The sequence below is a fragment of the Planctomycetaceae bacterium genome, assembly GCA_021371795.1.
GTDB lineage: Bacteria > Planctomycetota > Phycisphaerae > Sedimentisphaerales > UBA12454 > UBA12454.
This window is the reverse complement of record JAJFVK010000007.1, coordinates 1-57,671: the sequence shown is the minus strand read 5'-3', so window position 1 is coordinate 57,671 and position 57,671 is coordinate 1. Positions and strand designations below refer to the sequence as shown.

Genomic DNA, 57,671 nt, shown 5'->3' with positions numbered 1-57,671 from the left:
CATACATTGGAACAAAATTACTTCGTCTGCAATTGCGAATGTTTTCTGTGAGAATGCTGTGGTGAATATTGGTGAACTGAATTATACAAACGAGCATTTCGTCGATGTTGTCTCGAACCAGTGATGACAATTCCGTTTGCCTGTTGCTAACCATCAATTCAGTATTCCTTTACTCTATTTTTTTGTCAGAATTCGCGAAAAAAAATCCCGCTGGTCTTATAATCTTCGTTGGATATTAAAATTAAATTAGAGCAAATCTCTAATTTCGCCTAAAGTTTTTGTCTTTCTCATTTCAGATATTCGCGACAATTTCTCAAAAACACTTTCGTCATACAAGCGATGACCACCCTGTGTCCATGATGATTCTTTTATCAGACCCATGATTGTGTAGTTGTGAATTGTTTGGCGTGAGAATGGAGTGCATCGAACAACGTCGCCGATGCGGTACAATTTTTCCGGAGCAGTAAAGCCTTTACTTTCGCTTCTCATCTCTGACTGCTGGATACCTAACATTTTTTAAACCTTTCTGCTTCCCAAAAAAAACAACTTTTACGTTTTATAAAATATAAAACATATTCCGATAATCGTCAATCTTTTTTTTGGTTTTTTCAGAAATTTTTTAAAGTTTTTCTAATATTTTGTCACCAGATTTGGAGTTGTGGGAATTTGTTCTTATTCTTTAAGTGGCAGAGGGCGCACACAGATACGGTTTTTATGAGTTTCCCTGCCCTTTTGAATTATTTAACAGCACTTTTCGGACGTTGAATTAACATACGAGCCCTAAACGTCAGAACAATGTCCTAATAAATGCAGGATGGGCTTTCTTGTATGTCGTAACTTTAGTGCAAATGGAAGCACACGCAATTTTTAGAGATATGTTTATGTTTAATTTCGCAAAAGCATTTGAAAGAATATTAAACCTCATTGCAGGCTTCTGCGAATACAATCTACTGTAAAGAATAGACTTATGACAAACCAATTAAATACAAGAATCATTGACGCCATTACGCCTCTCGTCCAGCAGTTGAACTGCCTCGACATTCAGCAGATTAGCAAAGTCTGTACAGAGCAGCTCCCGAAACTCATCGGAGCGCGTTTTGTTTCTTTATATCTGCTCGACCCGGCCAGCGACATGCTCTATCTTGAAACGCACAATCACACCTGGCTAATCAACAATATCATATCGTTAAACCAGGAAAATATATCCCCTATGATAAAAGCCGTCCGTGAAAAGGAGTTGGTGATTGTAAAAAACACCTCTGACGTCGCGGACAGATTCAACGACAGGTTTTCTGACAATTATTTAACGCCAACGTGTATCATAGCACCCTTGATTTGCAACAATAGAGTCGTTGGCGTTATCAATCTTGCGGATAAAGTGAACGCCGAGGAATTTACACATCAGGACATTGCCACAATTGAATTGTTCAGGTATTTAATCGGCGCTTCGATTGGCAATATAAATATGTATGAAGCCGTACAGGTTCAGGCTCGCACTGACGGCCTAACCGGCCTTTCAAATCATAAAACATTTTATGAGTTGCTTGAAAAGGAGCTTCGACGCTGCCAGCGTTACGGCGGCCAGGTTTCCACAATAATGGTGGACATTGACAACTTCAAAAATATTAACGACACTTTCGGCCACCGCGCAGGCGATGCTGCGATTAAGAAGGTTACCACAAAGATTTTAGCCTGTATCCGTAAAATAGATATTGCCGCTCGTTACGGAGGCGATGAGTTCGCGGTTATTTTGCCCAGTTCAACAATAGAAGACGCACGAACAGTCGCGGAAAGAATAGTAAAGGAAGTGTCGGCTATGCCGATTATGTGGGAGATGAACAAGATTCAGCTTTCCGTGAGCGTCGGCGTCGGCCAGTTTGACAGCAGTATGACACCCGAGGAGATTACACGTTGTAGCGACAGTGCTCTTTATGCCGCCAAACAGGCCGGAAAAAACACCTTCAAAATTTTCGAGATGACAAAAAATGGTTAGTTTTTGGTTTAGCCGTCGTTGAAGCAGAGCGTAAATCCCTTCGGGACCGGCACGGCGATGCAGAGCCCGGAGCGTCAGCGACGGGTAGTATTCAAAACATTCCTATCGCCAAATTCGTTGCAATTCTGTATAATACCCCACAATGGCACAGCCACGAAAAACTGAATCGCTTTTTTCAGAGGTGGAAAAGGCACAACTTCAATCCAACGCCCCGCTTGCGGCAAGAATGCGGCCGCGCAATCTCGACGAATTTGCCGGCCAGAAAGACTTCATCGGCCAGGGCAAACTGCTTCGCAGAATGCTGGACGCAGGCTCATTGAGCAGTATCATCTTTTTTGGCCCGCCGGGAACCGGCAAAACTTCACTGGCGACAATCATCGCAGGCCTTGTAAACGCGAAATTTAACTATATTAGTGCCCCTGCCGCGACAGTCGCCGACATTCGCGAGGTAATCCAAAAGGCAAAAGACAATTTGCTCGCCGGCGGCATAAGAACGGTACTATTTATAGATGAAATCCACCGTTTCAACCGTGCCCAGCAGGATGTTTTATTGGATGACGTTGAAACCGGAGTTGTGATTCTCATCGGTGCAACGACTGAAAATCCGTATTTCGCTATAAATTCGCCGTTGATTTCCCGCAGTACGGTTTTTGAATTTAAGCCGCTGGAAAAATCAGATATTGTCGAACTGTTAAAAAGAGCGATAAAAGACAGTTCGCATGGACTGGGGAAATTAGATATCCGTTTCCACGAAGACGCTTTGGAATACATTGCGATAATGAGTGACGGCGATGCTAGAAAATCACTTACCGCACTGGAAATTGCGGTAATGTCGCAAAAGAATACCGGCCAAAACGTCATAAAATTGGACATTGAAGTCGCAAGGGAATCAATTCAGCAGAAATCCATCGTTTTCGACCCCACCGGCGATTCGCATTACGATTTGGCAAGTGCGCTTCAGAAAAGTATGCGAGGTTCAGACCCTGACGCGACGGTTTATTGGCTGGCGAGATTAATTGCCGGCGGTCAGGACCCCCGCTTTATCGCACGAAGAATTGCCGTTTGCGCCGCTGAAGATGTCGGCAACGCTGACCCATTGGCGACAGTTTTAGCCGCTTCAGCAATGCAGATTTCCGAGTTTATCGGTTTTCCGGAAGCACAATTACCGCTTGCACAGGCCGCTATTTATATTGCCTGCGCGCCAAAGTCGAACGCTTCCGCAAAGGCAATTTGGTCGGCAACGAGCGATGTCAAGAGCAAACGAACCATGCCGGTACCGAAACATTTGAAAGACTCTCATTATGCCGGAGCAAAAAAACAGGGTTACGGCACGGAGTATAAATATCCGCACGACTTCCCGAACGGCTATGTCAAACAGCAGTATTTGCCAGAAGACGCCCAATATTACACTCCTACGGACAGAGGCAGGGAAAAAATTATGAAGGAATATTTGCAAAAGCTCGAAAATCTGTTAAAACAGGAAAGGTCTTAATGTTGATTCTGACCGAGAAAACTATATGCAGTAAAGAATTGTGGAAATAATTTTATATAAAACATACTCGGCCATTAGGCCGAATCTGCAATTTTGATATTTGATTTTTTATTTTTGATTTAGTAGATGTTATCCAACGGAGGGATATATAAGTATATGGACAAACAGCAGCTTCGGCAGCAAATTAGAACACAGCTTACTGCGTTAACACCGCAGCAGCGGATAGATAGGAGTCACAAGGCGTGTAAAAACCTCGTGGACACTCCTGAATTTTGCGCAGCGAACACGATAATGGCGTTCCTGTCAATGCCGCACGAAATTGAGACGGCGCCGTTTATTCTTTACGCCTGGCAGCACAACAAAACCATTGCAGTGCCGAGAATTTCATGGCAGCAGCGGCACATGATTGCGGTCGTTATTAATTCGCTCGACACAGGCATCGCCACAGAAGCCGGCGGCCTGCGAAATCCTGTTACTGGAATTCCCGTGCCGATTGAGGATATTGATTTGATTATAACCCCCGGCCTTGCTTTCGATAAAAATGGTAATCGGCTTGGCAGAGGCGGTTCGTATTACGATAGATTTTTCGCAAGTGAAAAACTTCGCGCAATGAAATGTGCGTTCGCTTTTTCAGAGCAGATTATTGACAGCGTCCCGACAACCGAAAAGGACAAACCTGTCGATATGATTGTTACGGAAAAAGACGTTATACATTTTAATGAAGATAAAAAAAAATAAATTAGTCGCGCCGAAGGCGAATCGACAATTTTGATTTTTTATTTTTAATTTTTGATTTTTTTATAAGGGATTATAAAAATGGCTGTTTCTGGATATGGTAATAACAAGAGTAAGGTTTTTGTTTACTACGTTGTAATAGGTTTGGTTATTATTGCTGCCGCGATTTTCATTTTCTATCCGCACAAAAAAAATAAACAGCAAGACGAAACGCCTGTTACACTTCCGCCCGAACAGCAAACCCAGCCGGCACAAACGCAGCCCGTTCAGCCCTCACAAAATACTGTTGCCCCCGGCACACCGATTACGCCGCCTGCCAACAGCACTAACCCTCGCGCCGCTGCGATGCTCGCCGATGCACAGAACTGCATTAACGCCGGCAAGGTCATCACTGCAAGAAACACGTTGAACGACGTTTTGAATATGCAGCTTGATTCATCGACAAGGGATATTGTAAAAAGACAGATGACAGAACTTGCCAATCAATGGCTCTTCACTCGCGTCATTCAGCTCGGCGACGATTTGTGTACAAGTTACAGAGTCCAGGCAGGCGACAGACTTACGGATATTGCCGCCGCCCATAAAATCCCGTACCAGTTGATTATGAGAATTAATAACATCACCAGTGACCGCGGCCTGCGTTCCGGCCAGACTATCAAAGTCATCAATGGCCCGTTCCACGCCGTCGCATACAAATCCGGATACATTCTGGATTTGTACTTGCAGAACATTTACGTCAAGAGTTATAAAATTGGCATCGGCAAAGAAGGCCACGAAACACCTGCCGGCCTGTGGCGAGTCAAGTTGGGCGGCAAAATGATTAAGCCCACATGGACAGACCCGGAAAGCGGAAGAATATATCATGCTGAAGACCCGGATTATCCGCTCGGTTCTGGCTGGATTGCGCTTGACGGCATAGACAACAGAACTCGCGGAATCAACGGCATCGCTATTCACGGCACAAAAGACGAGAATACGATTGGAACAAAAAGTTCACTCGGATGTATTCGTCTTTATAATGGAGAGTTGACAGAGGTTTACGACATGATGGAGCCGGGCGCTTCGGAAGTTCGCATCGTCGAATAATCGAAAAAAAGTTTTCGGTTTCGCTTGACTATACGCTGAGTATAATTACACTTCTGGTGTCTATCTATATTTTTTGAAAGTGTAATTAAATGGCACAATGGTGGCGTACAGAAATCTCGCAAATCGTTTCAGAATTATCAACAGACCTCGACAAGGGGTTAACGTCCGAGCAGGTCGAGCAAAAGCGTCAGCAGTTCGGCCCGAATCAACTAACCGAACATAAAGGCCCTTCCGCCCTTGAAATTTTCACTGACCAGTTCAAGGATTTTATTATTTGGGTACTCGTCGGCGCAGCGATTGTCAGCGGCCTTTTAAAGGAATGGGTTGACGCCATTGCGATTATCGCGATTGTCGTTTTGAATTCCATTCTCGGCTTCATACAGGAATACCGCGCGGAAAAGTCTCTTGCCGCGCTGAAAAAATTATCAAGCCCAACATCAAAAACAATCCGAGGCGGAAAACCCATGAACATTCCGTCCTCTGAATTGGTCCCCGGCGACATCATTGAGCTTGAAGCAGGCGACAACGTTCCTGCCGACTGTCGAATTGCGTGGATTACGTCTAATTTTTCCGTCGCGGAAGCCAGTCTGACAGGCGAATCTTCGCCGGTACAGAAAACTTCTTTCTGCCTGCCCGAAGAGGAAATTCCGCTTGCCGAGCGAGCCAATATGGTTTATGCCGGCACGTCTGTCGTTTCAGGCAGAGCAAAAGCGATTGTCGTATTGACCGGCATGAAGACCGAACTTGGCAAAATCGCCGGTATGATTCAGGACATCAAAAAAGAAACAACGCCTCTGCAAAAAAAACTCGAAGAGTTCGGCAAATGGATTGTCTATCTTTGTTTCATTCTCGTTGCCGCGGTGTTTTTGCTCGAATGGCTTCGCAGCGGCAAGCTCACAATAGATATATTCCTGACAGCCGTCAGCCTGGCGGTGGCCGCAATTCCTGAAGGCCTGCCCGCTGTTGTTACGATTGCGCTGGCGATTGGCGTTCAAAGAATGGTCGCACGCCACGCGATTATCCGCAAGCTGCCCGCAGTAGAAGCGCTCGGTTGTGCAACGGTAATTTGTTCGGACAAAACCGGCACACTGACAAAAAATGAAATGACCGTACAGGCAATTTACGCCGACGATAAAATTTTCAAAATTACAGGCATCGGCTACGCTCCGGACGGCGAGTTTCTTGCCGATGATAAAAAAATAAATCCCGCGGATTTCCCCGGCCTGCTCAACGTTTTGAACATTGGCGTTTTGTGTAACGGTGCAAAATTAATTAATGGCAAGGGAACGTATAAAATTTTCGGCGACCCTACCGAAGGCTCACTGCTGACTGCCGCCGCAAAAGCCGGAATCGACAGAACTGCAGCCGAAAAGGAATTTGAATTTGTCGATGAAATTCCTTTCGATTCAAACCGCAAGAAGATGTCCGTCATTCGCAAGGCAGGCGGAAAAATGATTGCGTACATAAAAGGCGCACCGGATATTGTGCTGAATGACTGCGTTGGTTTAACACAAGATGACAAAGCAAAAATATTGAAGGCAAATGACAATTTGACAGATTTGGCAATGCGTGTCCTCGCCGTCGCATATAAGGATATTGACAACATTGACAAATCGCAGTTTTCATCTGACACGATTGAAAAAGACCTCACATTCGCAGGATTAATCGCGATGATTGACCCGCCGCGAATCGAAGCAAAGCAGGCGGTTGCCGAATGTCATTCTGCGGGCATAAAAACAGTAATGATTACCGGCGATCACAAAAACACTGCTGTCGCCATTGCCAAAGAACTGAAAATATTCGGCCCCGATTCGATGGCTCTGACAGGCGACGAGCTTGACAAATTAACCGATGAACAACTGCAATCGCAAATTGAAAGAATCCCAGTGTATGCCCGCGTCGCGCCGGAACATAAATTAAGAATCGTCCGCGCATGGCGGAGCAGAAACGAAATTGCCGTAATGACCGGCGACGGCGTAAATGATGCCCCTGCCGTAAAAGAAGCCGATATCGGCGTTGCGATGGGAATCACAGGCACAGACGTTACAAAAGAAGTTTCGGATATGATTGTTACCGATGACAACTTCGCTTCGATTGTCAACGCGGTCGAAGAAGGTCGTGGAATTTACGACAACATCCGCAAATTCATACATTATTTACTATCCTGCAACGCCGGCGAAATCCTCGTTATGTTTACAGCTTCGCTCGTCGGCATGCCCGTCCCCCTGCTGCCGATACACATTTTATGGATAAATCTCGTAACAGATGGCTTGCCTGCTCTTGCGTTGGGCATCGACCCGATAGATAAGGACATAATGACACGTCCGCCCCGGCCGACAGATGAATCGGTAATAACAAAACCGCTGGCGTTCACAATGCTGATGCAGGGCGCGTTCATCGCCGCGTGCAGTTTGCTGGCGTTTTGTTTTATTTATTACGTTGAAAAGGAAGGCGTCGACAGTGCCCGCAGCGCAGCGTTTATCGTACTTGCGTGCAGCCAGCTTTTCCATTCGTTTAATTGCAGGAATAACAAAGTCTCGCTGTTTAAGATTGGCATTTTCACTAACAAGAACCTGATTGCAGCGGCAGGTTTTTCATTTTTACTGCAAATGATGGTGATTTACACGCCGTTTTTCCAGAAGGTCTTTAAGACCGTTCCGCTTGGCGTTTTCGATTGGGTAATGGTTGTCGTGATTTCCTCATTCCCGCTCTGGGCTATGGAAATAGTCAAATTTCTGCGTAAAAACAAATAATTCAAAATTAAGAATTTATAATTAAAAATTATTTAGTCTGCTTTCGCTTCGCTGTTGGGCAGTTGATACAGGCCGTGTCCGCTATCGACAAGTTTGCCTTGTCGGCGGAGTTCCAGCCAGACTTCTGCCGGAAACTGATTTGGCGGCCGGATTGCGAAAACGCCCGTGTGCCCTTTAGAAAATGCCCCGCGTCCCAGACCTGAATCGTCATCAAGCGATGTCAGTTTGAGACGTTTTTTGAATGCTTTCAGTGCGCTTTTAAGTATTTCAGGCGGAATGCTCTGAACTGGCTGTTGTTGTTCTTCTGTCATAATCTTTCTCCTAATGTCTCTTTATTTTAACCTGTTATTAGTGAATGTAAATTAAAATTATTATAGTTTGACAATATCGATAAAAGAGCGTATACTGGTTTATATTCATATTTTAGCCGCAGAGGCATACACCAACCTTTACAGCTTTTTAATACCAATTGTTTATCGGTACGTAGGTGGTTTAAATCGTAAGGAGTTTACGATGGCAAAAGCGTTAAAAACCTCTGCTGAAAATAGAAAATGTGCATTTCTCGATTGTGGCCGAACATTAAGCATTTACAACCATGAAGATTATTGCCATGTACACCGTGATAATATGCCGCTCAATGGAAAATTCAAACCGTGCAGCAGCAGTCTTGTCGGAGCCAGGCATTAAGCGCCAACGGCCATAAACAACTGCACCCGTGATTCACGGCTTAGCTAAGCCGGCGTAATGACTCGCAAATTATTCGACTCGCAATTAAAAAAATGCCTGTGGTATTAGGCACAAAAAAAGGCCCGCAAAAGCGAGCCTTCAAGTCTAATTCAGGCTTATTGGGGACTAAAGGGTTGTTACGTTAGTAGCACATGGGCCTTTTTTGCCTTGTCCTACTTCGAAATTTACCTTCTGGTTTTCATTAAGATTGGCATAACCGTTCGTTTTGACTTCTGAATGATGGACAAACAAATCATTGCTGCCATCGTCAGGTGTGATAAAACCATAACCTTTTTCTGAATTGAACCATTTTACTGTACCTGTACTCATTTTAATACTCCTTGACCTTATTTAAAGGCCATAAAACATAATATCCCTCGTTTGTTATATTTGAATCGGGGTATAGACTTGAGAGATGAAAGAATACACACCATAACGCAGGCATTATACCACAATTCGTTAATCTGTCAATAATTATTATATTTTTTTATCCAATATTTAACCTAATGTCCGAAAATACCCCTTTTTTCTCGCCACAGAGCGACACAGAGTTGCACAGAGACGTTTTTTCAGACACGGATTCCGCAGCGGCGGAACGCGGATTTTTACTGCTGAATGACTGTTCATAATCCCCCCCCCGTCATAACCAAAAAGTTAGTTATAGTTGACAGTTCAAGCAATCTCAAATACAATGCCGCCAATCTCCGTCCCTTCGCCGCGAACGTTATAGTTGACAGTTCAAGCAATCTCAAATACAATTGGCACCCACAAAACCAGATGTCGCGTTTAGTTATAGTTGACAGTTCAAGCAATCTCAAATACAATCTGCAATCATAGAAAAGTATCATGATTGTAGTTATAGTTGACAGTTCAAGCAATCTCAAATACAATAAGCATCTTTATATGTCTGATCGACGGTTGGTTATAGTTGACAGTTCAAGCAATCTCAAATACAATCAAGTTTACTGTGATTACCCCATTTTTATGGTTATAGTTGACAGTTCAAGCAATCTCAAATACAATAATCAGGCACGCTTTTTATCTTGAACGGTAGTTATAGTTGACAGTTCAAGCAATCTCAAATACAATGTGCAAGGAAATGAATTAGTGTCTTGCGACGTTATAGTTGACAGTTCAAGCAATCTCAAATACAATTATGACCGGCCATGTTGATTGCCCACCGTTGTTATAGTTGACAGTTCAAGCAATCTCAAATACAATCGCTTGCAGACGTTTCACAACCACCAACTAGTTATAGTTGACAGTTCAAGCAATCTCAAATACAATTGATATTGGTGAATGGTATGGATGCACTTAGTTATAGTTGACAGTTCAAGCAATCTCAAATACAATACAGCTTTTGGCGATACAGAAGAACAAATGGTTATAGTTGACAGTTCAAGCAATCTCAAATACAATTTATAGAGGTAACATCTGCGGCGGAAGCTTGTTATAGTTGACAGTTCAAGCAATCTCAAATACAATAGCGATTAAAAGAGTTAGCTAAGCAAGCTAGTTATAGTTGACAGTTCAAGCAATCTCAAATACAATATTAACGTTGATATTGGTGGATGCACTTAGTTATAGTTGACAGTTCAAGCAATCTCAAATACAATCGCCGGAAGCGAAATGCGCCCGTCTGCCGTGTTATAGTTGACAGTTCAAGCAATCTCAAATACAATCTGTTTTAGGCGGAGCAACTGCCCCCATCCGTTATAGTTGACAGTTCAAGCAATCTCAAATACAATATAAATACGCCTTGAGATTTTCCATCCAGAGTTATAGTTGACAGTTCAAGCAATCTCAAATACAATATCACTGCGCAAAGTCTTTGTGGGGAAAGGGTTTGCGCTCTTTTTGCAGTAAAAAAAATGGTTTGGGCTTAATCCAAGCAGTTTCATTTGTGCATTTTTAAAAAGGCAACAAAACATGAACACCTACCATTGCGGCAGAATAATTGAGATTTCAGGTTTAAATCGATTTCTTAAAAAAGACAGAGGTTCACTTGGAGTTTATGAGAAAGATAAAAAAATCGGCTCTGTTGCTTTTGATGATATTCAGGCAGTAATTTTTAACGCATACGACCTTTGTTATACTCATAATGTTATGCTCGAGTTTGCTCAAAGAAATATTCCTGTAATATTCTGCGACAATAAACATCTGCCTAAAAGTATTGTCCTGCCATTTGACGGTTATTTTCACCAGAGCAGGCGTATGATGTTTCAAGCACAAACAAAAAAGCCTCTTAACAAGCAACTTTGGAAATCCATTATAATCGCTAAAATCACACAGCAGGCAATGGCCTTAAAAATATTAAATAAAAAACATGAATATCTTTTGAATCTTGCCGGCGAAGTAAAATCGGATGATAGTACAAATTGTGAAGGTCAGGCGGCGAAGCATTATTTTGCCGAAATTTTCGGCCGGGATTTTATCAGAGACAGAGAGCAGCCGGGCATAAACACATTATTAAATTATGGCTATACCATCCTGCGAAGCACAGCGGCCAGAGCGGTTGTGTCTTATGGTCTGAATCCGAGCATCGGCATAAAACACTGCAATCCCAATAATTCTATGCCTTTGGTGGACGATTTGATGGAGCCATTCAGACCTTTGGTCGATATGGAAGTTTACGAAATATTTTTCAAAGACGGCCTTTTCGAATTGGATACAGAAAACAAAACAAGGCTTGTAAGTTTGCTCGATAAATCAATCAAAACTGACGAAATAACAACCACGCCCAATCAGGTTATGCACAAAATCGCATCCTCTTTGAGCAGGGTTTACGCCGAGACAGAAAAATCCCTTTATCTTCCCACAATGAATTATTTAAACTAAAACAGTGTCAGTTGTTCATTTTGGCGTCTGATAATTTCTTCATTTGTCGTTGGCATATCACCAATGAAATTTTCAACAAGTGCGAATTGCCTGTCAGTAACATACATAAACGATACCAAGCCGCCATCTGGAATCAGCGAGGATAATTTCTTCACGAGTCCTCTGGCGGTTGAAAATGTGCCGGTCGGTTTTATATAGATGGAAAACTGCTTCATTACAAAGCCTTCATCCAAAAGTAAATTCCGAAAGGCCGTAGCACGGCGTATTTGCTTTTCTGTTTTCACAGGCAAATCGAACATACAAAAAACCCACATAAAATGCCAATCACTTAAACTATTTAGTCGTTTTTTTCTTGCCATCCCAAAGTTTCTTATGCTTTCTTGCTATTTTGCCAAAAGGTGTAAGTTCTATTTTACATGCCTCATGTTCTGTATAAAATCCCAATCTACGTATCATAGAATCACGTAATGTTTGTAAATCTTTTTTCCCTATCGTATCTCGTGCATCTAAATGGTAAGTTATTCCTAGCTTAGCATGGCAAGCATCAACAACGGCAAAACACCTTTTTTTATTTGAATATTTTTTCCATTCCGCTGGTGTGTTCAGTTCGATCATGTCCCCTTTGTGCAAAGACCAAATTGGCTTAAACTCTTTTTGTTTCCATTCTGGTATAAAATCTTTTCGATTAACACCAAATAGCGTAATACATTCCCACCCAACATTGCCTTTATCATCCTTATAAAAATCCAGACAATAATTATTTCCGCTGTCATATACCACTTTATGTTTTGGTACATCGACAAACGATTTTTTGTTTTCATATTCAGGGAAAATATCATATTTGTATTCTTTATTTTTGCGTACTATTTTAAACGCACGCTGCAATATCATAGGTTCACTGATTTTCTTTTCTTTTTTCCCATCGTGGACAAGCTGTTGATTTTCCTGTTCCAACTGTGATTGAGCTTCATCAAAATGTGATTCTATTGCTGCCTTTAATTTTATCATTGCCTGAACATCTCTTGCGACATCTTTGTCCCATTCAGGCTTGATGGTATTTGTATTTATTAACAGGTTTTTAAGATTTTCTTTTGTTTTTAAAACATCGGAAACAGGCCTGTTGTATTTCGTAATTTTTTCTTCGGGACATTCCGGATTATCCATAAATGCGGCTCGTGCGGTTTCTTTATGGAGCTGTCCATTTTTACTGCGTTCCGGTTTATGATAAACTTTTGTATCTTTGAGTTTTTCAATGACGGTGTTTCGGAAAATTTTAAGCTGTTTAGCTTTGCTTTCATTGTCCCCATTGCTTAAAGGAATTGGCAACTGCATCAATGGAATTTCATAGCCTCTTTTATCGAACCAGTTGATTTTCTGCATATCGGCTCTGCTGACAAAACCAATGGTAATTGCATCAATGATATGATGTCTGTAGTCTATTCTTGGTTTTTTCTTCCAATGTTTATTTTTTATATCGTTGCATTTTTTCCAATTACCGTCAACATCGAGTTCTTCTTGATATAAAACTTCTCCGGTATCAAGATTTACAAAATGGGTTTTATCCGGCAAATATTCAGGAACCTCTTCATTCAGTCCCATCAAATCATATTCAATTCCGTCAAGATTCCAAATGCTTCTTAATTTTGCTGTATGCCCGCCGTTGATTGTTAAAACTCTTGTATTATTTTCATCGCCTTGTTTGTAATCAACAATGGCTTTTAGATATCGAGCGGCTAATTTGCAAACATATCTCGTATCGGTTAGATATCGTGTAATATTGTCTGTATCTTCGCCTTTTTCAAATATTTCCTTTGCATCGCTTTCAAACCGCCATTTTTTACCGGCAGGCATATTTTTGTTGGTTCGAATCTCTTTTAAGATTCCGTAAACTTTATCGCCGTGTTTATTTTGCAGATATTCATAAGGGTACATATTGCCCTTGTTTAGATTGTCGCTTCTCTTGATTAAAACCCTGTTTATAGGCGCATCCGTCCCGCCGAGGCTGTCCGGTATTAGATGTTCGATTTCAAATCCCTCGAACCTATAGTGAATCGGGTCTAATGAAAAAGCATCTTTCCAGTTTTGTTCTTCCGCCAGTCGCCACTTCAATATATTCGTACTCGTCACTCTAAGCCGAATGTCTTTATGCGTAAGATATTCGACAGCTTTTTCATTTTTCTCTTTATTTTTCTTCTGTTGGGTTTCATATTCTTTCTTTTTCTTGCTGCTCATTCCTACTTCTCTTGCAAGTTCGATATTTATATCATAGGGCTTGCCGTAAATTCTTATTATGTCATTAACTAACTTACGAAGTTGATTGAGTATTCTGTGCACTGCTGGATTGGCAATCTTGCCAAAATCTTTCTCCTGCTGATTGAGAGATTTATTTATTTGCTTTTGCCAGTCTGCAATTGGTTGGGTATCTGTTTTTAATATTTCGCCATAGTAAGGCAGCGTATCATATTTGCCCTGCATCGCGCGTGCTATTTCCTCTTCAGATATAAACCGTTTATCAGTTTGGGCAAGTTTGTCCGTTGCCTCTCGAATGGAAATTACGTCTTTTTCAAGTAGTTTGAGTATTTCAAGAGTTGCTGTATTGCCTAATGAACCTCTGCCTTTCGGAAGCATTGCGATTAATTGAGATATTTGCTGCTCATCATCGGTACTGAATTTATTTTTTAGTATTTCAATAACTTTTTCATCATTGTACAGATAATCCTTTTTATCATCTCTTCTTGGCTCTGACATAAACTCAACAACATCGGCTAATTTATCATCGTCAAGATTATTTAGAAAATCAATCGCTTTGTATTCCGGCATTGAATACAAGTAAGGCTTTATCATATCTTCCAATACAACTTTGAAAGTTTTATCAAGTGGCAATAATTCAGAGATGGATTTTTTGCCTGCCTTTTGACCTTTCATAAGTAATTCATTTATTATATTGTCTCTTTCGTTTTTTCTAAGTTTTCGCTGTTCTTTTTGCTCTTGTATTCTAATGTTATTGACGGCTTCATAAATTCTGCGTTTTTCACTTAATGGGTGTGCTTTGGCGAGCCGTTTTTCATTTTCAATGAAAATACAATTTCCTGTTGCATAAGGGCGAGAATCGTTTTCATAAAATAATATGTCATAAATTTTACCTTTAAGCCCATTATTTTTTAATTGCTTATAATATTTTAATTGTGTTTCCCATAACAGATTAAATTCTTCTTTGACAAGGTATCTTGGTATTGCATAATCCACTTTGACCTTGTCATCCATTTTTCTCTGGCGTACATATCTCCTATTTTCATCAGTGATATTATTATTTTTATAGCCTTTGTGCATTCGCATAAAAAAATATTCGCCGACGGTTTTAGCTCTGCTTTCTTCCAGATGTTTTTTTAGTTTGGCATATTCGGAAAGTTCTTTTTTCTTTTTCTTGTCTGAATCTTCTTCGATTTCTTCGTTATTTTTTTCTATCTCCAATTCCAATTTGTTCATCTCAACAAAACCGGCGCCTCGATGTTTGGCTATATGCAATATTGCCCTGCCAATTTCCATAATGTTATTTAGTTTTCCGTTTACGCCTTGAGCACGTATTGCGTAAGGTGATAATTTGATCAGTTCTAACTGGTCATCCTCATCTAAACTCCAAAGCCCGGCTTGAGCAAGTTCTTTGGAAAGTAAATCGATTCTCTTTTTAGTTCTGTAAGTATTTTTCCGTTGCGAGCGTTTGAGCCTTCGGTCTTCTGCTCCTTCTGATACCTCAAAAATACAAACCCCTTTATCTACTATTTCTGAAACCCTGTTTTCCTCATCTAATTTCAGAACGGCAGCGCCTATGGACCCCACACCCATATCTAACGACAAGCGGTACTTCATAATTCCTCTCTCCAAAAAAAGTTTGACAAATTCCGATTCGTAACTATACTCATTATAGAATATATGTGTATTTGAGATTGCTTGAATTGTCAACACATATAATAAAGGCTTTATGCCCTAAAATGCGGGAAGGCTTCGGCTTTCCCTTTTTTTATGCGCATTTTCATTAAAAAAAACGATAAATCCTTGAAACTCTGTGATTAAAAAAAATGTCTGCAAACTGGACAATATAATATACGCATAAATTAAGAACAAATCAGACCCTGAATACTTATGCCTTATGCCTTACAACTTTTGTCTTTTTCACTTTATTTTACTATGTTTCCAAACGATTTTACTTTATTTCACTGCGATTTACTTTCATTTAGTTGCATTTAGTTGACGAAAACTGTTAAAAAGACCGGCTTTTTAAAGCTTTTTGGGCTTAAATATGTGTAATTTGGGTGTTTTTGCGTTTAAATATGCGCAAGTTGGGTGTTTTTAAGTAAAAATACGCGCAATTTGCGTGTAAATAAGCGCAAGTTAGTTATAAATGCGAGTTGGAGATCGCAGACTGAATTGCATTTGTTTACTTGTTTACTCCTGTTTTTGTCTATATTCCTTTTTATATGTTTGACAAAGGGTTATGTACGGGTATAATGTTTCTTTTGTAAAACTTTGAAGTAACAGTCTAACAAAAGGCAAGTTATGATTTTTATAGGTATATACAGCCGTGTTTAGGGCGGTGGCTGCAAATGTTGAGCCGCACTGGACTTATACGCGGTTTAAGGACGCTTTCGCTTTGAAGGCGATAGGTACTGAATCTAACTCGGAGGCAGTGTAGATGTAGTTTAGTACTTATTGACAATTCGTTATTTTTGAAGTGGAAACGTTCGTTTAGTGGAAGTTTCCACTTTTTTTTGGTCTTAAAAAAAAAGAAAGGTCTCTTGAATGAATCAGGAATTAGTAAGAATAGTTGATAATATCGCTCGCGATAAGAACATCGACCGGGATTCCATTTTCACTGATTTGGAATCCGCAATGGTTTCTGCCGCCCGCAAGTACTTTGGCAAAGCGGAGTTAGAAGCTGATATCCAGGTTACTATCGATCGACAGACGGGTGCAATTACAGCGTATAAAGACGGCGAACAGATAGACATTAAAAAGCTTGGAAGAATTCCCGCACAGACCGCAAAACAGGTTATGATTCAGAAAATAAAGGCCGACGAACGCCAGAGCGTTTTCGATGAGTATGTCGGACGCAAAGGCGATATTATCAGCGGCGCAGCGGTCAGGTTCGAAGGCGGCTCGGTCATTATCAATATCAACAACAGAACAGAAGCCATTCTGCCGAAAAGCGAGCAGATTAGCGGCCAAAGTCATCACGTTGCCGAACGTATCCGCTGTTTGATTCTTGATGTTCGTGAAAGCGGCAGTCAGGTAAAAATTATACTTTCAAGAACGCATCCTGATTTCATTCGCAGACTTTTCGAGCTTGAAGTGCCGGAAGTTGCGGAAAGCATTATTGAGATTAAAGCGCTGGCTCGTGAAGCCGGTTACCGAACAAAAATAGCGGTGCTCTCCAACGACCCGAAAGTCGATGCCGTCGGCGCCTGCGTCGGCGTAAGAGGCAGCAGAATTAAAAATATCGTCGACGAACTCGGCGGTGAAAAAATCGATATCGTAAGATGGAATGAATCTTCGCACGAACTAATCGCAAACTCGCTAATGCCTGCCAAATGTTCGCAGGTAGCGCTTTGCTTCGAGCTTGGCGGAGCCACAGTTGTTGTTCCGGAAGACCAGTTAAGCCTTGCTATCGGCAAACATGGCCAAAACGTAAGACTTGCCGCGCGATTAACCGATTGGGACATCGATATTCTTACGCCTGACGAATACAATCAGGAAGTTGAAAGACTTACAAACGGATTGAAAGATATCGAAGGGATTAGCGACACGTTTATTGACAAGCTCATTGCACTTGGTGTTATTTCCGTTCTGGATTTGGCGGAAATCGGCGTTGACCCGCTGATTAAGGAAATCGGCATAAGTCCTGAACTGGCGCAGAAAGTTATAGCCGCTGCCGAAGAGATGGCCAAAAAACAGACAGCCGAGACAGACAAGAAGACCGTTGCCGAAACCATTTTGGACGAGCAGTTCAAAAGGACCGGCGAATCGCAGGAAGCGAACGGCTGATAAAATATAAATTAAAAATTAAAGATTAAAAATCAAAATTTCGGATTCGGCCTGAAGGCCGAGGTTGTTATATATAAAAAACTTTTTTAACAACTTTATATTCCGTAAAGGGTTGTGTTGAAAAAGTAATTTTTCAATCAGTTTGAATAATATAATTTAACTGGGAGCAAAATTGGCAATTACAAGAGTACATCTTTTAGCCAAGGAATTGGGCGTAAACAGCAAGGCGATTATTGATAAATGCCAGGCTGAAGGGCTTGATATCAAGAATCACATGTCAACTATTTCAGCCGGATTGGCCGCGACTATTCGTGAATGGTTCAGTGAAGGCTTGAATAGCACTACAGTTGAAACTGCTGCGCCGGTTGATTTGGCCAAAGTCAGGGTCAAACGAAAGAAAAAGGTTGAGACTGCCCCTGAAGAACAAGCTCCCACTGAACCCCCCACTGAAGTTTCCGCTGAAGAGCCCGGTGTTACAGCAGATCCGTTGCCACAGGAAACGCCTGTTGAAGCGGTTTCGGTTGTTGAGCCTGCACCAGTTGAAACGCCGCCGGTAACAGTTGAAGAGCCGCCGGCCGCACCGGTTGCGAATACGCAGACTGTCCGGCAGACACCTGAAATATACAAAGCACCAAGGCCGACTAATGTTGCACCGGCAGGCCCGATGCTTGAAAAACCAAAGCCGGCAAAACTTTCCGGCCCAAGAGTCATAAGAGTTGAAAAACCTGAAGTGATGGATTCTCCGCGTCCAAGACCAGCAAGCAGAATGGCACGACCTGCGTACAAACAGGCCGCAGCGGAACCTCTGCTGGCAAGTGCGCCGCAAATTGCCGATGCAAAAAAAGGCGCCAAGGGCAAGAAAAAAACCCACGGTCGAAAACACGATGGCACGCAGATAAGTGCGGAGGAAGCGATTCGCGAGGCAAAGACCGCAAGAAAACTTCGGTCCAGGGACATTGAAGAAAGACGCGCAAGACTGGATGCCGCCGGCGGAGAAGGTATGCGTCTGCGTCCTGTGCGTAAGCTTGAGACGAAAAAAACGCAGGCTGACGAAGCACCAAAGATTAAACCGGCAAAGGCGACTGTTATAGAGCCTGTGATTGTGAAAGAGTTAGCGAATGCTCTTTGTGTAAAGACCTCGGAGATAATTGAAAGATTAATTGCACACAATATTATGGCCGTTGCGAATCAGGTGATTCCTAACGACGTTGCCGAGCTTGTCTCGCTGGATATGGGCACGGAGTTGGTTATTCAGCCCAAGCTGACAATTGAGCAGCAGATAGCCGAAGAGTTCGCAAATCGCGAGAGAACGAATCTGCAAAAGCGTTCGCCGATTGTTACGATGCTTGGGCACGTTGACCACGGCAAGACGAGTCTGCTTGACAAAGTCAGGTCTGCACAGGTTGCAGCCGGTGAAGCGGGCGGTATTACGCAGCATATGGGTGCGTACCAGGCGACGTTTGGCGATAAGAATAATCAAAAGCGTGTAACGTTCCTTGATACACCGGGCCACGAAGCGTTTACAGCGATGCGTGCCAGAGGCGCGAATATGACGGATATTGCAGTGCTTGTTGTCGCCGCGGACGATGGAATAATGCCGCAGACAAAAGAAGCCATCAATCACGCCAAAGCAGCAGGCGTTCATATTATCGTGGCATTGAACAAAATCGATCTGCCGGGCTTAGACATCAACCGTCTTTACGGCCAGCTTTCCGAATACGAACTTGCACCTTCTGAATGGGGCGGAACAACAGACGTTGTCAAAACAAGCGCAACAAAAGGCACGGGCATCGACGAACTTCTCGAACATCTCGATTATGCCGCTGAAGTGCTCGACCTGAAAGCAGACCCGACAGTTCCTGCGACAGGATGGGTCGTTGAAGCGAAATTGAATCCTTCAAAAGGCCCTATGGCTACCCTGCTTATTAAAGAAGGCATACTTAAAAAAGGCGATATCATTCTGGCCGGCGGAAGCTACGGCCGAATCAGAACATTAAGAGACAGCGCAGGCAAATCCATCAACTCGGCAATCAGCGCAGCACCTGTCGAAGTATCCGGCCTGAATACAGTACCGCAGGCAGGCGACAAATTTTACTGCTTGAGCGATATAAATCGCGCAAAGATGGCTGCCGAAGAGAAAAAGGATTTATCCCGCAAAGCCGCTCTTGCGACGCGTTCGCTGGTTACAATGGAAAACCTCTTCAGTCAAATCGAAGCGGGCAAAACAAAAGAAGTCAATATTATCATCCGTGCCGATGTTCAGGGTTCTGTTGACGTTCTTATGAAATATCTCTCCGAATTAAGCACGTCTGAAGTTGGCATCAAGATTCTGCACGCGGCAGTCGGCGCCATCACTGAAGGCGATGTTGTTCTGGCAGAAGCATCAAACGCTATCGTTATCGGTTTCAATGTTGTGCCGGATGACAAGGCATCTAAAATCGCCGAGTCAAAAGGCGTTGATGTACGATTATACAGCATCATTTATAAGATCACAGACGACCTCAAGAAAGCTATGTCCGGTCTGCTTGAACCTGAAGAAAAAATCAACAGTCTCGGCAAGGCTTCCGTTCGCGATACGTTCAAAATTCCGAGCATTGGCACTATCGCCGGCTGTTATGTCGAACAGGGTGAAGTCAACCGAAACGCACATATCAGACTTATTCGCGATGGTGTGATTATGCGAGATAATTGTCAGGTTGAATCGCTGAAACATTTCAAGGACGATGTCAAGAAAGTTGGAACAGGACTTGAATGCGGCATAAAGATTGCCGGTTTCGACGATGTCAAAAAAGGCGACATCTTCGAGGTCTATGAAATAGTTAAAGTACAAAGGACAATTTAAGGTCGAATATGCCAAGTCGCAGACAAGAAAGAATGGCTCGTGTTATTAAGGAAGCGGTTAGCGATATTATCAATAATCACCTGCAGGACCCTCGCATCGAAGGTTTTATAAGTGTAACAGAAGTCAGGCCGCAACCTGACATGAAAAGCGCTGAAGTGTTCATTAGTATCATGGCGGAAAACGATACGAAGCAACGGCTTTCCTTTACCGCTATTCAGCATGCGGCAGGCAGAATTCAGGCGCTGCTGGGCGATTATATCGAGTCAAGATACTGCCCGCACCTTTACTTCCATTTGGATGAAAGGCTCAAGAAAACAATGGAAACGATGAGACTTATCAATGAAGTCTCTAAAGAACTTAATATAGAACAGGAAATAGAAGAAGCAGAAGAATCAGAAGAAACAGAAGAAAAATAAAAATGAAAAAAACGCCGCAATACTCACAGAAAATAAAAAAACTGTTTGGCATCCTTAAAAAAGGCGCTGAAAAACCGAAAAAAGCTGCGCACGAAGACCTGATTGAAGCTATGGTTTTTGCCTCGCTTTGTCAGGACTGCACTGAATCGGCCGCTAAGAGTGCGTTAAAGAAAATTCAATCGCACTTCGTTGACTTCAACGATTTACGCGTAGCCAGGACTGAAGAAATTGTCAGCGTTATCGGCAGCGACATCAGCGACGCAGACAAGGCGGCAGCTAAAGTAATCGCTATGCTCAACGCGTTGTTTCAAAAACACGACAGCCTTGTCGCTGAAAATATCGTTGGCGCAGGCAAAAAGGGCGTCAAAGAAGCCCTCGAAAAAATCGGCGGCCTGACGGATTTCGTAAAAAATTTCATATATCTTACATTTGTAAACAATCACGCTGTTCCGCTTACGGATAAAATGATTGAGTATTTTAAAACTTATGAATTAGTTGACCCGCAGTGGGACGACAAACAAATCATATCGTTTATAGAAAAACAGGTTTCCGCTTCTGAAGCCTACACGTTCTATGAAGTAATCCGGCACGACAGCGAACTGGCAAATCCGAAAGCCTCGCAGATTCTGGCCGAAGAAAAGAAAATATCTAAACCAAAAACAGTTTAAATACCAATTGGTATTATCACTCGCGCGTCGTGAAGTTTGTAACTTCGCTGCCCGCTTCGCTTTAACCCCCTGCGGGGACTGGCGCCGCGGAGGACAGCGCTCCCAAAGGGACGCTTCGCGGAGAAATTTTTGAAATCCGTATAATAGGAGTAAATATGTCAGAGCAGATTCTCAAACTCGGCATCCCGAAGGGAAGCCTTGAAAAGGCCACGTTTGAACTTTTTGAAAAAGCGGGCTTTAGTATAACCGGTTATGAAAGAAGCTATTTCCCCCGCATCAACGACGAGCAGATTAGTCTTATTATGCTCCGTGCACAGGAAATGAGCCGATACGTTGAAGACGGCGTTCTCGATGCAGGCTTCACAGGATACGACTGGATTCTCGAAAACAAATCAAACGTACACGAAATTTGCGAACTGCGATACAGCAAGGCGACTTCCAATCCGGCAAGATGGGTGCTGGCTGTTCCGAACGAATCAAAAGTGAAAAAAGCCGAAGACCTCGAAGGCGGCATTGTCGCAACAGAACTTGTCGGAGCAACAAAAGAATACTTCAAGAAAAAAGGCATTAAAGTCAAAGTTGAATTTAGCTGGGGTGCAACAGAAGTCAAGGCAAGATTAGTCAACGCTATCGTTGAACTGACAGAAACAGGTTCAAGTATCAAGGCTAACAATCTGCGTATCATCGACACCCTGCTTACCTCAAGAACAAAATTTATCGCCAACAAAGAAGCGTGGAAAAACAAATTCAAACGCGAAAAAATTGAAAACATTTCAATTTTATTAAACGCAGCGATTGACGCTAAAACAACCGTCGGTCTGAAAATGAACGCTCCAAAAAGCAAGCTTAAAGAAGTGCTCGGCATTTTGCCTGCTGAAAAAAGCCCTACCGTTTCACCTCTTGCGGATGAAAAATTTGTCGCGATCGAAGTCGTTGTCGATACAATAACCGAAAGAAATATTGTGCCTAAACTCAAACGGGCAGGCGCTTCTGGAATTATTACTTATCCCTTAAATAAAGTTATACATTAATGGTTACCCTTCAGGGTAGTAAATTTCCGCGATGAAACGGCATGTGTTATTCGGAAGCACTTGCCCGCGGATTAACAAAAAAATTAAATTAGGGACGAATATTTATGTCAGGACATTCACACTGGGCAGGAATCAAACATAAAAAAGCCGCTAACGACGCAAAACGCGGGAAAGTATGGAGCAAGATTGCACGTATAATTATCGTTGCCGCCAAAAACGGCGGGCCTGACCCCGGGCAAAATCTTGCACTGCGTTACGCTATCGATAAAGCCAAACAGGCAAATATGCCCAAGGACACAATCGAAAAGGCTGTGAAAAAAGGCGCCGGCGGCGGCGATAATATCGCCTTCGTTCCCATTTTTTATGAAGGCTATGCACACGGCGGCGTGGCTATAATAGCCGAAGCATTGACCGACAATCGCAATCGAACTGGGCCTGAAGTCAGAAAAATTTTCGACCATCACGGCGGCTCTTTAGGCTCAACCGGATGCGTAAGCTATATGTTCAGCAAAAAAGGGATGATTCACGTATTGACCAAAGACGCAGACGAAGACGAATTGATGGAACTGGTCCTTTCTGCGGGCGCAGAGGATATGCAGAACACCGGCGAAGCCTACGAGATAACCTGCGAGCAGGCCGCTTATGAAAATTTGAAAAAAGCAATTGATGACAAAAAGATACCGGTTCAGAGCAGCGAAATATCAATGATTCCGCAAAATTCCATACCAATAAACGATCCAGTGGCGGCAAAAAAGATTCTCGCTTTGATTGATGAACTCGAAGAAAATGATGACGTCCAGAACGTTTACGCGAACTTTGATATTCCAGACGATATTATCGAAAAAGCACAAGGATAACATAACTTCTTATATTTAAGTAACTTATAAACTGTCAAATATTTTTACGAAAAAGTGTTTGACAGTTTTTTTGCAATTGTATATAATCCCCATTAATACCATAGGAATAATAGGATATATGAACCAAACTAATAGAAAAACTGAATATTCGACGAACGAAGCTATTGTAAAAGAAATTGCATCTTCTATCGCAGGGCTTGATTATGGGAATGTATTAATCAAGGTTCACGATGCGAAAATAGTGCAAATCGAAATAACTGAACGGAAAAGATATGATGATTATTGGAATATTGAGAAAGGAGGCGGCATCTGATAACTAATTCATCCAAGCGGTAACCCGCAGGACAAAACAAAATATAAGCAATAATAACGGGTCAACCAGTCATCTGGAAATCCTGCAAACATGAAGAACATTTTTATTTTAAGGAGTATTCCAGATGAAACGATTATTAACATTTTTTACAACAGCAACGTGGTTAATTTTAATAAGTTCAACTTCAACTTACGCGGGCGTCCCGTTAAACAACCTTGAAGGTGTCGGCGGTGTGGCGTTCAACCCCCTTGCGTACACCGCGGGTAATAAAACAAAAGATGCAGAGCCAAATTTCCATGGTAAATTTTCGCTCGATGATGTCATCACAAGTAAACCCCAAATTGGAACCTGGTATGTAAATTTAAGACAAAGCAAAATTGACTGGTCAACAGTCGGTATAGCTCAAACATTTTTTAATCGACTGGAAGTTTCTTATGGGTTTGAAAATATTTCGACAAGTTTTCAGGATATACAAAAGCATAATATAGGCACCAAATTGCTTTTGCTTGAAGAAAATTTTAATGACTGGAGTTTTGCTCCTGCGATTTCAATTGGTGCCGTCGCGAAGCATACGGATTACGACACGCCGGCAGGTGTTGAGAATTCAGGATTAGATTTCTACATAGTCGCGACCAAAATGATTAAATCACTGCCGAAACCTGTTTTGATATCCGGCGGTTTGCTTTCGACTAAAGGCCGTGTGCTGGGCGTTTTGGGATTCGATGACGAACGTGATGAAGTTCTCTTCGGCAATATCGATGTATTGCCGCTGAAGAACGTTGCCGTGGGCGTTGAATACCGGCAGGGAGCACAATTCAGCGATTTCAAAAACGCAGACTACTGGGATGCACATGTTGCGTGGTTTATAACTAAAGATTTGTCGCTTGTCGCGGCTTATGTAGTAACAGGAAACCGTACGGGAAGTCCGGCAGTCGGACTCGGTGACGGAATTGTATTAAGTGCACAATACGCTTTTTAAGGAATAAACAAATGAGTAAAGTAGATCACAAACTGGAAATAGAATCATTAGCGTTACACGGCGGACAGGAAGCCGATCCGACAACAGGCTCACGAGCTGTTCCGATTTACCAGACAACCTCGTATCAATTTAAAAACAGCGATCACGCAGCGAATCTTTTCGGCCTGCGGGAATTCGGCAATATTTATACGCGTCTGATGAATCCCACGACGGATGTGCTTGAAAAACGCATCGCACTTATTGACGGCGGAGTCGGCGCTCTTGCAACAGCAAGCGGACAAGCGGCAATTTCACTTGCTTTGCTCAACATCGCACAGGCAGGTGATGAAATTATTTCCGCAGACAATCTTTATGGCGGCACTTACAATCTGCTCCATTACACATTCGCACGGTTTGGCATAAAGGTAAATTTTGTCAAATCAAACGATTTGGCCGCTTTTCAAAAAGCAATCACACCAAAAACAAAAGCTATCTATGCTGAATCCATCGGCAATCCGAAATTGGATGTCGCTGATTTGGAAGGCCTCGCAAATGTCGCTCACAAAAACGGCATTCCATTTGTTTTGGATAACACTGTTTCGCCTTACCTTTTGCGGCCAATAGATTTTGGAGTTGATATTGTTGTATATTCAGCGACCAAATTTATCGGCGGTCATGGAACATCTGTTGGCGGACTCATCGTAGATTCGGGAAAATTCGACTGGACGAATGGAAAATTCCCGCTTATTGCGGAACCGGAACCGAGTTATCACGGCATCAATTTTGTCGAAGCTCTTAAACCATTAGGTAATATTGCTTATATCATCAAAGCAAGAGTAACGCTTTTACGTGATTTAGGGCCCGCCCTTTCTCCTTTCAACTCTTTCCTGTTTACGCAGGGACTTGAAACATTACATCTAAGACTGCCAAGACACTCTGAAAACGCGATGGCTGTCGCTAATTATCTGAAGAAACATCCCAAAGTTTCGTGGGTTAATTATCCGGGTCTTTCATCGAGTCCTGAAAAAGACAGAGTAAAAAAATATCTGCCGAAAGGTGCCGGTGCGATTTTGGGATTCGGAATCAAAGGCGGTCTTGAAGCAGGTAAAAAATTCATTGATTCACTCGATCTTATTTCACATCTTGCAAATGTCGGCGATGCGAAGACTCTGGCTATTCATCCTGCGACAACGACGCATCAGCAGCTTTCGCCAGCAGAACAACTGGCAACCGGTGTAACGCCCGACTTTATTCGTCTGTCTGTCGGCATTGAACACATCGACGATATTATCGCCGACATTAATCAAGCTCTGGAGAAAGCATAATATTTTGGAGAACAAAAATGGCAAAAATATTTGATGACATAACGAAAACCATCGGTAATACGCCTTTGGTCAGGCTGAATAAAATTGCTGAAGGTCTGAACGCAACAATTCTGGCCAAAATTGAATCGTTCAATCCGCTCTCAAGCGTCAAGGACAGATTAGGTATCGCATTAATCGAAGACGCAGAAAAGAATGGACTGCTGCACAAAGACTCTGTAATTATCGAGCCGACAAGCGGTAATACAGGAATCGCTTTGGCGTTTGCGGCTGCGGCAAGAGGTTACAAACTGATACTTACAATGCCGGAAACTATGAGCCAGGAACGACGGCAACTACTGAAAATTTTCGGCGCAGAACTTGTGCTGACTGAAGGCCTCAAAGGAATGAGTGGAGCGATAGCCAAGGCAGAAGAATTAGCGAAAAGTACGCCAAACAGCTTTATACCGCATCAGTTCAACAATCCGGCAAATCCTGAAATACATCGCAAAACCACCGCAGAAGAAATATGGAATGACACTGACGGCAAAATCGACTTTCTTGTCGCGGGTGTTGGGACAGGCGGTACAATTACCGGCATATCAGAAGTAATCAAGAAGCGAAAAAAGAGTTTCAAAGCAATTGCCGTTGAGCCGGACACTTCGCCGGTGCTTTCGGAAGGAAAAGCCGGTCCGCACAAAATCCAAGGCATCGGCGCAGGTTTTGTCCCGCAAGTATTGAACAAAGACATTATCGACGAAATCGTTCGCGTAAAAGATGACGATGCAGGCCAAACAGCAAGGCTTCTGGCAAAAACAGACGGTATTCTGGCAGGTATTTCAGGAGGCGCAGCGTTGTGGGCGGCTCTTGAAATCGCTAAAAGAATGGAAAATAAAGGTAAATTGATAGTTGTGATTCTGCCGGATACGGGCGAAAGGTATCTTTCAACGTGGCTGTTTCAATAATTTATTCTTGAGTTTTTCTTTTCTCGATGAAATTTTTTAGGATTTCTGCCGCGGCAATAGCGTCGATTTTATTTTTCTTCTGTTTGTGCGTCAGGCCGGTTTGGGCAAGTTTATCGCCTGCGGCATAAGTGGAAAGTCTTTCGTCCTGAAAGTATATCGGCAGAGTTGTTCGCGATTTGATTGCGCCAGCGAATTTTCTGGTCATCACTGCCCTGTCGCCTTCGCTGCCATCCATATTCAACGGCAAACCAAAGACCAATCCCTCAACCTGATTTTCTTTCGCGATTTTCAGGATTTCATCATGCAGAGTTTTTTGCCCCTCAATAACCTGCAAAGGACTTGCGAGAATTTCATCGCCGTCGCAAATTGCCAATCCTGTTCGTTTATCGCCAAAATCAATACACAAGAAACGCATTATAAATACCGCTCTTTGCCGTGTTCCTTGATGGTATTGAGCAAATCCTTCAACTTTCCAATTTCTTCTATTGGACAAACGAATGTCGCGTCCGGACTGTGAACAACGACCATATTTTTCAGGCCAATCGTCGCAATGAGATGCTTTTTATCTTCGGTAACGATGATGCTGTCCTTGCAGTCCAATACTTCGCTCTGCTCGGCCACGACAATATTTCCATTTGGGTCGGACTTTGTAATGTCCGCAAGCGCAGAGAACGACCCCATATCGAGCCACTGGCAATTCAGCTTTATCGCGTGGACATCTGGCGCTTTTTCCATAACGGCAAAATCAATGCTGATTTTCGGCAACTTTACAAATGCCTCGGCAAGGATTTCTTCCTGATTGTGGCCGCCCCATGCAGCCTGAATCGTCTGCAAGGGCTTTTTGCACTGCGGCAACTTTTCATAAAGCAATTCGAGTATTCTTTTCGCCTTCCAGACAAAAAGACCTGAATTCCAGCAGTACTGCCCTGTCGAAAGATACTCTTTGGCAGTTTGCGCATCGGGCTTTTCCTTGAACGCCTCTACGCAATAAATCTCGTTATTAAAATCCGTGCACTTTTGGCATTTGCCTAATTTTATGTAACCCAACTGCGTGTTCGGAAACGACGGCTGAATGCCGAACGTAACAAGCGCTTTGGGATTTTTCTCGACGAAATTCATCGCGTCATTCAATGCGCGATTGAAAACTTCTGTCGGTTTGATAATCTGGTCGGCTGTTACCACCGCCATAGTAGCATCTGGGTCGAATCTTGAAAGCACCGCGGCGGCAAGGCCAATCGCACCGGCAGTGTCGCGGACTTCCGGCTCGGCAATAACATTATCGTAAGGAATCTCCGAAAGGTTTTCACGCACAATATCAGAATAACCTTTGTTGGTGAGTACAATGATATTGCGAAGGTCGAACAGACTGTTCACACGCTGAAAACATCCGTGCAAAAGCGTGTCGCCTTCAATCAGTTTGAGAACCTGTTTTGGTCTGCTCTCCCTGCTCAAAGGCCAAAGCCTTTTGCCGGTGCCACCTGCCATTATAACCGCAAATCGCATATTCGATTCCTTTTCACTTTGGTCGAAAAAATTATGGGTATCTCTAAAATTTACTATCAAACACGATAAATTCGTTTTTTTACCAATCGCTGACCCCGCTTCGCTTATGGGTTTCCGCTGCGGCTCCAACGCTCATGGCTCTGATTTTTATTTTTTAGAGATAGTCCTATTTCTTATATCACAAAACGACTATCCATTTTTTCAAACGGTTTAATTTTTTTCGCTAATTTAGCGTAATCTTTGCTGCCCATCAGCGCAAGCGTCGCGTCTTTGCCAAGTTCAACAGCCGGCTGGTCATACGCGTTAATATTAAACAGCAGACCCGCTATCGATGTAGTCGCCTCAAAGAGATATATGAACTGGCCTATAGTATACGGCGTAACCTTTTCAAATTCAACTGTCAGGCACGGACGCTTGTCAAATATCAAAGCGTATTCCGTTCCGATTTTTTCACTATTAATAAGCTTGCTCATCTTGTGTCCTGAAAGAACCGCCAATTCCGGCGCGACTTTCGGAGCCTTGCCAATCGTTACATCGCTGCCGAATTCCTTTACCGACAGTAATGTAAACAATTTATCGTTCGGTCCTTCACGGTAAAGCTGAACCTGACTGTGCTGGTCGGTGGCGCCGAGAGCTTTTACAGGGGTGGGGCCAACGAAAACTTTTTTGCCCTTTACATCATTTGTCTTGCCGAGACTTTCAGCCCATAACTGTCTGTACCAATCTGACAAATCTTTCAGGCCGTAACTGTACGGCATCATAACAGATATTTTTTTGCCTCTTGTGTAATAATGCCAGTTAATCGCGGCATTTACCGCTGCGGGGTTTTCAAAGAATTTTGTTATGCTGACCTTTTTGTCCATATCGGCAGCACCGGCCAAAAGCGCATCAATATTAATGCCGCAAACAGCAGCACTCAATAAGCCAACTGCGCTCAAAACGCTGAATCTGCCGCCAACGCCATCCGGAACTTCCAGACTCCGGAAGCCGTACTCATCGGTAATTTTGCGGAGTGTGCCGTGCTTTAGGTCTGTTGTGGCGACAACCTGTTCTTTTAATTTTTTCGCGCCCAATTTTTTTTCGAGCATATTGCAAACGGTCATAAACTGCGAAGCAGTCTCGGCTGTTCTGCCGGATTTGCTGATAACATTGAAAACGGTGTTGTCGAGTCTGCCGCCAATCCAATCAAAGAACGACTTCATCTGCACGGGGTCAACATTATCCATCACGAAAAGTCTTGGGCCTTTTCGCTGCTTGTCGTCAAGATTATACATATACGGATTCAACGCGGTTTGCAGAGCTATATTGCCGAGTGCCGAGCCGCCGATTCCGAGAACTACGAAATTTTCGCAGCCTTTGACTTGTTTGGCGATTGCTTTGACTTGTCTAACGGTATCGGTCTGATACGGCAAATCCCTGTAACGAACTTTGCCGGCCTTTCGCTGATTGTTAAGCTCAACGATGCAGGGCTGGGTCTTTTTGGCGAGCTGACTGAATTGCTTTTTTGTTATGCCGTGTTCTTTGCCGAGCACGCTGTCCGTAACGTTTTTATAGTAAAAATTTACCTGCGGATTTTCCATATATGACTCCTAATTATTTCCAATAATCGTTAAATTCGCGTATTTAAGCATTAACTGCTTAACCATTCCATTTCTAAACTCGACCTCTACAACGCTATCGGCGGACAGGTTATGAATCTTGCGGATTCGGCCTGTGCCGAATTTTTTGTGCGAAACAAGCTGCCCTTCCTTGAACCCGATTTCATATTCCGGCAGTTGGCTGTCGGAAGTATCATAATCCAGGCCGGTTTTTTGTTCAACATATTCTTTTTGCTCTGGTTCGGCCAGATAAAGCCCCGCCTCCGAAAGGAACGGCGACTGAATCGTCCTCATAATTTGGCCGTGGATAGTCCTGTATCGGCATAACGTTACGCACAAGTTCTTTCTTGCTCGCGTAACGCCGACAAAAAACAGCCTTCGCTCCTCTTCAAGCTCTCGCGGGCTATCAACGCTGCGTTCGTGCGGCAAAAGCCCCTGCTCAAGGCCGGCGATAATAACATTGTCAAACTCAAGCCCCTTGGCGCAATGCAGCGTCATCAACGATACTTTGCCGCTCCTGCTGTCGTAAGTATCCGTATCGCTGAACAACGCGATATGCTGCATAAACTCTATAAGGCCGCCAAGCTGCTGCTCGTCGAACCTTTTTGCGGAGTTAATTAACTCATACACATTGTCAATCGGCGGCGACTTGCTGTAATCCTCTTCAGCGGCTTCGGCTTTGAGCGATTCATATAAACCGCTGGCCTTGAATACATTTTCCATAACCACCGCAGTCGGCGATTCTTTTTCTTTCGTAAAGTCTTCCATCATCTTCACGAAGACTTTGAGTTTTGTTCTGGCCGATTCTGTCAACGCTTGAACGTGCGAACAATCTTTGGCCGCCTGAAAAATGCTGATATTATTCACCGCTGCGAAAGACTCAAGTCTCGACACAGTCGTCGGGCCAATACCTCTTGCGGGTGTGTTGACGATTCGCGTAAACGCCTGGTCATCGGACGGATTTACTATCAGCCGAAGATAGGCGAGCATATCCTTGATTTCCCTGCGGTTGTAAAATTCCACGCCGCGGACTATCTGGTACGGGATTTTGTTCAGAATGAACGATTCTTCAATAGCCCTGCTCATCGAGTTTACGCGGTAGAAAATGGCAATCTGATTCGGAGCTGTGCCATTGGCGAGAAGGCCGCCGATGTGGCCGGCGATAAATGACGCTTCTGCCTGTTCGTCTTCAAGGCACTCGGCTTTTATATCAGCCTTGCCCTGATGAACCGGTACAAGTTTTTTCAGTTTTCTGCTTTTGTTCGATACGATAAGTTTATCAGCAATTTCGAGAATGCCCGGCAGAGACCGGAAATTTTCCTCCAGCTTTATAATCGTCGCAGCCGGCCAGTCTTTTTCAAACGCAAGGATGTTACCAATATCGGCGCCGCGCCAGCCGTAGATGGATTGGTCGGGGTCGCCTGTTACGCAGATATTACCATGTAGTGAGGAAAGACCTTTGGCAATCTGATACTGTGCGTGGTTGGTATCCTGATATTCGTCAACCATCAGATACTTATAATGCTCGTTGAGCTGTTTTCTTATCTCTGCGTTATCTTTCAGCAGAAACGCCGTCTTAAGAAGCAAATCGTCAAAGTCCATCGCATTATTTCTTTCGAGAATCTTCTGATAATTTTTATATATCTTAAAAACACACTGCGAAAAGAAATCGCCCTGACTTCGCTGCTCGAACGCTTTTACATCCTCAAGATTATTTTTCAAACGCGAAATAGTTTCCAGCATCGCAGATGCGGGAAAAGTTTTTAGTTCAAGCTCGGCGTTCTTAACCGCTTCCTTAATACATTTTTTCTGGTCGGACGTATCAAAAATGCTGAACGACGGAGCGATTTTGGCGGCTTCGTTATACTTGCGTAAAATCCTGACGCACAGCGAATGAAACGTGCTGACGTGCACTCCGCGCGGGACATCCATCGCATGAACTCTTTGCCGCATTTCTTCGGCCGCTTTGTTTGTAAACGTAACGGCGCAAATGTTGCCGGGCATTACGCCCTGCTGCACCAATGCCGCGATGCGATGGGTTATAACGCGAGTTTTGCCGCTGCCTGGGCCTGCTATAACGAGTAAAGGACCGTCTTTGTGTAAAACGGCCCTTTTTTGAGATTCGGTAAGATTATCCATAATCCGAGGCTGTATGTTCATCATTGCTGCTGACCTTGCTGCTCCTGCTGTTGTTTCTGCTGCTGTTCCATTTGGTTTATTATCGCTTCTTCCTGCGATTTCATTTTCTCATATACATCCGGTCGTTCAACCTTTATTCTCTGAACAAGATTCAATCGCATATCTTCAGGGTATCTTGCATCGTTCAAAAAGCTGCTCAAACCGATATATTTTAAAGTATCGTACGGCGGCAACATCACTCTGTCAACGCCCTCATCGTGATATTGTTTTACATAATAATCGTAAACTTCCTGTGCCATTTTTTCTCTGCCGTAAGCCTCGTCGTCGTCGTGAACGGCATAACGAGCATACCCTTCGTGCAGCATTAACGTAATAATTTCTGTCGCGTCGGAAAGCCCCATATCTTTCAGTTCGTTCAACATTCTCGTTCTGGCGTAATCATTCAACGATGTCGCTGTCATAATTTCCTGGTCGTGTGGATAGTCTTTTCGCAGAGTATTATAAATCTGCAAAGCCTTGTCCTGATGGCCTGCCTGATAGAACAGCAGAACCGCTCGTTTGAGCAAATTTCTGTGCGGCACTTCCAATATCTCATTATCCTGACCGAGCTTGCGATATTTATCCATCAATCCGCGCAGCAAATTGTCGTATCTGTCGAAAAATCTCAAGTCAGGATACAGAAACACACTTTCCTGCTGCGTTATTGTATTCGGGTCTTCTTTTGAAGGCACATTTGAAGTATAAATTATCATTTTTCCACGGGTATATAGATTCTGAATACCGTGAAAAATTATTCTGTCGGTACTCAACTCCTCGAAAGAATATCCCTCTTGGCCGGTTTTTTTCAGCCCGAGCGCCGCCCAATACATCGCATGCACATCAGCCTGTGTCCAATCCAGCGGAATTACCTTATTCGGGTCTTTATAATCAATCGGCCCAAATTTTTCGTTCAACTCAACCATCAAATCCGGCTCAAGCTTCCATGTCTTTCTCAAATAATACGCTTTTGCAAATATATCGAAATCTTCAAGCGTTTTTGTGCCTCTGTATCTGTCTATTACAGCGAAACTCTTTTCCGGGAATTTTGCCGGCAGCAAGCGAAGCGTAAGATAAATATCTACAACTTCATCTTTCTTTGAGAACGCCGGGTCGGTTTCAGCAAGCTCATTGAGAAATTTTACTGTGCATGGGTCAGTCAGAACCTCATCAATATTTTGCGGTGCAGCGGCAAGTTTAATGTAATATTCCTGTGTCTCATCGCCGAGCATAGGTTTGATCGCATGATAAAGCTGAAGCTTATAATACTTGTGGCAATCGTCCATAACGTTTCCGATTTTGTGCTGGAAAATCCACGCAATGGAACGATAGAGGTCTATGTTTTTCGGATTTGTCGGTATGCCTTTATCTCTGATAAGCTCGTAACCATTTTTAACCCACTGCCATCGTTCCTGCGGCCGGCTTGCGGGAATGCTAACCGAAATATTGTACGCCATATTCCAGCCGTGGAAATCCCATACTTTCGCAAAACGAGGCTGAAGCATAGTAATCCATTCGGCAAGCTGTTTGGCATCGAAGAATTTACCGTCTTCCTTCAACTGGTCTGCGCGAATCCAGAGCACATCGACGATAAGTCCGCGAAAAGCCCCCAAGGCAACCGTCGCGAACGCAAGCGAAGGCGGCGCGTTTTCGAGCGGCTCATTCATAACTAATTTCATTTCGCTGCGCTGCGCGTTAATACTGTCGAGTCTCTGCGAACCGACAAAGAACAAACCTGCTGCGGCAAGCACACAAAAAATACAAATTGTAATATCACGAAGCCGCATATCAGTTTTGAGTTTTCAATTTTAAGTTTTTAGTTTCAGTTATATTCATTATACAATTACTCTTGCAAGTTCACGTTTTGCAAAGATTATAAAGCCGGCAACTAATAAAATAACAGCCTTAATCGCCAGCCCCACCAAAGCCATTGCCAAAAATCCAGTGTTGATGAGTTTGGCATCAATTATATATTTATTAATATTGTAGTTTTCATCAAATTTGGGCAGCAGCCAGATTAAAGGCTTGAGCGTAAATCTATACAAAATCTGTAAAGACTCGGCGATATAATCAAATGAATTTGTTACAAATCCATTAATCACACCTGTAAAGAAAACCACAAAGCAGAAAAGTATCGCCACAGGGAAACCAAGCCATGTCGTCAACGAAACGCCAAGCACTGCGAAGAAAACCAATCTTGAAAAAATTACAAGCACCGCCCGCAGATAATTATCCGTAAAACTGCCAGCCTTGTAAAGCACTTCCAGCCCTTCATCTTCAGAAAAGATTATAGTGGAGTTATTCACCGGCTCATTATAAAAAACCACCGCAAGATAACCATCTGCTGCAACGGCATCTGCCGGAACCTGAAACTCACGAACAGTTTTCGTAACATCTTTGCGTGGAACAGCGTATATCGGCGTTTTAGCCTGTTCCTGCGCATATTGCACCTGGCGGTAATCGCCTATGTACCAGACGCCGTAAAGCAGATTGTCCGGCGTTGCCTGCGAAGCGTTAAACTTCAAACGTATGAATAATGTCTCATTGGCATCAAACGGTTTTACATTATGAAATTCCCAAATCACCATTCCGCCCGGCTCTGCTGAAAACATACTGTATCTTATGGCGTCTTTCAGCTCTTTCATAATTGTCTGCGGATTTTTGGTCTCATCCAGTTGTCTTGTGTTTTTGAGTTCATCAAACGCCTGCTGCGCACGAGCGGCAATCATCGTGTTATCGATAGTAGCCTTCAGCGAAGCTCTGGCTGTGAAAAATTCGTTATTAAGTTCTGCAACCTCTTCAGGTGTGGTTTTCACGAACCGCGGCATCTGCAATGACAAAGCGTATATGACCGTCGAAAACACCGAGAGCAAAAGCAAATCAAGCACAACAACGCCCAGCACTTTGCCGAGCACAATCTGGTAACGCCTTATAGGCTTTGTAACAACGCTGTAAATCTGTTTGTGCTTAATGTCCGAACTTAACACATAGCACGATACAACGATGGTTAAAATCGAAAGCAACAGACTGGTCAGTCCCAATCCATAACTGATGAAGCTCTGAACTCGTCCCTTGAGCGTACCATCCCCGGTAGTCGTAAGACTCATAATCGGCAACAAGACAATCAGCAGCAGCATAAACACAATCGCCGCTTTCATTCTCATTGCAGAGACAAAGCTGTTTTTGGCAACAGCCCAGACTCTACTCATTGTCGTTCTCCTGGCGTTTTGTCAGCTCATCAAGAATATTTTTCTTAATCTCGTCCTGAACATTAACATTTTCAGAATTCTTTGCAGACTCAAGACGTTCCGGCATTTGCACCGAAGGCCCCTGGGCAAGCTGATTAATAACATTAAGGTCGGTAGTTTTTTCGCCCTCCACGACCACAGGTGATTCAACTTTCTCTAATTTCTGCGACTCAACTTTCGCCGCAACAAGTTTATCCAAAACATCAGACATCGCCGCGGCTCTTTGAGCATCGGACATCTCCAGACGATTGACGGCACCACTTGTGTACTTCTTCGCCTTTTGCGCCTGACTTACAATATTAATAAAATACGATTCAAGTTTCTGCATCGGCGGTTTGATTTCAATTTCTCCGCCTTCTTTTTCCACCATTATCCTGATTTGCTCAATCGTTCTGTCTGTCAGCACGCTTGTAGTAATCTGCGTTTTGTCTTTTTCTTCAAGCAGCTCTTCAATACTGCCTTCCTTCTGAACAATACCGCCGTAAAGTATCGCAACCCTGTCGCAAACTTCTTCGGCATCGGCGAGCAAATGACTGCTCAAAAGAATAGTTTTGCCGCGGCGTGCAAGTTCAATGATAAGGTCTTTGATTTGTCTTGTACCGATGGGGTCAAGACCGCTGGTAGGCTCATCGAGAATTAATAATTTCGGGTCGTTGATAAGAGCCTGCGCAAGACCGATTCTTCTTGCCATACCTTTGGAAAATGTACCGACCGGCCTGCTTGCCATTCCTGAAAGACCGACCATCTCCAAAAGTACTTCGATTCTGGCTTTGCGAACTCTGCTGTTCAAACCGAAAAGTCTGCCGTAAAAATCCAGCGTTTCTCTTGCGTTCAAATACGGGTACAAATACGACTCTTCAGGCAGAAATCCGATTTGCGAGTTTATACGCGGGTCTTTGCTGTCGCCGCCGAGCACAAACGTCCTGCCCTTTGTCGGATGCAAAAGGCCGAGCAGCATTTTAATCATCGTCGTTTTTCCCGAACCGTTCGGGCCGAGCAGACCAAATACCTGGTTATTCTTAACCGTTAAATTAACATCATTGACCGCGATGACTCTGCTTCTTCCCCACCAATCGGCAAAGATTTTCGTCAGCGAAATCACTTCTATTACATTGTGCTCGTTTGTTTCAGCCAAAATACCATCTCACAGAAAAATCAATTATACATTTACCTGTTCCGGCACGACGTGCGGGTCAAGCTCTTCGCCGTATCGCACTAATCTTGCGCTGTTGAATACTACAACCAGCGAACCGGCGAAGTGCAGCAGAGCCGCGTAAATCAGCGGCAGCCAGCCGACAGCCGAAGCCGACACACCAAGAATAATAAACAGAATTCCGAACAACAGATTTTGATTAATAATCGTCCGTGTCTTCCTCGACAGTTTGACAAGGAACGGCAGTCGCCTAAGGTCGTTGCTCATGAGCGCTATCGACGCTGAATTAATCGCAACATCGCTTCCGGCCGCCCCCATCGCGATACCGAGGTCACCGCTTGCAAGAGCCGGTGCGTCGTTGACACCATCGCCGACAACCGCGACGACGTGATTCGCTTTTTTCATTTTTTCAACTATCGCAAGCTTGTCCTGCGGCAGACATTTAGCCTTTACTTCCGTGCAGCCCAGTTCGGCGGCAACTCGCCTTGCGACTTCTTCTCTGTCGCCGGTGAGCATAATCAGCCGTTTAATACCGGCTTCGCGAAGCTGGTCAACTGAATGACGAGCTTCCGGTCTTGTCTTATCCTGCATGCCAATCCAGCCGATACATTTATTGTCTCTGGCGACGTATAACGTGCTGAAGCCCTGATCTTCGTGCAGTGCCGGGTCCGGTACGCCTGCGGTGTCAATTCCATTTTCATTCAAAAACGTATCGCGTCCGACAATTACCTTTGCGCCCTGAACGCTGGCTTTAACGCCTTTGCCCGGCGTTTCAGCGAAATCCTCGTGAGCAGGTAATTTTAAATTCGCTTCTTTGGCGACCACTTGCAGCGCCCTTGCGGCCGGATGTTTACTCATCTGCTCGGCAGCGGCGGCAAAATTCAAAAGCTCCGCAGGCTCAACACCCTGCGCGGGTGTAAGTTTTGTTACGTAAAGCTGGCCGGTAGTCAGCGTTCCGGTTTTATCGAAAACTATCGATGTGATTCTGCCGGCAAGTTCCAAGTCTGCGACTTTCTTAATAAGGATACCAAGTCGTGCAGATGCCGAAAGAGCCGCAACCATCGCTGTCGGTGTAGCAAGTATCAATGCGCACGGACACGAAACGACAAGCGCGCCAATCGCACGATTTATGTCGCGTGTAAAGAACCATATTATCGCGGAAATCATCAATATCGTCGGTATGTACCAGCGGACATATCTGTCGATGATTCGCATAATCGGAATTTTCGTGTGCTCGGCCTGCAAAATCAAATCCTGAACTTTGCCGAGCGTCGTATCTTTGCCTGCTCTTGTAACTTTAATATCGAGTACGCCGGTTAAGTTTGTCGTACCTGCGAAAACCTGCATACCAGGCACTTTATCGACCGGCAAAGCTTCGCCTGTAATTGTCGCTTCGTTCAGTGAGCTTAAGCCTTTTGTGATTTCGCCGTCAGCGGCAATGTTATCGCCGGGTCTTACCCTGATAACATCATTGCATTTCAGAAGGCTGGCGTTGATTTCCTTTTCGCTTCCGCCTGCGTCAACAATGGAAGCCTTTGTCGGCGTGAGCTTAATCAGCAATTCGATTGCCGCCCTTGCACCAAGAGCCGTTCGTGTTTCGACAAGTTCGCTCAACAGCAGGAAGAACGCGACAACGCTTGCAGCGACATAATCGCCAGTCGAAAACGCCGCGATGATAGCCAGCGTTACCAGCTCATCCATGTGCATTTCATTTCGAAGAACGCTTTTTAGAGAATGAATGATAACAGGCGTGGCAAGCAGCAAAGCCGCAACCATCGCCAGCATATCACGTATCTGCATACTCTTGTAGAACAGCGGACTAATCATACTGTTCACGAGCAGAGTTCCACCAAGCAGCGTTCCCATAAGCGCCAGACTTACTTTCACTTGTTTGCGATGCGTCTTGCCTGCATCAACTTCGTATTCCGTCAGATTTAATGCGTTATGTGCCATTTTTGCCTTTTACTTTTTATCTTTTGTTTGCTTAATTGTCGGGTCACGATTAATCAGCACTCTGAATTCACGATTCTTTGCCGCGCTGTCAGGTTGCGCAATGATTTTTTCCTGTGCGTTGCTCAAAACTTCTTCTATAGCGTCCTGATAAATTCTCTGGATCACAAGCTTTGGTCTTTTTTGATATTCAGGCAGAAGTTTTTGCAGGTAATCGGCGTTTGCCTTTGCGGATTCGACAACTTTCGTTCTATACGCACGTGCTTCGGCGATTGTCTGCTGCGTGGTGCCAGATGCCTTGAGCCATGTTACTTCTTTCTGCTCATCGGTCATATCTTTGGAAAGCACAGCATTAATCAAATCTTCGCCGCCGGCTTCATTGATTTTGCTTTCAGAATAGCCTTTGGCTTCGCTGACCATTTTGTCCATCTCGTTGCTTGCCTTGATGGACGCGACAAACGCATCATTGACCTGCCTTGGCCAGAGACACTGCGTAAGCTGCATCGCATCCACTTCGATTCCACATTCCAAATCGTCTAATTTTTTCTGCAGCAGTTTTTCAGCTTCTTTGCTTATCTGCATATCGCTTTTAATCGCTTCATCGATGCTGAAATTCACCATCGTTACAACAATGGCTTCGTCAGCGAGCGACCTCAAAAACGGCTCAACGCTTTTTGGTATTACATCGATAAGGTCCTGACCGGCATCCGGCGTATTCAGCATAACATTTTTGAAAAACAGTTCACAATCTGAAACCCTGTACACAAGCTGCCATTTCGAATGAACGATATTGTAGTCGCTGTCGCCGCCTCTTAAGTCGGCGATGGTATCATTGCGTGTTATGCAGTAGCCGTCTGTTATAGGATTCAGCGTTTGCCCGCCATATTGATCGGTTTCATTGTACCAGAACGAATCGATTGACATCCGAAGAACCGTATTCCTGGCAGGCAGTTTTACAATTTCATCAACCGGATATGGAACCGCCCAGTGAAGACCGGGGCCGAGAATCCTCTTTTCTGTCGTGTCGCCGGTGATTTTCCCGAACCTTAATACCATAGCGCGTTCGTCCGGCGCTACCGTGAAGATTCCTGAACACAGAAACACAATTATCAGAACAATCATTATAAATTTCAGTACCGTAAAACTTATATGCAAAGCGTTGGCCAGGCTCTTGCTGCCGGCGTCAAGCTCGTTTACGGCAAGTTCTTCAACCTCGATATCGTGCCCGTGATGGTGGTGGCAGCAACTTTCGTGGTCGTGATTATGATTATGGTCGTGGCTCATATTTATTTCGTCCCGCTTTGTTTAGGTTCAATTTTCGGCATTTCTTTAAGCAGCTTGAAAGGCTCGGCATCGGCCGGCAGAACAATCGTTGTTCTGTCTTTCATAGTTTTCTTCAAAGTCTCGATTTCACGAAGGAACATCGCAAACTCGGGGTCTGCTTCAAGCATCTTATAATACTGCGCCGCTTCAGCATCGCCTTCGCCGCGGATTGCCTTTGCCCTTGCTTCGGTCGCTGCCATCAGCTCTGTAATCTTCGAATCGGCATCGCTTTTGATTCTCATGGCTTCGGCACTGCCCTGTGCTTTTGTCGCTTCGGTCTTGCGATTCCTGTCGGCTTTCATTCTTGCGAAAACATCTTCTGTAACCTTTTCGCTAACCTTGAGCATTTTGATTCCGACAGTATTAATATTAATGCCGTAAGCTGTTTTAACCGGCTCGGCAAGCTGTTCCAACATTTCGCCTTCAATTTCACTGAATTTAATCTGCTTGCGGTCGGTGTTTACGAATTCGCTGAAATAATGTTTGCCGACGATTTTGTTCTGCACATCACGGAGTCTGCTCTTGAGCAGTTTCTCGGCGCCAGGAACATCGCGTACGGCTTCACGAAATTTCCTCGGCTCTGTGATTTGCCATACAATATAAGTCTGAACAATAATCGGTTCTCCGCCCTTTGTTACCGTCTCTTCCTCGACGCCTTCAAAAAGCATCTGCCTTGAATCGTACTTAACAAGCGTCTGTATCGGAGCAGGCCATTTCCAGTTCCAGCCGGGAGCATTGATATCGCGCGTCGGCTTGCCAAAGGTTAAAACCAATGCCGTTTCCGTCTGACGCACCTGGAACGAAACAAAATAAAGCGCCATTACGCCGACAATCAGTACTACAAGAACCAAAATTGAAACATTTTTCATCTTCGTATTACCCTTATAAATTAAATCAAAAATTAAATATCAAAAATCAAAATTATGGATTGGCCTTCGGCCAAGCCGTCTTATTTACCGGGTTCGGCCTCATACAGGCTCGGCACAAGTTTTTCCTGCAAATCGACAATCGTAACTTCCGTATCACTGTCGGAAACTATGACAAATTTCCTGATTTTATCCAGCGTTTCTTCGAGCATACTCATTTTCAATTCGTGCGTATAAATATCCTTCGAAGCACGATACGCTTTCAACTGCTGACTGAATCTTTCGCCAGTGGCTTTTGCCAAAATAGATTTTTCAAAAGCATAGCTCTTTGCAGTTCGTAATTTTGCGAAAAGTTCACCGCTGGCACCGGAAAAAGCCTCGTCCAACTGCAATTTGACTTTGTCAGATTCAGCTTTGTCGCCGCTTTGAGTTGCCTTCAAATATTTGCTCGCAAGACTGTGCAGTTCTTCAGCCTGTTTTACAGAACCGGTATTGCCGGTAAAAATTTTGTCCCTGTCTGTAATGGCATAAAGTATTGCGGCCTGTTTTTTCTGAACAGCGCCGATAACAGCCTGGAAATCCTGCGCAACTGTTGGCGGAGGGTGAAATCCCTCAAATCCCATAAATACTATTTCAACGCCTAAACCAAGCTCATCAGCTCTTTGCTGAATAATCTTCATAACTATCACAGCCGCCTTTGCTCTGCCTGCACCGAGCAGACTTTCTTCGCCGCTTTCAGATTCAGGTTCAACGCGGGCACCGGCAGCAAAATTTACAAGCTCACGATAGCAGATGTCTTTGAGAATTTCTTTGCTGTCAACGTGGTTATAAATATACTTATAAAGGTCTGTTACTTTATACTGAACCGGTATTGCCGCCCTGATAATACTTACCGGAACCGCTCCTTTTTCCTGCGAGGTTATGCTCTCTGTAGCAACCAGCAGATTGTATTCCTCTTTGTAATGCTCTTTATCCCAAAGCAAAGGTGTTTTTGTGTGGTCATCCAGTGGAACATAGCCTACATATATTTCCTGCATTTCTTTCGTTGGGAAAACTCGTGCAATTCCAAAAGGCCAGGGAAGCTTTAATGAAATGCCTGAATCGGCAAGTCTGATTTTACCCTGTGAATCAAAAGGCGAACCAAATTTTTCAATTATCGCCTGTGAACCCGGGTCAATAATCACAACGCAACTCAACAGATAAAGAATAACCGCTGATACGATAACCAATGGTACTATCGCCTGCGCAACTATTTTATAGAACCAGGTCTGTGAAACCTTAAAGCCAAACTGATAGTCCAGAAAACTGGCGGCCGTTCTTAAAATATTGTGAGGAGCGGCAAGAACCGCAAGCAGCCTGCTGTCAAACGCGGCACTGCTGTGCTGGCCTTTGATTCTTGGTCTGTACAAATCAAATATGAAATTCAAAATTGTTTCACAGCCAATCAGAAGCAATACCGACGGCACAACCCAATTAAGAACTGTAAGAACGATTTGAATTTTAAATTGATACAAAGCCATGGCAATGGCAATAAGGAATGAAAGTACGGCAATTGATAAAAATGCCCCTGCTCCGGACCTTATAGGCTTCCATTTTTCCTGCGAGGAAAGCCCGACTGCATATAACGAAAATAGAAAACTGAAAAATGCCATCGCAGCCGCTAAAACAGCGCCCAAAAGCAAAAATCTCATCTCTTGGCCGGTTTGACCGTTAATCGTCCTTCTTATCAGAATCGCGCCAAGTGTAATCTGATAGGCGGCAATTAAAACGGAGAAAAACGGAAGAAACCATTTTTCAAAAATCCGCAGGCGATTCTGCGCTACCGCGAAATACTCCGATTGCCTCTGCTGCGCTTCAAAAATCGTATCACTTTGGCTTGTTTGCGCAAGCTGCGCAATTTCAAATTTTTCCCGCTCCGCAAAAGCACGCTGATAGAATTGAACTGTCAAAACAGCCCAAATTATACCGGCGGCAAGGATTTGCCAACTTAAGGCAAACAATGCGAATGCGCCTGTTACCTGACTTAAGATAAAACAAGCCGGAAAGAAAATGATACTTAAAACAAGCGCAATCAGACAAACAACTGCTGCCTTCTTTTCTTCTGTCTGCATTAAAACCCCTTATTCATCCATAAACAAATAATTACCATCCTGGGCATACGACAAAACAGGCGAATATTTCACTGAACTATTTCCCGTTGCCCAGAGTATACAATAAAGTTTCTTTACTACAAGTCTAAAAGAAGTTAATATAACGGATAACTTCATATTCGTAAACTGTTAATGGAAAATTTTTATGTTTTATAAACTTTACTCAATCGCCAAAAATACCTTCGTAGAAATCATTCGACAGCCGGTTTATGCGGTCATAATCGCAACCGCTGTGTTTCTATTCGTTATGAGCCCATCGCTAACGATGTACTCGTTAGACGATGACAACAAGCTCTTACGCGAGATAGGGCTATCTACGTTATTTATTGCCGGATTGTTCATATCGATTTTTTCCGCTTCTACCGCAATTACCGAAGAATTCGACACCAAGACAATAATAACCACTCTTTCCAAGCCGATTCCTCGCTTTTTGTTCATTTTAGGCAAATTTTTCGGGGTTTTAGGCGCGGTTTTCATCGCTCACTTTATCCTCACAATCGCCCTTTTGATGGCGATCCGTCACGGCGTTATGACAACAGCTTCCGACACCCACGATTTTACAGTAATTATGTGCTGCGCAGGCTCCCTCGGCCTTGCCGTGCTTATAACTGCTTTCCTAAACTATTCTTATGACATAAAATTCACCTCTACCGCTGTGATTTTATTGGCAATTTTCGCTCTGATTTCCGTTACTTTCCTGTTCTTCATCAATAAGGAATGGAAATTTTATCCCGCCCAAAACGGTTTCAACCTTTTAGATGTTTACGCATCGGTTCTGCTGCTGATTGCCCTGTTTATTATTACCGCCGCGGCAATTATGTTCTCCACAAGGTTCAATGTACTTGTAACCTTGAGCTGCTGTATCGGGCTGTTCCTGCTGGGCATCATCAGTGATTACACTTTCGGCAGGCTTGCGGATTCGCATCTTTGGGCAAAAGTCGGCAAAATAATCGTGCCGAGCTTGCAGGTATTCTGGATTAGTGACGCCATATACGAAGAAGGCGTGAAAATAACATTCAACTATATTCTGTCCTGCGGGATATATGGAGCTATCTACTCGACGGCGTTCCTCAGCATTGCGGTAGCAATGTTCCAGCGACGCCAGATAGGTTAAAAATTAAATCAGAAATGATTATGCCGATTAACAGTCAGCAAAAATAAAATCATCAAATTATAAAAAAATGGGCGACAAGTTTTAAACTTATCGCCCATAAAATTTGTACATTTTACTGTAAATTAATTAACTGTCGGCTGAGGAGCCACAGGCTTTGCTTTCGACTGATAGTCATTGTAAGATTCATGCAGTTCGTGATAATAACCGCCCTTTAGAACTCTTACGCCGATAAGAATTGCGCCGAAAATATTCATATTGACTTCTCTAAGCTCGCGAACGATACGCTGTGCGGTGCCGCGTCTTGTAATCGCGGTATTGAACACAAGCACTGTACCGTCAGCTTTTGCAGCCAATGCCTTGGCATCACTGACAAGCATCGGAGGACCATCGATAATAATACGGTCATAGTTTTTCTTCGTGTAGTCGAGCAACTCACGCATACGCTGACCGCCAAGCAGTTCAGCCGGATTGGCCGGCAGAGCGCCGCTGTATATAACATCGGTATCAGCCATATCGGTATGTCTGATAGCTGCCTGAATATCACACTGACCCAAAAGATAATCGCTTAAGCCTTTTTCGTTCAGTTCCAGACTTTCGCCTGAACTGCCAAATATCTTATCAATGCACGGCCTGCGGAAATTGGCATCAATTACAAGCACTTTGCCGTCTTCGGCTGCGAAAGTGGCGGCTAAATTAGCCACGACAGTAGTTCTGCCTTCGCCGGCGTTGCCGCTTGTAACCAAAATCACCTTTTGGCTCTCTGCATTGGCAACCACTTTAAGATTTGCCTTGAACTGCCTGTAACATTCGCTCATCATAGAGAACGGCTGCTGTCTTACAACTTTCCACATATCCGCTCTTCGAGTAACAGCGTCGAAATTCTTATGTGTAACCATTCCAAGCAGTGAAACATCTGCATATTTCATTACATCTCTTGGCGTACGGAGCAGGTCGTTCATAAATTCAATCAGAAACGCAAGGCCGATTGCCAGCATAAACCCAAGGAACGTGCCTGCCGGTACATAAATATAAATAATCGGCGAACTCTTCTTCAAAGGAGCCGGAGCAAGCCCCATCGATCTTACCTTCGCTGTTTCAGCATCCTGCTTTATAAGATTGTATTTGCTTATCTGCTCCTGTGTGTCAAATAATTTAATCTTTGTTTCCTCTCTGTCAGAAACCTGCTGGTCATAAAGAGCTCTGGTTGTATCAAGGTCTCTTTGCTGGTTTTCTGTTTGCGCCCTTAATTCTTCAAGCTTGGCAAGGCGATTCGTAAGTACTGCAAACTGATCCCTGACTGTTGTTACGTCTGAATCGCGAATTTGCTGCGCTTTGGAGTTAATTCTGGCATCTTTTTCAGCAATAGTCTGCCGTAATACTTCCCTTAATTGCTGTATTTCTCTGTGGTTTTCGCCAAGATTCGTCAGCTTGCGGGCAAGTTCTGCTTCATAAGCAGTGATTTTTTCAATAAGTGACAAAACGACCGAATCTGTTTCAGTTGTACGCTGAACGATCTCGCTCTTAGTATTTCTGTCTTCGTAATTAGTAACACTTGTACGAATTTCCTCGATATCTGCTTCAAGTTTCGATTTATCTACTTCAAGGCTGGCCAGTTTTTGAGTAACTGTATGACGGAAACTGCTATCATCGCCGGTCGATTCAAGTTGTGTAATTCCCGATGAACGCCGAATGTCTGTAAGCGTATTATTAAGGCTTGCAAGTTTGTTGCGAAGTTCAGTTTCCTGTGTTTTAAGTTCGTTTAACTTTGCACCGACATCTTCTTCAGCAGTAGCCTGCTGCGATCTGATGAACAGATCAACCATCTGGTTGACAATAAACGCAGATTCTTCGGCGTCACCGCAAGTCATACTTAGCAAAATGTAATTACTGTTTCTGTCTGCTGTCGCAACGAGATTTTTGTCAAGATTATCCATCGTCTTGATAACATCGTCATTGAAACTCTGGAACCATTTGGTTTCTCGTATCTTGTCTCTGCGGATAAGATCCTGAAGCATACTCTGCTGTTTTATCAGCGAAGCTTTTGAAAACCTGAATTCATAGGCGATATCTTTGCCCGCAAGAGGTGAACCACCTATAACGGTCGGGTCTGATTTGCCGGGCGACAAGACTTCAATATAAGTCTTTGCGGTAAATTTAGGCGCAAACCTCGCCATCACGAACCACAATCCGCCGCCGGCGACCGTTCCGAAAATAGTTAATATGACTATAAGCAAAATATGCCGGCGGAAGATATCCAATATCTCCTTCGGAGTTAAAGCCATGGCATTTTGCTGTGTAGACGCCATACGTGGGTTTTGGCGTCCTGCCATACCTTGTCCTCCTGAAAATACTGGTTTTTTATTGTCGTTCATTTTTTGCCTGCCATTAAAAAAGTCCTATAACTGGACGTTCATAAATATTAAAATATTCCTGTCATTTAGAATTTAATCTTTCAATCGAAGCATTTATTCTGCTTTTCACATCCGGCAAATTGCTGTCGCCGGCCAATTCCATCGCACGCTTGTAAGCTTCCAGTGCTTTATCTTTTTGCTCAAGTTTTTCCTTAATCATTCCAACGTGCTCATACACCTCTAAAGGAGCATTCATTTTACCCTGCTCATACTGCTGTATAGACCGGTTTATGAATTCGTCTGCTTCTTTTGTTTTTCCGTTTTTAAAGAGCACATAAGCATACGTATCCAAAATGCTGCCATTATTAGGCGCGGCCTGATAAGCTTTTTGGGCGTATTCAAGAGCTTTGCCAACGCTTACATCATTATCAGCCAGAATATAAGCGAGGTTATTCATAACCTCTATATTTGTCGGCTGTTTCTTAAGTACACTTTCATACTCTTCAATCGCCATATTCAAATATTTCTTATCGGACATTTTCGCGTACATTGTCATCAGCAGCTTTGTTTTGTTGGCTGCGAACGCATAACTCTTCTGTTCATCGTCTTTGGCGATTTCAATGCACTTATTAATATGTTCAAGAGCTTTATTGTACTGTTCCTTAATATTATAAAGATTGAACATTGCCAAATTAACGGCAAGCAAATTCGGCTGGGTTTGAATTCTCTCACTGCACCATTTTATAGTTTCATCATAACCGATGACATTATTCATCAAACCGAGTATTCCAATAATATACGTTTCATCTGTACCGGCTTTTTCAAGCGCTCTTTTGAAATATTGCAATGCGCCATCTTTGTCGCCGGCATTAGCTTTCGCTTCAGCCATTCTTTCAAACGCAATCGGAGCCAAAGGCGTTTCCAGATATTTCGTGGCTTCGGCCTGAAGCTGTTCATATTTCTTAGTCAAAAGCAACGCTCTCATCTTTCCATCAAACGACTCGGCATCAGGCAAGTCTGCCTTAATTTTCAAACTATTTTGGAACGCTGCGTCAAAGAACTTTAACGCTTTGTCATATTCCTTTAGTCTTAATGCAAAATTACCTGCGTGATTGTACCAATAAACGCCGTTGGGATATTTCGCAATGGTCTCAGTGTAGAATTTGTTGATGCGTTCGGTATTGCCGGTAGCATAATACAATTCTTCAAGCATATTTCTGGCAACCAAAGAGCTCTGATCATCTGCAGCAATCGTAAGTTCAGAAATTGCCTGCTCGACTGAATTTGTTCGTGCGTAAGCACGCGCAAGGTCAATTCGCACTTCGGCGTTATCTGCCAAAGCCTTGCTCTTTTGGAAATCGCTGATCGCTTCAACGAAGTTGTTCATCGCATTATTGATTTGCCCGCGAAGACGCCATACACGCGGATTTGCGGGGTCAAGCTCAAGGTTTCTGTTCGCCAATTTCAAAGATTCAGCCATTTTGCCCTGTTTTGCGGCCAGCCAGGCATTTAAAAACGCCAGTCTCGCATCATCAGGATATTGCTCTGTAAGACTATTGAGCTTTTTCTGGGCTTCATCGGATAATCCCATTTCCAGCAAGGATTCAATTTGCACAATCTGATTATCAAGGGATTTATCTAATTTCACAAGCTCGTTGGAATACTTCAAAATATTCGCCTGATCACTTTTAGCCCTTGCGATAAATAACATACCTTTGGTGTTATTGGCGTCTTTGGGATTAGCATCGTATAACTTGCTTAGCAATTTCTCGGCATCATCAAGTCTTCCAACTCGTGCATAGAAACGCCAGAGCAGGTCGTCGTGTCCGGCCAGCAGTTTTTCAGCATCGTCAGCTTTGCCGACACGTTGCAGGCATTCAGAATACCCGCCGAGCACACGCAAATCATTCGGTTCCATCGCATAAGCCGTTTTATAAGCGCTAATCGCAATGTCGTAATATGCGCTGCCGGATTTTGCGGCACTGGTGTTACTATTTGCAACATCCATTGCCAAAGAAGCAAGCCAAATCGCATTGCTGACTGTCGGCTGCATTTTCAATATCTGCTGCGAAACCGCGATTGCCCTTTCAGGCTCTGACGAACTTATATATTTAGCATAGAAGTTCTGCAAATCCACATCTCTTGGATTGGCGCGTATAGCAGTTTCAAGAGCACTGCGTGTTTCAGTAATCTGTTCAACGCTTGCCGCACTTCCCAGCTTTTGATTACGGTTATAAAGAATATAAGCCAGATTTCTTGGAATAACGGCATCGAAAGGATTAAGCTCATAGGCCTTTTTCGCATCCTTTATAGCATCATCTTCCTTGCCGCTTGCGGAATATGCCTGACTGCGAAGAAGATACGCTTCGGAAAAAATCGGCCTTTTCTCAAGACACGAATTGGTTCTTTCGATTGCAGCCTGATAATCTTTTTTCACGTAAGCAATTTTTGCCTTGAAAAATTCGCCGTCACACAAATCTATATTGTACTTAACCGCTGAATCAACAATGTTCTCGGCTTCCTTGAAATCCTGCTGGCCAAGAGAAATATTCAACATGTTCAACAGTGCCTGACCGTTATCGGGAGCAATATCCAGAACTTTACGATTATGCGATACGGCTTCCATCATCTCACCTTTTGCCTGATAATAGCCGGACAGAAGAAGTTCGCGGTCTATCGGTGTTTTTAAGTTTTCAATCGCCCGCAGCATAATCTCATTGCTTCGTTCCGGCGTAATATTGCCCGGAGCAGGTTCAGCCAGTACAAGTTTGTAAAGACCGGCATTTATGCTGTTGGGGTGCGATATCGCGTAGTTATCAACTAAACCAGCCGCTTTTTTGTACTCCTGGTCGTTGATATATCTTTTGCACATTTCCGCGAACTCTGCTTCAGAGAGCACTTTTGCGCCTGTCGCGGCAAGTTTATCCATAATCCTGACGCTCTCTTTTTTAGTTTGGTCCAATTTGGCCTTCAACTGCAAAGCTTGAGTGTCCTGCGGAGCCGATGTCTGCCCCTGTGCGGGCTGGCTCTGTGTGATATCCCACATTGTCTTGTTGATTACGCCGCTCAAATACAGGTTCTTCAATCGCAGAACATTCGGGTCGTCTTCTGAAAGACCGGCAAGTTTTTCTTCGGCCTGCTCATACATATTTCCGCCGATATACGCGCTGATGCGAAGCTGACGGCTTGCGTCATTTTCGCCGAAATACTGATCATAACTGTCAATCAATTCTGTTGCGTTCTTCCAGTCGCGTATCCGCATAAGCGAAGATGCAAAATCAAGAAGCATTTGCGGCTTATTTTCATACATTCTGTTTTTATACGCGTTTAAATAAAACAACCCGACCGCACCTGTTTCAGTGCCGCCCTCAAACGCTCTGGCAAGTTCATAAGATAAAACGCCGACTTGCGGGTCGTTGCCCTGCTGTGCCTGCTCGCCGGTGGTAAGCTTCTGGAATGCGTCGTACAGCAGTTTAACTCCTTCGTTTTTCTGCCCTTTGGCAAGAAGAAGTCTACCCTGCCACATTATAGCATACGGATTTTCTGCTGTGCCGAGAATCTGATTTAATTCGTGAACCTCTTTTTCAGCAAGCGTCAGATTATCAGCTTTCTGTGCTTCGCTGACAACCATCGCCTGGTCGAGATAGCAATTCGCCAGGAAAGAATGAAGCGAATATCTGTTTATCATACTCGTTCTTTGCTTAGGGCCGGGAATATCCAGACTGTCGGGATATGTCAGTGCCTGCGTCGCAAGATCGACTGCTTTTTGGTAATATTCCGGATTTTTGTCAACCAGATATTTTCTATAATAAAGCGTAGCGGATGTAACCGCATAGGCCACGTTTTGCTTATCCAGTTCACATGCTTTTTCAACAGCGGCTATTGCCTTGTCTGCTTCCTTGGGATTCCGTACATACACCTGTGCGAGCGCAAAAAAGGCTTGAGGACTGTCCGGAAATTTCTGTGTAAGTTTTATAAGGTCAGATTCTATCTTTTTGATTTTATCCTTATCGTTTTTAGTGTCTGCAAGCTGACTACCGTAAAGATTGATATACGCCCTGGGGTCGTTCGGATTCAGCTCAATACATTTTGTGAGTATTTTGCCGGCTTCTGCGTGCGCGTTTTCGACCGCATTCAGCACACCTTTAGATGCAAGGATTCCGCCTTTCTGCACCATCGCATCGGCTACATACTGATAAGTTTCAATATTATTCGGCTCTTCCTGACATACTTTTTGCAGAATATCGATCGCTTCATTTATGCTTTTTTCATTGTCAGTCATTTGGCCGTGTCGTACAAGTTCCAGCATAGCCTGGCCTTTTATACGATACATTCTCGGCGAAGTATCAAGCCCCTTATCAATCATTTCTGAAGCGTTGTTTTCGATATCTTTCCATGCATTCCAGGCGCCGGTCATAGCCACCTGATAACTGTAATCAAGCAATGCATGACGAGCTTTTGCATTTTTCGTATCAAAGTTTATAACCTGATTCCAGCAGCCGGACGCCTTACGCCAGTCATTTGTTTTCATATACATATCAACAAGTTCAAAAAGGATATCGACTTTCTTCTTTGTATCCTTTTTGGCATAAGCAAACGCATACCCATAAGCCTTTTCAGCAGCCTTGTAGTCAGGCTCGGCCTTCTTCAATTCGGCACGGGCGTCTTTCAAATATTGCTCCGGATTTCGGTTCAGTCTTAAAACGACATATATTGCGCCCAAAACAACTATTATGAAAAAAAGCGAACCTATAATTGCAATTTTTTTGTTTAATCTTTTTGCCATTTCTAAAATCCTTATCTGCTATAAATGTCCGTTAATTTGCCTTCTTCCAGTCAGGCCAGTGATTCTTTTCCAAAACCGGTAACAATACTTTCAAAACCCTGCCGGCAGCTTCTATCGACTGCTTCTGGTCAGGATTCAACCCTCTAACGTTAAAAAATTTCAATTCAACTTTTGAAAAATATGAATACTCGCTCGTCAGATTGCCAAGCGCCCATCTTACGCCATCTCTGCCGCCTTTATATTCTCCGTTGACTTTGAAGAAATAAATAACCGAAAATTCTGATGACGCCTGCCATATTTCTGAAGACTTTCGTGTAAACACCAGAGCAGTTGCTGGAACTTGTTTTGGAATTTCCGGCACATTCACATCGCCGACTTCAAGATTTACACTTGAACTGCTCTCGACCTGATTGCCTCCGCCGGTATAACAAGCCTCCGGCACGTGCGGCACCTGGTCGGGATTGCCTGTATAATATGTTATGAATACCGAACAATTTCTCACAGGACTCATTTCATCAACAGATGTATCATCAAACACCCATTGCAGATAATCTTCCGTGCCTAACGATTCAAGCACGTCCTGATTCTCAATTTTTGATTTATTTAAAACCTTATACGGCGCAAGAAGATTTTCGTCCAGTTCGTCGAAAGACGTCTTCAGCGGCAAAGGTTTTTTTATAATTGTAAGCCCGTGATGCTTTTTAAAACCTGTAATAAAAACGGCAACCGCTAAAAGCAAAACAACACACAAAACAAAAGGAACTTGCAGATATTGTTTTATAATCGAGTTCATTACTGCGAATCCTTTCTGCGAATAACGACTTCCTTTTGTACGGTTTCTTCAACAAAAACATTTGACATAAACCACGCCAAAAAACCATACAAACCAAACGCAAGCGGAAGCATTAAAATACCAAGAGCGTCATGATAAATGCCCTGCGCATAAATCGGGTCCCACAGAACATAAATAAATGCCGTAACAACTACTCGAACAATATTGCACAGGATTGCGATTGGTACTGTACTGGCAAGCAAGATAAACCTTTGCCATGCCGGCCTGTAATGCAGATAAGCCATCGCGACGCCAAGAGCGACAAACGCCATCAGCAGCCTCATTCCGCTGCACGCCTCGGCAACATCCAGTCCAGGCTCAAGCTTGACGCCATTGTAAACAATATCAATAACAACACCACTGGCATTCGCTTCGAGCCCTTTAACCATATTCAAAAGCGCTGCCGCAATTTGTGCATCGTGAGAACGCAATGGAATTGTAATATCGTTATAAAGTTTTGCCGGCAGAGGAATCGCGAAAAACAGATACGTAATTGGAAGCCACGTATATTTGACCAATTTCCAACCGCCGAGAAATAAAACTATCGCACCGATAGTCGGCACTATCATAAGATTCATAAAATAACCGAACCTGTAAACAAACAGGAACATCGGATATGCCGCAAGACACATTACCAAACACACAAGGCCGAGATAATTCGGCCTGAATTCTGTGGTTAATATTTCTTTTTTCTTTTGATTGATAAAATAAAGACTGAACAAGGGGATGATAAAACCGTGCGACCAACTGCTGTCATTTATCCACCGCTGCACAATTGAATAAATTTGCGTCTTAAACAAAAAATATACCGCAACCGCAATGATAGCCGCTTTGATATAAGTGTGAATAGAGAGTGACAACCAGTTGAATTCTTGTTCCGATAAACTTTTAGTTTCTATATCGTTTTTCCCAACATCCTGCATAGAAAAATCTCATCCATAAATGGTATTAATAACCGAAGAACGGACTAAGGGGAGCATCAAGTCCCATATGTCTGTCGCCAAAGTTTCGGTCGTAAATGAAACCAAAACCATAAGTGGCTCTGAAAGCGTTTCTAAGAACGGCCAAATACCGCGAAACGCCATGTGTACCCACATTAATCACATCGTTTGGTTTGATAAAGAAATCGGGCTGTGTACCATTGGCAATCTTCTCAAGGTCAACCATAACGATTTCTTCTTTCTTTTCACCGACTCTGCGGATGACTTCACATTTTTTCGGCCATGCGAGCGGTCCAAGTCCGCCTGCTGCCGCGATTGCCATTTTAAGAGTCATCGGCCTGCCGGTAAGATTTACGATACCCTGATTGTTTACGTTTCCAAGAATATAGTATTCGCCGACAACGTCAAGCTGAACTGTAATCGTATCGCCGGGCCTGATGATAATATTATATCGCGGGTCGCCGCCGAAAAGTTTGTCTTTTGGAATCTTTATAACGCGATTCTGGAATGTAACCGCGCTCAAATCGCCCATTGCGTACTTATCCGGCAGTGCTTGTTCGCCGGTTGGAGGCATTGGAGCAGTTGTCTGTTCCAAAGGTTTCTGCTGTGACTGGGCCAGAGGTTGAACCGCTTCTTCTTTACCGTTGTTTACCGGCACCCATCTGCCATCTTTGAAAGTCCATTCGATATCGCTGCCGCCCTGTTCTGTTCGCGGCATTTCATTGCTTACCGGTAATTGATTAGCTTTATCGTCCTGTGCTATTTCTTCAGGAGCGGCAAGTTTCTCAAGTTCTTCTTCTGTTGCCATTTCCGCGTGAGACACAACAAGCTGCCCCGGCATTACAGACGGCTCTATAACTTCCAGCATCTGCTGGTCATTGATGTCCTGTTGGAACGATTCGTTTTCATTAATACTTTGCGTATTTGCCTGCTGGTCAGAAGCAGGTATATTGCCAAGCTGCTCCTGGGGTGCAATTTTACGAGTAACATAAACATAACTTACGTTAAACTGCTGTGCAGAGCCCGCGACCGCAAGCGCATCGAGCAGACGAAAATCATTTCGCGGAATAAGATATCTGTTAGGATTTGATATACCATCGCCGAGAATTGAGAATACTCTGTTTTCAGATTGTTCAAGTAAAACCGTTACTGAAGGATTCTTTAAAATGCCAGGCGAAAGCGCGTTCCTGATTTCATCTTCGAGCTGGCTTTCTGTCATTCCGGCCGCCTGAATCTGGCCGATTTCAGGTATTGAAATATTTCCGCTTTCATTAACTATAAAATTGTCAACGTAAGCGTAATTTTCCTGCAGCAATTCAAAAATCTGAATCCTGATGGTATCGCCTGCGCCAAATGTATAATCTCTTTCGTAGGGAACCACATCTGACGGCTTGGGCTCTTCAGCGCCTTCGTAAGCTGACGCTGACTCTTCAGCAACACCCAGCGAATCGAGAATCAGATTGACTGCCGGAATCGGCCTGAAGCGTCCAATCTGTGAAGGGTCAAGATGGTCTTTGCTGCATCCAGTTAAAAGACACACCACTACAACAGTAGCGATTACTAATCGGCTTGCGTTTATCTTTCTCATTGTTATTCCATATATTTATAGTATTCAGAGAAACTGCTAACAGTAACTTTTCGGCCAAAAAAGCCGTCGACTTAACGCCATCTACGTATAGACAGGCTTCAAGTTTGAAATTAAAGCTACTAATTTATAATATCGGTTATTATCGGCACTAAACTATAAAAAAGATATTGCCAAACCGAAATTATCTTCGCGTAAAATTTTTAAATATTCTCTTCCCTGAATGAAATACACCAACGAACGGTTGGGGACGCAAATATGCCTCTAATACTTATCCTTAGTACTAATTGTTCGGTAAAATTCTCTTCATCAACAGAAAGTGCCTATTTTACCAGACTTAACATTAATTTAAAGAACAATTTAACTGGGCAAGCAGTTTTTTGTCATAAGCGGCCTTATAAAGGTAAATATCGACCTTTGTTGCGTAAAAATCAGACTTTTCGTTGTTTTTTCCCATTTTTTCGTAGTTGTAGCCGTATATTATGAAAAATTGGCCTTTGGAATCCTGGCCGGAGGTGACTAAATCGAGTTTTCCCGTCTTTTTATTTTTAAAAAGTTTTACATTTTGCTCATTTTTTGCGACGCATTCATAAACCTGACCGTTGAAATCAAGGGTCTGGCCGACATCCTGAATTCGCACTTTTTCCAGCCCAGCCAGGTACAATTCCATCACGCCCTGCGTAATATCCTTGTTTGTCATAAAGCTGAAAAGTTCACTGTCATAAAATTTTTTGTTTTTCGGTTCTGTGTATATGCCGTTCTGCACAGACCAGACAACATTGCCGTAAGGCTCGACTGAACTGATAAGAATCGACTGCGGGTCCGAATAAATTTCATATTTCTGCTGCGTAATGTATTTGCTCGAATCATTTCGCACATATTGCGCGACAACAGAAAGCTTAATGTCAGGTTTCGTTAGAATTTTTTGAGAAGCAGTTTTTTTCTGCTGCTGTTCACAACCTGCTAAAACTAAAAACGGTATTATGATTAATAAAGCTGAATTTAATTTTTTCATTTTTAAGATTCCTGTAGAATAGTTATTTTGCCTGAAAAATACTAAACTTTTGGCTACATTGCAACAAAATTAAGAACCTATTGGCCTGTCCGCTGTCCAAGACTCTTTTCCCATTCCTGTTCCAACTGTTCCAAAGATTCGCCGCAGATTTGTTCAATACTCTTTATATTCTGCTTCTGCACATCAGTTTTATCAGAATTTTTAAGCTGCCTGTAAGCCTGAAGAAATTTATCTTTGCCGTAAGTATCTATTAAAAATTTCACAAAAGACCCGGCCAGCGGATAAGCAATTTCCGGTTTGCTTTCTGTTGAACCAATCTCCGTATAAGTAATAAGCTGCGACAACGGAATCCATTGGCCTTTGTTTTTCAAATCATTGGTACGCTGATGCACGGTAAGCTTTTCGCCGCCTAAATATTCCAACGCGTTGGCGCCGAGATGTTCGGATATATAAACGGCAAAACCTTCACCAAACAACGCCGGCGGATTCCCGTAGGCCTGCATTAATACATGTGCGATTTCGTGATAAGGGTCGAGCTTTGTCTGTCTGTTATAAACTTCTACTATGGTGCTGCCATACGCCCATCCCTTGCCCTGATGGCCGGTTTCCTGAACTTTTGTTTTTTCATCTTCAAAAAATATAAATGTAATTTGAGCGTCGGAGTTTTTTCCTAAAAATTGACATATTTCCTGAAACCCTTTTTCTCTCTGCGCACAAATTTCATCTATGTCATTTCGTGCAGTTGAATATTTAGAATAATAAAAATCGAAATGTGCCGTGCTGCGTTTCTGCATATCCGGCAACAATCGCTTTTCCCAATCCTGCCACATCAAAACTCTCGGCTCATACCCTGCTATCCAGTCAATTTTATATGTAACGCCATCATAAATAAAATCGATTTTCCATGTCTGCCTGCCGTTGGCGACAGTTAATACCAATGTGTTCTCATTCTTATAGAAAGCACCCATCGGCATCAATCTTAAAAAATCATCTTTCTCCCATGAAAACGCAGAATCGAGCGGCTCGTTCGGCTCCATTCGCTTTTTTAATTCCGCCGCCCCTAATGCCTGGAATTCCGCATTTTTGTAATCTTCTGAAAAAAACTGCCATGCCTCTCGATACTCTTTGTTTCGAATGAAAGTTTGAATCACTTTAAGCGTTGCCGAAAGTTCTTTAACTTTCTCTTCGGCAGGTTGCAGTCTTCTATTAGTCTCCAAAACACATTTCAACTCGCCGCCTGTATAATGCTTTTCGTAGAAAGGCTTTTCCGACTCATTATAAGCAAGCGATTCAGGATTGATAAATTTTATATCCAGTAAGGTATTGTCATTGGCAGGTCCCTGAATCTTATAAATGAATCGCAGATGCTGCGTATCATTCGGCTCAATAACTCTGACGAAACCCATCCCCCATCCCATTCCATCTTTTCCGTAATCCGGCGAACGTGTATAAATGTGAATGGCAAAATTTTGAGTTTTGTCAGATTTGTTTTTTACATCTACAAATACAACGTTCTTGCCCTGCTGTATCGGCTCGAAGTTTATCGAATAGATTTCAAAATTATCATTTGATGAAATAATTTCACCGGCCTGAAGAACTGCCGGGAAAAGAATCAAACCAGCGACTAAAAAAATGTTCAAGTTTTTCATAGTAACGTAACTATAAGGACTGCGTAAAAAGTGTCAAGTTATAGTTATAAAACCAAACATAAAATAAAGACTTACAGTCGTTTTTGCTAAAAATAAGAATGCGCATGTTTCAGTCAAAATTTTCCCTAACTGTCTGCCAAATATCAGATTATCGTTTTTTGTCATTTTCCCGTTTTTCATCAAAAACACTAAGCAATACGCGCAAGTATTCGACAAAACACCAAAAAACACATCAAAATCCTTAGCAAAAATCCAAAAATTCCAAAATCTTTAAAATTTGGTTCATCCGGTTAATGAGTAGTTGGAACGGTGCAGGTGAAAGATTCGTAATTTAAGATATTCATCGTCCCGATAACCGCAGGCGTTACGTTGCAGCAGGCCGATTTTGCGGTTCACAACCTCCAATTTGCTGGTACTGA

The 57,671-nt window shown here is 43.4% G+C and carries 42 protein-coding genes and 1 CRISPR repeat array (1 of these 43 running past the window's edge); of the genes, 18 read left to right on the top strand and 24 right to left on the bottom strand.

Annotated features, from left to right (window positions below; all coding sequences use genetic code 11):
* Together LLF92_03730 and LLF92_03725 are read right to left on the bottom strand one after the other, a co-directional pair.
* Positions 1–154 carry the start of a hypothetical protein gene (locus tag LLF92_03730; GenBank protein MCE5340222.1) on the bottom strand. Its footprint begins 314 nt before the window's first position, so the window shows 154 of its 468 coding nt (coding positions 1–154); the start codon lies at positions 152–154; the stop codon falls past the left edge of the window.
* Between the two features lie 92 nt (positions 155–246).
* Positions 247–513, bottom strand: a complete 267-nt coding sequence (locus LLF92_03725) for a MerR family transcriptional regulator (protein ID MCE5340221.1) — start codon at positions 511–513, stop codon at positions 247–249.
* A gap of 454 nt (positions 514–967) precedes the next feature.
* Between LLF92_03725 and LLF92_03720 the strand changes: the two genes are divergently transcribed.
* The 5 genes from LLF92_03720 to LLF92_03700 all read left to right on the top strand — a co-directional run bounded on the left by LLF92_03720 (position 968) and on the right by LLF92_03700 (position 8,059).
* On the top strand, positions 968–1,993 hold the full coding sequence (locus LLF92_03720) for a sensor domain-containing diguanylate cyclase (protein MCE5340220.1): 1,026 nt from the start codon (positions 968–970) through the stop codon (positions 1,991–1,993).
* Positions 1,994–2,135: 142 nt separating this feature from the next.
* The gene (locus tag LLF92_03715; protein MCE5340219.1) at positions 2,136–3,485 is read left to right on the top strand and encodes a replication-associated recombination protein A; all 1,350 of its coding nucleotides are present in this window, start codon (positions 2,136–2,138) and stop codon (positions 3,483–3,485) included.
* Positions 3,486–3,641: 156 nt separating this feature from the next.
* Positions 3,642–4,223, top strand: coding sequence for a 5-formyltetrahydrofolate cyclo-ligase (locus tag LLF92_03710; protein ID MCE5340218.1), 582 nt, complete (start codon positions 3,642–3,644; stop codon positions 4,221–4,223).
* 78 nt (positions 4,224–4,301) lie between these two features.
* A complete protein-coding gene (locus tag LLF92_03705) occupies positions 4,302–5,306 on the top strand; it encodes a L,D-transpeptidase family protein (protein ID MCE5340217.1) in 1,005 nt (334 codons plus the stop codon).
* A gap of 89 nt (positions 5,307–5,395) precedes the next feature.
* Positions 5,396–8,059 (top strand): cation-translocating P-type ATPase, encoded by a 2,664-nt coding sequence (locus tag LLF92_03700; GenBank protein MCE5340216.1) that lies wholly within the window; start codon positions 5,396–5,398, stop codon positions 8,057–8,059.
* A gap of 32 nt (positions 8,060–8,091) precedes the next feature.
* Here the strand turns inward: LLF92_03700 and LLF92_03695 are convergent, their stop codons facing one another.
* Positions 8,092–8,370: a hypothetical protein gene (locus LLF92_03695; GenBank protein ID MCE5340215.1), complete on the bottom strand. Its 279-nt coding sequence runs from the start codon at positions 8,368–8,370 to the stop codon at positions 8,092–8,094.
* 202 nt (positions 8,371–8,572) lie between these two features.
* Between LLF92_03695 and LLF92_03690 the strand changes: the two genes are divergently transcribed.
* Positions 8,573–8,746 (top strand): hypothetical protein, encoded by a 174-nt coding sequence (locus LLF92_03690; GenBank protein MCE5340214.1) that lies wholly within the window; start codon positions 8,573–8,575, stop codon positions 8,744–8,746.
* 165 nt (positions 8,747–8,911) lie between these two features.
* Here the strand turns inward: LLF92_03690 and LLF92_03685 are convergent, their stop codons facing one another.
* Positions 8,912–9,115, bottom strand: a complete 204-nt coding sequence (locus tag LLF92_03685; protein ID MCE5340213.1) for a cold-shock protein — start codon at positions 9,113–9,115, stop codon at positions 8,912–8,914.
* A gap of 327 nt (positions 9,116–9,442) precedes the next feature.
* A CRISPR array of direct repeats spans positions 9,443–10,599; the repeat unit is 36 nt; unit sequence GTTATAGTTGACAGTTCAAGCAATCTCAAATACAAT.
* Between the two features lie 115 nt (positions 10,600–10,714).
* On the opposite strand from LLF92_03685, the gene cas1 reads away from it, so the two are divergent.
* Entirely contained in the window at positions 10,715–11,623 is a 909-nt protein-coding gene (gene cas1 / locus LLF92_03680) for a type II CRISPR-associated endonuclease Cas1 (GenBank protein ID MCE5340212.1), read from the top strand.
* Here the strand turns inward: cas1 and cas2 are convergent.
* Together cas2 and cas9 are read right to left on the bottom strand one after the other, a co-directional pair.
* The gene (gene cas2 / locus LLF92_03675; GenBank protein MCE5340211.1) at positions 11,620–11,922 is read right to left on the bottom strand and encodes a CRISPR-associated endonuclease Cas2; all 303 of its coding nucleotides are present in this window, start codon (positions 11,920–11,922) and stop codon (positions 11,620–11,622) included. The two genes, cas1 and cas2, sit on opposite strands and share 4 nt — an antisense overlap.
* A gap of 34 nt (positions 11,923–11,956) precedes the next feature.
* Entirely contained in the window at positions 11,957–15,490 is a 3,534-nt protein-coding gene (gene cas9, locus LLF92_03670) for a type II CRISPR RNA-guided endonuclease Cas9 (GenBank protein ID MCE5340210.1), read from the bottom strand.
* 930 nt (positions 15,491–16,420) lie between these two features.
* Between cas9 and nusA the strand changes: the two genes are divergently transcribed.
* The 10 genes from nusA (at position 16,421) to cysK (ending at position 27,013) form a co-directional block, all read left to right on the top strand.
* Positions 16,421–17,662 carry a transcription termination factor NusA gene (nusA, locus tag LLF92_03665; GenBank protein ID MCE5340209.1) on the top strand — a complete coding sequence of 414 codons (1,242 nt, stop codon included), beginning with the start codon at positions 16,421–16,423 and terminating at the stop codon, positions 17,660–17,662.
* 172 nt (positions 17,663–17,834) lie between these two features.
* Positions 17,835–20,504 carry a translation initiation factor IF-2 gene (gene infB / locus LLF92_03660; GenBank protein MCE5340208.1) on the top strand — a complete coding sequence of 890 codons (2,670 nt, stop codon included), beginning with the start codon at positions 17,835–17,837 and terminating at the stop codon, positions 20,502–20,504.
* 8 nt (positions 20,505–20,512) lie between these two features.
* Positions 20,513–20,920 carry a 30S ribosome-binding factor RbfA gene (gene rbfA, locus LLF92_03655; GenBank protein MCE5340207.1) on the top strand — a complete coding sequence of 136 codons (408 nt, stop codon included), beginning with the start codon at positions 20,513–20,515 and terminating at the stop codon, positions 20,918–20,920.
* Between the two features lie 2 nt (positions 20,921–20,922).
* On the top strand, positions 20,923–21,588 hold the full coding sequence (locus LLF92_03650) for a hypothetical protein (protein ID MCE5340206.1): 666 nt from the start codon (positions 20,923–20,925) through the stop codon (positions 21,586–21,588).
* Positions 21,589–21,743: 155 nt separating this feature from the next.
* Entirely contained in the window at positions 21,744–22,619 is an 876-nt protein-coding gene (gene hisG / locus LLF92_03645) for an ATP phosphoribosyltransferase (GenBank protein MCE5340205.1), read from the top strand.
* Positions 22,620–22,723: 104 nt separating this feature from the next.
* Positions 22,724–23,476: a YebC/PmpR family DNA-binding transcriptional regulator gene (locus LLF92_03640; protein ID MCE5340204.1), complete on the top strand. Its 753-nt coding sequence runs from the start codon at positions 22,724–22,726 to the stop codon at positions 23,474–23,476.
* A 118-nt stretch (positions 23,477–23,594) separates the two neighbouring features.
* Positions 23,595–23,789 (top strand): YezD family protein, encoded by a 195-nt coding sequence (locus LLF92_03635; GenBank protein ID MCE5340203.1) that lies wholly within the window; start codon positions 23,595–23,597, stop codon positions 23,787–23,789.
* Positions 23,790–23,913: 124 nt separating this feature from the next.
* Positions 23,914–24,768 (top strand): DUF3034 family protein, encoded by an 855-nt coding sequence (locus LLF92_03630; protein ID MCE5340202.1) that lies wholly within the window; start codon positions 23,914–23,916, stop codon positions 24,766–24,768.
* 11 nt (positions 24,769–24,779) lie between these two features.
* A complete protein-coding gene (locus LLF92_03625) occupies positions 24,780–26,072 on the top strand; it encodes an O-acetylhomoserine aminocarboxypropyltransferase/cysteine synthase (GenBank protein ID MCE5340201.1) in 1,293 nt (430 codons plus the stop codon).
* A 17-nt stretch (positions 26,073–26,089) separates the two neighbouring features.
* Positions 26,090–27,013, top strand: coding sequence for a cysteine synthase A (gene cysK / locus LLF92_03620; protein MCE5340200.1), 924 nt, complete (start codon positions 26,090–26,092; stop codon positions 27,011–27,013).
* A 1-nt stretch (position 27,014) separates the two neighbouring features.
* On the opposite strand, the gene ruvX is transcribed toward cysK, so the two are convergent.
* The 11 genes from ruvX to LLF92_03565 form a co-directional block, all read right to left on the bottom strand.
* A complete protein-coding gene (gene ruvX / locus LLF92_03615) occupies positions 27,015–27,428 on the bottom strand; it encodes a Holliday junction resolvase RuvX (GenBank protein MCE5340199.1) in 414 nt (137 codons plus the stop codon).
* Positions 27,428–28,516, bottom strand: a complete 1,089-nt coding sequence (locus tag LLF92_03610; protein MCE5340198.1) for an NTP transferase domain-containing protein — start codon at positions 28,514–28,516, stop codon at positions 27,428–27,430. Before LLF92_03610 ends, ruvX begins: the two co-directional genes overlap by 1 nt.
* A 173-nt stretch (positions 28,517–28,689) precedes the next feature.
* The gene (locus LLF92_03605; protein ID MCE5340197.1) at positions 28,690–30,096 is read right to left on the bottom strand and encodes a glucose-6-phosphate isomerase; all 1,407 of its coding nucleotides are present in this window, start codon (positions 30,094–30,096) and stop codon (positions 28,690–28,692) included.
* 9 nt (positions 30,097–30,105) lie between these two features.
* Positions 30,106–32,277: a UvrD-helicase domain-containing protein gene (locus LLF92_03600; protein ID MCE5340196.1), complete on the bottom strand. Its 2,172-nt coding sequence runs from the start codon at positions 32,275–32,277 to the stop codon at positions 30,106–30,108.
* Positions 32,274–34,076, bottom strand: coding sequence for a hypothetical protein (locus LLF92_03595; GenBank protein MCE5340195.1), 1,803 nt, complete (start codon positions 34,074–34,076; stop codon positions 32,274–32,276). The genes LLF92_03600 and LLF92_03595 overlap by 4 nt, the downstream gene beginning before the upstream one ends.
* Before the next feature lie 48 nt (positions 34,077–34,124).
* Positions 34,125–35,498, bottom strand: coding sequence for a hypothetical protein (locus LLF92_03590; GenBank protein ID MCE5340194.1), 1,374 nt, complete (start codon positions 35,496–35,498; stop codon positions 34,125–34,127).
* Positions 35,491–36,672, bottom strand: a complete 1,182-nt coding sequence (locus LLF92_03585; protein ID MCE5340193.1) for an ABC transporter ATP-binding protein — start codon at positions 36,670–36,672, stop codon at positions 35,491–35,493. Before LLF92_03585 ends, LLF92_03590 begins: the two co-directional genes overlap by 8 nt.
* A 24-nt stretch (positions 36,673–36,696) precedes the next feature.
* Positions 36,697–38,643 carry a cation-translocating P-type ATPase gene (locus LLF92_03580; protein MCE5340192.1) on the bottom strand — a complete coding sequence of 649 codons (1,947 nt, stop codon included), beginning with the start codon at positions 38,641–38,643 and terminating at the stop codon, positions 36,697–36,699.
* 9 nt (positions 38,644–38,652) lie between these two features.
* On the bottom strand, positions 38,653–39,924 hold the full coding sequence (locus LLF92_03575; protein MCE5340191.1) for a protease modulator HflK: 1,272 nt from the start codon (positions 39,922–39,924) through the stop codon (positions 38,653–38,655).
* Between the two features lie 2 nt (positions 39,925–39,926).
* Complete coding sequence (locus tag LLF92_03570; GenBank protein MCE5340190.1) at positions 39,927–40,832, bottom strand: protease modulator HflC; 906 nt, start codon at positions 40,830–40,832, stop codon at positions 39,927–39,929.
* Positions 40,833–40,912: 80 nt separating this feature from the next.
* Positions 40,913–42,940 carry a hypothetical protein gene (locus tag LLF92_03565; protein ID MCE5340189.1) on the bottom strand — a complete coding sequence of 676 codons (2,028 nt, stop codon included), beginning with the start codon at positions 42,938–42,940 and terminating at the stop codon, positions 40,913–40,915.
* Positions 42,941–43,124: 184 nt separating this feature from the next.
* Between LLF92_03565 and LLF92_03560 the strand changes: the two genes are divergently transcribed.
* Positions 43,125–44,093: a hypothetical protein gene (locus LLF92_03560; protein ID MCE5340188.1), complete on the top strand. Its 969-nt coding sequence runs from the start codon at positions 43,125–43,127 to the stop codon at positions 44,091–44,093.
* Positions 44,094–44,215: 122 nt separating this feature from the next.
* Here LLF92_03560 and LLF92_03555 read toward each other — a convergent pair whose 3' ends face one another.
* The 7 genes from LLF92_03555 to LLF92_03525 all read right to left on the bottom strand — a co-directional run bounded on the left by LLF92_03555 (position 44,216) and on the right by LLF92_03525 (position 57,252).
* Positions 44,216–46,465: a polysaccharide biosynthesis tyrosine autokinase gene (locus tag LLF92_03555; GenBank protein ID MCE5340187.1), complete on the bottom strand. Its 2,250-nt coding sequence runs from the start codon at positions 46,463–46,465 to the stop codon at positions 44,216–44,218.
* 61 nt (positions 46,466–46,526) lie between these two features.
* Positions 46,527–51,230 carry a tetratricopeptide repeat protein gene (locus tag LLF92_03550; protein ID MCE5340186.1) on the bottom strand — a complete coding sequence of 1,568 codons (4,704 nt, stop codon included), beginning with the start codon at positions 51,228–51,230 and terminating at the stop codon, positions 46,527–46,529.
* A 31-nt stretch (positions 51,231–51,261) separates the two neighbouring features.
* Positions 51,262–52,023 carry an EpsI family protein gene (locus LLF92_03545; protein MCE5340185.1) on the bottom strand — a complete coding sequence of 254 codons (762 nt, stop codon included), beginning with the start codon at positions 52,021–52,023 and terminating at the stop codon, positions 51,262–51,264.
* Positions 52,023–52,985: an exosortase/archaeosortase family protein gene (locus LLF92_03540; GenBank protein ID MCE5340184.1), complete on the bottom strand. Its 963-nt coding sequence runs from the start codon at positions 52,983–52,985 to the stop codon at positions 52,023–52,025. The genes LLF92_03545 and LLF92_03540 overlap by 1 nt, the downstream gene beginning before the upstream one ends.
* Before the next feature lie 25 nt (positions 52,986–53,010).
* A complete protein-coding gene (locus tag LLF92_03535; protein ID MCE5340183.1) occupies positions 53,011–54,591 on the bottom strand; it encodes a polysaccharide biosynthesis/export family protein in 1,581 nt (526 codons plus the stop codon).
* 340 nt (positions 54,592–54,931) lie between these two features.
* Positions 54,932–55,603, bottom strand: a complete 672-nt coding sequence (locus tag LLF92_03530) for a hypothetical protein (protein ID MCE5340182.1) — start codon at positions 55,601–55,603, stop codon at positions 54,932–54,934.
* Positions 55,604–55,680: 77 nt separating this feature from the next.
* On the bottom strand, positions 55,681–57,252 hold the full coding sequence (locus tag LLF92_03525; GenBank protein MCE5340181.1) for a hypothetical protein: 1,572 nt from the start codon (positions 57,250–57,252) through the stop codon (positions 55,681–55,683).
* Between the last annotated feature and the right edge of the window lie 419 nt (positions 57,253–57,671).

Excerpts from the sequence above, each read along its gene's own strand:
- LLF92_03725 (MCE5340221.1), bottom strand. The coding sequence starts at position 513 with ATGTTAGGTATCCAGCAGTCAGAGATGAGAAGCGAAAGTAAAGGCTTT.
- LLF92_03720 (MCE5340220.1), top strand. The coding sequence starts at position 968 with ATGACAAACCAATTAAATACAAGAATCATTGACGCCATTACGCCTCTC.
- LLF92_03715 (MCE5340219.1), top strand. The coding sequence starts at position 2,136 with ATGGCACAGCCACGAAAAACTGAATCGCTTTTTTCAGAGGTGGAAAAG.
- LLF92_03710 (MCE5340218.1), top strand. The coding sequence starts at position 3,642 with ATGGACAAACAGCAGCTTCGGCAGCAAATTAGAACACAGCTTACTGCG.
- LLF92_03705 (MCE5340217.1), top strand. The coding sequence starts at position 4,302 with ATGGCTGTTTCTGGATATGGTAATAACAAGAGTAAGGTTTTTGTTTAC.
- LLF92_03700 (MCE5340216.1), top strand. The coding sequence starts at position 5,396 with ATGGCACAATGGTGGCGTACAGAAATCTCGCAAATCGTTTCAGAATTA.
- LLF92_03695 (MCE5340215.1), bottom strand. The coding sequence starts at position 8,370 with ATGACAGAAGAACAACAACAGCCAGTTCAGAGCATTCCGCCTGAAATA.
- LLF92_03690 (MCE5340214.1), top strand. The coding sequence starts at position 8,573 with ATGGCAAAAGCGTTAAAAACCTCTGCTGAAAATAGAAAATGTGCATTT.
- LLF92_03685 (MCE5340213.1), bottom strand. The coding sequence starts at position 9,115 with ATGAGTACAGGTACAGTAAAATGGTTCAATTCAGAAAAAGGTTATGGT.
- cas1 (MCE5340212.1), top strand. The coding sequence starts at position 10,715 with ATGAACACCTACCATTGCGGCAGAATAATTGAGATTTCAGGTTTAAAT.
- cas2 (MCE5340211.1), bottom strand. The coding sequence starts at position 11,922 with ATGTTCGATTTGCCTGTGAAAACAGAAAAGCAAATACGCCGTGCTACG.
- cas9 (MCE5340210.1), bottom strand. The coding sequence starts at position 15,490 with ATGAAGTACCGCTTGTCGTTAGATATGGGTGTGGGGTCCATAGGCGCT.
- nusA (MCE5340209.1), top strand. The coding sequence starts at position 16,421 with ATGAATCAGGAATTAGTAAGAATAGTTGATAATATCGCTCGCGATAAG.
- rbfA (MCE5340207.1), top strand. The coding sequence starts at position 20,513 with ATGCCAAGTCGCAGACAAGAAAGAATGGCTCGTGTTATTAAGGAAGCG.
- LLF92_03650 (MCE5340206.1), top strand. The coding sequence starts at position 20,923 with ATGAAAAAAACGCCGCAATACTCACAGAAAATAAAAAAACTGTTTGGC.
- hisG (MCE5340205.1), top strand. The coding sequence starts at position 21,744 with ATGTCAGAGCAGATTCTCAAACTCGGCATCCCGAAGGGAAGCCTTGAA.
- LLF92_03640 (MCE5340204.1), top strand. The coding sequence starts at position 22,724 with ATGTCAGGACATTCACACTGGGCAGGAATCAAACATAAAAAAGCCGCT.
- LLF92_03635 (MCE5340203.1), top strand. The coding sequence starts at position 23,595 with ATGAACCAAACTAATAGAAAAACTGAATATTCGACGAACGAAGCTATT.
- LLF92_03630 (MCE5340202.1), top strand. The coding sequence starts at position 23,914 with ATGAAACGATTATTAACATTTTTTACAACAGCAACGTGGTTAATTTTA.
- LLF92_03625 (MCE5340201.1), top strand. The coding sequence starts at position 24,780 with ATGAGTAAAGTAGATCACAAACTGGAAATAGAATCATTAGCGTTACAC.
- cysK (MCE5340200.1), top strand. The coding sequence starts at position 26,090 with ATGGCAAAAATATTTGATGACATAACGAAAACCATCGGTAATACGCCT.
- ruvX (MCE5340199.1), bottom strand. The coding sequence starts at position 27,428 with ATGCGTTTCTTGTGTATTGATTTTGGCGATAAACGAACAGGATTGGCA.
- LLF92_03610 (MCE5340198.1), bottom strand. The coding sequence starts at position 28,516 with ATGCGATTTGCGGTTATAATGGCAGGTGGCACCGGCAAAAGGCTTTGG.
- LLF92_03605 (MCE5340197.1), bottom strand. The coding sequence starts at position 30,096 with ATGGAAAATCCGCAGGTAAATTTTTACTATAAAAACGTTACGGACAGC.
- LLF92_03600 (MCE5340196.1), bottom strand. The coding sequence starts at position 32,277 with ATGATGAACATACAGCCTCGGATTATGGATAATCTTACCGAATCTCAA.
- LLF92_03595 (MCE5340195.1), bottom strand. The coding sequence starts at position 34,076 with ATGCGGCTTCGTGATATTACAATTTGTATTTTTTGTGTGCTTGCCGCA.
- LLF92_03590 (MCE5340194.1), bottom strand. The coding sequence starts at position 35,498 with ATGAGTAGAGTCTGGGCTGTTGCCAAAAACAGCTTTGTCTCTGCAATG.
- LLF92_03580 (MCE5340192.1), bottom strand. The coding sequence starts at position 38,643 with ATGGCACATAACGCATTAAATCTGACGGAATACGAAGTTGATGCAGGC.
- LLF92_03575 (MCE5340191.1), bottom strand. The coding sequence starts at position 39,924 with ATGAGCCACGACCATAATCATAATCACGACCACGAAAGTTGCTGCCAC.
- LLF92_03570 (MCE5340190.1), bottom strand. The coding sequence starts at position 40,832 with ATGAAAAATGTTTCAATTTTGGTTCTTGTAGTACTGATTGTCGGCGTA.
- LLF92_03565 (MCE5340189.1), bottom strand. The coding sequence starts at position 42,940 with ATGCAGACAGAAGAAAAGAAGGCAGCAGTTGTTTGTCTGATTGCGCTT.
- LLF92_03560 (MCE5340188.1), top strand. The coding sequence starts at position 43,125 with ATGTTTTATAAACTTTACTCAATCGCCAAAAATACCTTCGTAGAAATC.
- LLF92_03555 (MCE5340187.1), bottom strand. The coding sequence starts at position 46,465 with ATGAACGACAATAAAAAACCAGTATTTTCAGGAGGACAAGGTATGGCA.
- LLF92_03550 (MCE5340186.1), bottom strand. The coding sequence starts at position 51,230 with ATGGCAAAAAGATTAAACAAAAAAATTGCAATTATAGGTTCGCTTTTT.
- LLF92_03545 (MCE5340185.1), bottom strand. The coding sequence starts at position 52,023 with ATGAACTCGATTATAAAACAATATCTGCAAGTTCCTTTTGTTTTGTGT.
- LLF92_03540 (MCE5340184.1), bottom strand. The coding sequence starts at position 52,985 with ATGCAGGATGTTGGGAAAAACGATATAGAAACTAAAAGTTTATCGGAA.
- LLF92_03535 (MCE5340183.1), bottom strand. The coding sequence starts at position 54,591 with ATGAGAAAGATAAACGCAAGCCGATTAGTAATCGCTACTGTTGTAGTG.
- LLF92_03530 (MCE5340182.1), bottom strand. The coding sequence starts at position 55,603 with ATGAAAAAATTAAATTCAGCTTTATTAATCATAATACCGTTTTTAGTT.
- LLF92_03525 (MCE5340181.1), bottom strand. The coding sequence starts at position 57,252 with ATGAAAAACTTGAACATTTTTTTAGTCGCTGGTTTGATTCTTTTCCCG.